General features: G+C 40.1%; 57 protein-coding genes and 5 pseudogenes (1 of these 62 running past the window's edge). 57 read left to right on the top strand and 5 right to left on the bottom strand.

Translation table 11 applies throughout. The annotated features are described in order from the left end of the window. The 14 genes and pseudogenes from SORDD16_RS00700 to dnaJ all read left to right on the top strand — a co-directional run. Positions 1–1887, top strand: partial view of an endo-beta-N-acetylglucosaminidase gene (locus tag SORDD16_RS00700; protein WP_061451954.1) — the 3' portion only. 2565 nt of this gene lie to the left of the window's left edge; only the last 1887 of its 4452 coding nucleotides appear in the window; the start codon falls outside the window, past its left edge; its stop codon occupies positions 1885–1887. A gap of 283 nt (positions 1888–2170) precedes the next feature. Then, a complete protein-coding gene (locus SORDD16_RS00695; RefSeq protein ID WP_061451953.1) occupies positions 2171–3370 on the top strand; it encodes a phosphoglycerate kinase in 1200 nt (399 codons plus the stop codon). Between the two features lie 135 nt (positions 3371–3505). Then, positions 3506–4033 (top strand): FUSC family protein, encoded by a 528-nt coding sequence (locus SORDD16_RS00690; RefSeq protein WP_061451952.1) that lies wholly within the window; start codon positions 3506–3508, stop codon positions 4031–4033. A 76-nt stretch (positions 4034–4109) separates the two neighbouring features. Continuing rightward, positions 4110–4466, top strand: a complete 357-nt coding sequence (glnR, locus tag SORDD16_RS00685) for a transcriptional repressor GlnR (RefSeq protein ID WP_038805783.1) — start codon at positions 4110–4112, stop codon at positions 4464–4466. Positions 4467–4502: 36 nt separating this feature from the next. Beyond that, positions 4503–5849: a type I glutamate--ammonia ligase gene (gene glnA, locus SORDD16_RS00680; RefSeq protein ID WP_061451951.1), complete on the top strand. Its 1347-nt coding sequence runs from the start codon at positions 4503–4505 to the stop codon at positions 5847–5849. 113 nt (positions 5850–5962) lie between these two features. After that, positions 5963–6283, top strand: coding sequence for a PadR family transcriptional regulator (locus tag SORDD16_RS00675; RefSeq protein WP_061451950.1), 321 nt, complete (start codon positions 5963–5965; stop codon positions 6281–6283). 71 nt (positions 6284–6354) lie between these two features. Continuing rightward, a pseudogene (locus tag SORDD16_RS11480) lies at positions 6355–6612 on the top strand (DUF2812 domain-containing protein); the annotation flags it as partial. A gap of 280 nt (positions 6613–6892) precedes the next feature. After that, positions 6893–7404: pseudogene (locus SORDD16_RS00665) on the top strand (DUF2812 domain-containing protein). Between the two features lie 160 nt (positions 7405–7564). Further along, entirely contained in the window at positions 7565–8599 is a 1035-nt protein-coding gene (gene hrcA, locus SORDD16_RS00660; protein ID WP_061451949.1) for a heat-inducible transcriptional repressor HrcA, read from the top strand. Positions 8600–8637: 38 nt separating this feature from the next. Beyond that, a complete protein-coding gene (gene grpE, locus SORDD16_RS00655; RefSeq protein WP_061451948.1) occupies positions 8638–9153 on the top strand; it encodes a nucleotide exchange factor GrpE in 516 nt (171 codons plus the stop codon). Positions 9154–9169: 16 nt separating this feature from the next. Further along, entirely contained in the window at positions 9170–9433 is a 264-nt protein-coding gene (locus SORDD16_RS00650) for a hypothetical protein (RefSeq protein WP_061451947.1), read from the top strand. Between the two features lie 43 nt (positions 9434–9476). Beyond that, positions 9477–11300: a molecular chaperone DnaK gene (gene dnaK / locus SORDD16_RS00645; protein ID WP_061451946.1), complete on the top strand. Its 1824-nt coding sequence runs from the start codon at positions 9477–9479 to the stop codon at positions 11298–11300. Then, complete coding sequence (locus tag SORDD16_RS00640) at positions 11300–11749, top strand: hypothetical protein (RefSeq protein ID WP_061451944.1); 450 nt, start codon at positions 11300–11302, stop codon at positions 11747–11749. The genes dnaK and SORDD16_RS00640 overlap by 1 nt, the downstream gene beginning before the upstream one ends. A 270-nt stretch (positions 11750–12019) precedes the next feature. Further along, on the top strand, positions 12020–13156 hold the full coding sequence (dnaJ, locus tag SORDD16_RS00635) for a molecular chaperone DnaJ (protein WP_001066316.1): 1137 nt from the start codon (positions 12020–12022) through the stop codon (positions 13154–13156). A gap of 77 nt (positions 13157–13233) precedes the next feature. Here dnaJ and SORDD16_RS00630 read toward each other — a convergent pair whose 3' ends face one another. From SORDD16_RS00630 to SORDD16_RS00620, 3 genes are all read right to left on the bottom strand, one after another. Further along, positions 13234–13893, bottom strand: a complete 660-nt coding sequence (locus SORDD16_RS00630; RefSeq protein WP_061451942.1) for a hypothetical protein — start codon at positions 13891–13893, stop codon at positions 13234–13236. 62 nt (positions 13894–13955) lie between these two features. Continuing rightward, entirely contained in the window at positions 13956–14234 is a 279-nt protein-coding gene (locus tag SORDD16_RS00625; protein WP_061451941.1) for a hypothetical protein, read from the bottom strand. Positions 14235–14243: 9 nt separating this feature from the next. Continuing rightward, positions 14244–14654 (bottom strand): HIT family protein, encoded by a 411-nt coding sequence (locus SORDD16_RS00620; protein WP_061451940.1) that lies wholly within the window; start codon positions 14652–14654, stop codon positions 14244–14246. A gap of 67 nt (positions 14655–14721) precedes the next feature. On the opposite strand from SORDD16_RS00620, the gene SORDD16_RS00615 reads away from it, so the two are divergent. From SORDD16_RS00615 to SORDD16_RS10400, 39 genes and pseudogenes are all read left to right on the top strand, one after another. Then, entirely contained in the window at positions 14722–15453 is a 732-nt protein-coding gene (locus SORDD16_RS00615) for an ABC transporter ATP-binding protein (protein WP_061451939.1), read from the top strand. Further along, positions 15450–16499 (top strand): ABC transporter permease, encoded by a 1050-nt coding sequence (locus SORDD16_RS00610; protein ID WP_061451938.1) that lies wholly within the window; start codon positions 15450–15452, stop codon positions 16497–16499. Before SORDD16_RS00615 ends, SORDD16_RS00610 begins: the two co-directional genes overlap by 4 nt. Positions 16500–16546: 47 nt before the next feature. Beyond that, entirely contained in the window at positions 16547–17341 is a 795-nt protein-coding gene (gene ccrZ / locus SORDD16_RS00605; RefSeq protein ID WP_061451937.1) for a cell cycle regulator CcrZ, read from the top strand. Beyond that, positions 17338–17973 carry a tRNA (guanosine(46)-N7)-methyltransferase TrmB gene (gene trmB, locus SORDD16_RS00600; RefSeq protein WP_061451936.1) on the top strand — a complete coding sequence of 212 codons (636 nt, stop codon included), beginning with the start codon at positions 17338–17340 and terminating at the stop codon, positions 17971–17973. The genes ccrZ and trmB overlap by 4 nt, the downstream gene beginning before the upstream one ends. Positions 17974–18099: 126 nt before the next feature. Then, entirely contained in the window at positions 18100–18579 is a 480-nt protein-coding gene (gene rimP, locus SORDD16_RS00595; RefSeq protein WP_081215093.1) for a ribosome maturation factor RimP, read from the top strand. A 42-nt stretch (positions 18580–18621) separates the two neighbouring features. After that, on the top strand, positions 18622–19758 hold the full coding sequence (gene nusA / locus SORDD16_RS00590) for a transcription termination factor NusA (protein ID WP_049478996.1): 1137 nt from the start codon (positions 18622–18624) through the stop codon (positions 19756–19758). A gap of 21 nt (positions 19759–19779) precedes the next feature. Further along, complete coding sequence (gene rnpM, locus SORDD16_RS00585) at positions 19780–20073, top strand: RNase P modulator RnpM (RefSeq protein ID WP_000857560.1); 294 nt, start codon at positions 19780–19782, stop codon at positions 20071–20073. Next, positions 20066–20365 carry a YlxQ-related RNA-binding protein gene (locus SORDD16_RS00580; protein ID WP_001041399.1) on the top strand — a complete coding sequence of 100 codons (300 nt, stop codon included), beginning with the start codon at positions 20066–20068 and terminating at the stop codon, positions 20363–20365. Before rnpM ends, SORDD16_RS00580 begins: the two co-directional genes overlap by 8 nt. Before the next feature lie 16 nt (positions 20366–20381). Beyond that, on the top strand, positions 20382–23168 hold the full coding sequence (gene infB, locus SORDD16_RS00575) for a translation initiation factor IF-2 (RefSeq protein ID WP_061451934.1): 2787 nt from the start codon (positions 20382–20384) through the stop codon (positions 23166–23168). Positions 23169–23334: 166 nt separating this feature from the next. Beyond that, a complete protein-coding gene (gene rbfA / locus SORDD16_RS00570; RefSeq protein WP_061451933.1) occupies positions 23335–23685 on the top strand; it encodes a 30S ribosome-binding factor RbfA in 351 nt (116 codons plus the stop codon). 173 nt (positions 23686–23858) lie between these two features. Further along, entirely contained in the window at positions 23859–24362 is a 504-nt protein-coding gene (locus SORDD16_RS00565) for a hypothetical protein (protein ID WP_061451932.1), read from the top strand. Positions 24363–24379: 17 nt separating this feature from the next. Next, a complete protein-coding gene (locus SORDD16_RS00560; RefSeq protein ID WP_061451931.1) occupies positions 24380–24937 on the top strand; it encodes a C1 domain-containing protein in 558 nt (185 codons plus the stop codon). A 10-nt stretch (positions 24938–24947) separates the two neighbouring features. After that, positions 24948–26057, top strand: a complete 1110-nt coding sequence (locus tag SORDD16_RS00555) for an SPFH domain-containing protein (RefSeq protein ID WP_061451930.1) — start codon at positions 24948–24950, stop codon at positions 26055–26057. Positions 26058–26168: 111 nt separating this feature from the next. Next, on the top strand, positions 26169–26402 hold the full coding sequence (locus SORDD16_RS00550; RefSeq protein ID WP_000368739.1) for a DUF1858 domain-containing protein: 234 nt from the start codon (positions 26169–26171) through the stop codon (positions 26400–26402). After that, complete coding sequence (locus SORDD16_RS00545) at positions 26402–27736, top strand: DUF438 domain-containing protein (protein ID WP_061451929.1); 1335 nt, start codon at positions 26402–26404, stop codon at positions 27734–27736. Before SORDD16_RS00550 ends, SORDD16_RS00545 begins: the two co-directional genes overlap by 1 nt. Before the next feature lie 9 nt (positions 27737–27745). Next, positions 27746–28000 carry a DUF1912 family protein gene (locus SORDD16_RS00540; protein ID WP_000119707.1) on the top strand — a complete coding sequence of 85 codons (255 nt, stop codon included), beginning with the start codon at positions 27746–27748 and terminating at the stop codon, positions 27998–28000. 97 nt (positions 28001–28097) lie between these two features. Then, positions 28098–28493, top strand: a complete 396-nt coding sequence (locus tag SORDD16_RS00535; RefSeq protein WP_061451928.1) for a helix-hairpin-helix domain-containing protein — start codon at positions 28098–28100, stop codon at positions 28491–28493. A gap of 277 nt (positions 28494–28770) precedes the next feature. Further along, the gene (locus tag SORDD16_RS11260; protein WP_061451927.1) at positions 28771–29586 is read left to right on the top strand and encodes a hypothetical protein; all 816 of its coding nucleotides are present in this window, start codon (positions 28771–28773) and stop codon (positions 29584–29586) included. Further along, positions 29579–29767 (top strand): annotated as a pseudogene (locus SORDD16_RS10415) (class I tRNA ligase family protein); the annotation flags it as partial. The gene SORDD16_RS11260 and the pseudogene SORDD16_RS10415, both read left to right, overlap by 8 nt. A gap of 108 nt (positions 29768–29875) precedes the next feature. Next, positions 29876–31117: a helix-hairpin-helix domain-containing protein gene (locus tag SORDD16_RS00525; protein ID WP_061451926.1), complete on the top strand. Its 1242-nt coding sequence runs from the start codon at positions 29876–29878 to the stop codon at positions 31115–31117. Positions 31118–31148: 31 nt separating this feature from the next. Beyond that, a complete protein-coding gene (locus SORDD16_RS00520) occupies positions 31149–32150 on the top strand; it encodes a virulence RhuM family protein (RefSeq protein WP_061452260.1) in 1002 nt (333 codons plus the stop codon). A gap of 147 nt (positions 32151–32297) precedes the next feature. Next, positions 32298–34949 (top strand): valine--tRNA ligase, encoded by a 2652-nt coding sequence (locus tag SORDD16_RS00515; RefSeq protein ID WP_061451925.1) that lies wholly within the window; start codon positions 32298–32300, stop codon positions 34947–34949. A gap of 77 nt (positions 34950–35026) precedes the next feature. Next, on the top strand, positions 35027–35635 hold the full coding sequence (locus SORDD16_RS11475; protein WP_241733938.1) for an Eco57I restriction-modification methylase domain-containing protein: 609 nt from the start codon (positions 35027–35029) through the stop codon (positions 35633–35635). A gap of 53 nt (positions 35636–35688) precedes the next feature. After that, positions 35689–36408, top strand: a complete 720-nt coding sequence (locus SORDD16_RS11470; protein WP_241733937.1) for a hypothetical protein — start codon at positions 35689–35691, stop codon at positions 36406–36408. A gap of 10 nt (positions 36409–36418) precedes the next feature. Next, a complete protein-coding gene (locus tag SORDD16_RS00505; RefSeq protein ID WP_061451924.1) occupies positions 36419–38818 on the top strand; it encodes an ATP-binding protein in 2400 nt (799 codons plus the stop codon). Position 38819: 1 nt separating this feature from the next. Beyond that, on the top strand, positions 38820–39455 hold the full coding sequence (locus SORDD16_RS00500) for a response regulator receiver domain (protein WP_061451923.1): 636 nt from the start codon (positions 38820–38822) through the stop codon (positions 39453–39455). Further along, a complete protein-coding gene (locus SORDD16_RS00495) occupies positions 39455–40063 on the top strand; it encodes an HNH endonuclease (protein WP_061451922.1) in 609 nt (202 codons plus the stop codon). Before SORDD16_RS00500 ends, SORDD16_RS00495 begins: the two co-directional genes overlap by 1 nt. Positions 40064–40413: 350 nt before the next feature. Continuing rightward, positions 40414–41004 carry a DNA-directed RNA polymerase subunit delta gene (gene rpoE / locus SORDD16_RS00490; protein ID WP_000418415.1) on the top strand — a complete coding sequence of 197 codons (591 nt, stop codon included), beginning with the start codon at positions 40414–40416 and terminating at the stop codon, positions 41002–41004. Positions 41005–41320: 316 nt separating this feature from the next. Next, on the top strand, positions 41321–42928 hold the full coding sequence (locus SORDD16_RS00485; RefSeq protein ID WP_061451921.1) for a CTP synthase: 1608 nt from the start codon (positions 41321–41323) through the stop codon (positions 42926–42928). 177 nt (positions 42929–43105) lie between these two features. Beyond that, complete coding sequence (locus SORDD16_RS00480; protein WP_002875970.1) at positions 43106–43405, top strand: DUF4651 domain-containing protein; 300 nt, start codon at positions 43106–43108, stop codon at positions 43403–43405. Continuing rightward, positions 43402–43719: a thioredoxin family protein gene (locus SORDD16_RS00475; RefSeq protein WP_061451920.1), complete on the top strand. Its 318-nt coding sequence runs from the start codon at positions 43402–43404 to the stop codon at positions 43717–43719. The genes SORDD16_RS00480 and SORDD16_RS00475 overlap by 4 nt, the downstream gene beginning before the upstream one ends. Positions 43720–43733: 14 nt before the next feature. Next, positions 43734–44360 carry a YtpR family tRNA-binding protein gene (gene ytpR, locus SORDD16_RS00470; RefSeq protein WP_061451919.1) on the top strand — a complete coding sequence of 209 codons (627 nt, stop codon included), beginning with the start codon at positions 43734–43736 and terminating at the stop codon, positions 44358–44360. Between the two features lie 41 nt (positions 44361–44401). Then, positions 44402–45163, top strand: a complete 762-nt coding sequence (locus SORDD16_RS00465; protein WP_061451918.1) for an SDR family NAD(P)-dependent oxidoreductase — start codon at positions 44402–44404, stop codon at positions 45161–45163. A gap of 77 nt (positions 45164–45240) precedes the next feature. Continuing rightward, positions 45241–45636, top strand: a complete 396-nt coding sequence (locus SORDD16_RS00460) for a single-stranded DNA-binding protein (protein ID WP_000282461.1) — start codon at positions 45241–45243, stop codon at positions 45634–45636. Positions 45637–45785: 149 nt separating this feature from the next. Beyond that, positions 45786–46070: a co-chaperone GroES gene (gene groES, locus SORDD16_RS00455; RefSeq protein WP_061451917.1), complete on the top strand. Its 285-nt coding sequence runs from the start codon at positions 45786–45788 to the stop codon at positions 46068–46070. 15 nt (positions 46071–46085) lie between these two features. After that, positions 46086–47708 (top strand): chaperonin GroEL, encoded by a 1623-nt coding sequence (groL, locus tag SORDD16_RS00450; RefSeq protein WP_061451916.1) that lies wholly within the window; start codon positions 46086–46088, stop codon positions 47706–47708. A gap of 123 nt (positions 47709–47831) precedes the next feature. Then, the gene (locus tag SORDD16_RS00445) at positions 47832–48599 is read left to right on the top strand and encodes an epoxyqueuosine reductase QueH (RefSeq protein WP_061419827.1); all 768 of its coding nucleotides are present in this window, start codon (positions 47832–47834) and stop codon (positions 48597–48599) included. A gap of 399 nt (positions 48600–48998) precedes the next feature. Next, complete coding sequence (locus SORDD16_RS00440; RefSeq protein WP_061451915.1) at positions 48999–49772, top strand: class I SAM-dependent methyltransferase; 774 nt, start codon at positions 48999–49001, stop codon at positions 49770–49772. A 12-nt stretch (positions 49773–49784) separates the two neighbouring features. Next, a complete protein-coding gene (locus SORDD16_RS10400) occupies positions 49785–50642 on the top strand; it encodes an Rgg/GadR/MutR family transcriptional regulator (RefSeq protein ID WP_081215092.1) in 858 nt (285 codons plus the stop codon). 358 nt (positions 50643–51000) lie between these two features. On the opposite strand, the pseudogene ntdP reads toward SORDD16_RS10400, so the two are convergent. Both ntdP and recX read right to left on the bottom strand, forming a co-directional pair. Further along, positions 51001–51533 (bottom strand): annotated as a pseudogene (ntdP, locus tag SORDD16_RS00425) (nucleoside tri-diphosphate phosphatase). A gap of 88 nt (positions 51534–51621) precedes the next feature. Further along, positions 51622–52398: a recombination regulator RecX gene (gene recX / locus SORDD16_RS00420; RefSeq protein WP_061451914.1), complete on the bottom strand. Its 777-nt coding sequence runs from the start codon at positions 52396–52398 to the stop codon at positions 51622–51624. Positions 52399–52435: 37 nt separating this feature from the next. Here recX and rlmD point away from each other — a divergent pair, with 37 nt between their 5' ends. The 4 genes and pseudogenes from rlmD to metF form a co-directional block, all read left to right on the top strand. Beyond that, positions 52436–53797: a 23S rRNA (uracil(1939)-C(5))-methyltransferase RlmD gene (gene rlmD / locus SORDD16_RS00415; RefSeq protein WP_061451913.1), complete on the top strand. Its 1362-nt coding sequence runs from the start codon at positions 52436–52438 to the stop codon at positions 53795–53797. Between the two features lie 238 nt (positions 53798–54035). Continuing rightward, positions 54036–54297 (top strand): annotated as a pseudogene (locus tag SORDD16_RS10395) (hypothetical protein). Positions 54298–54530: 233 nt separating this feature from the next. Further along, a complete protein-coding gene (gene metE / locus SORDD16_RS00410) occupies positions 54531–56780 on the top strand; it encodes a 5-methyltetrahydropteroyltriglutamate--homocysteine S-methyltransferase (protein WP_061451912.1) in 2250 nt (749 codons plus the stop codon). A gap of 78 nt (positions 56781–56858) precedes the next feature. Then, positions 56859–57671 (top strand): methylenetetrahydrofolate reductase [NAD(P)H] (metF, locus tag SORDD16_RS00405; RefSeq protein WP_241733936.1); only part of this gene is annotated, 813 nt, incomplete at its 3' end.

Raw genomic sequence — 57671 nt, 5'->3', positions numbered from 1 at the left:
GGTGGTGAGTCGGTTAATGACGGCTTGATGAATACCAAGGATTTTGATCTTTATTATAAGGATACAGACGGCGAATGGAAACTAGCAAAGGAAATTCGTGGAAACAAAGCCCATGTAACCGATGTGACCCTAGATAAACCAATTACAGCTCAAGAGTGGCGCTTAAATATCCTCACTTCTGATAACGGAACTCCTTGGAAAGCCATTCGTATCTATAACTGGAGAATGTACGAAAGTCTAGATACTGAGAGCCAAAATATTCCGATGGCTAAGGTCGCAGCACGTTCACTTGGAAACCATCAAGTTCAACTTGGTTTCTCAGATGTTCCAGCAGGTGCAACTATCACCGTTTATGACAAGGCAGATTCTCAAACGCCAATTGCAACCTTGAAGTCTGAAAATGGTGGCGATATGGCAACAGCACCATTAGCTTTTGCTAAACAACCAACTCTCCTCTACTATCGTACCCAACTACCTGGCAAAGAAATCAGTAACACCTTGGCAGTAGCGATTCCGCAGGATGAGAGAAAAATTGCTGCGGTTAGCCTTGAAAAAGGACCTAAGAAGACGGTTTACAAAGAGGGAGAAAAACTTGACCTTAGAGGTGGCACTCTCCGTGTTCAATACGAAGGGGGACAAGCCGATGAGCTGATTAACCTCACTCACTCAGGTGTGACGGTATCTGGCTACGACGCTCGACAAAAAGGGGAACAAAAGCTCACAGTCAGCTATCTTGGACTTCCAGTTACTGGTGACTTGAAGGTACAAGTGACAGGTCAAGATGAAGGAAAATCAAAAGAAGTAGCAGGATTGTACATTACTCAGAAACCGAAAACAGACTATCTAGTAGGAGAGCAACTGGATCTTGCAGAAGGTCGCTTCGGCGTTCTCTATGATGACGAGACAGAAGAAACGCACACTTTCACAGACCAAGGTGTTGAAATTACGGGCTACGATGCTCAAAAGACTGGTCGTCAGACTTTGACCTTGCATTACAAGGGGCACACCGCTGAGTTTGATGTTTTGGTTTCTCCAAAAGCAGCTGTCAACGATGAGTACCTCAAACAAGAAATCACTGCTGCCCAAGGTCGTCAGTCAACTCTTACCTACACCTTCTCAAGTGAGGATAAACAAGTAGCACTAGTAGAGAAGCTCAATGCAGCGAAAGCTGTAGTAGAAAATCATAATGCTAACCAAGAAGAAGTCAACCGGGCTTTGAATGAGTTGAAACAAGCAGGCGCAGACTTGGATGGAAATCAACGTTATCAAACTGCTAGAGAAGAATTAGAAGGCTTGCTTGAATCCGTCCGTGAAAAAGATTCTAAAGCTGACTTGATTGAACAAGCAGAAACTTTGTTGGCTTCAGAGATGCCAACTCCACAAGCTTTTGCGGAAATGAAAGAAAAGTTGAATAAGAAACTAGCCCCCGCAGAAGAAAGTCATCATGTTGGAAGCATGGATCCAAATGAAGTGGCCCCAACAGTTGAAGCTCTCCCTGAACTAGTTGTTGAAACTGAAACAACAGCCTTTGAACGCCAAGAACGACCAAATGCCGAGCTTCTCAAAGGCCAACGCCGTGTTGTACAAGCTGGAGTTGAAGGCCAAGTTCGTCACTTTATAGAAGTGGATGCCCAAGGCAAACGGACTCTCCGTTCGACCGAAGTTCTCAAGGAAGCAATTCCAGAAATCACCGAAGTTGGAACGAAAGAAGAGCAAGTCTCACAAACAAGGGATCAAGCGCCTTTAGCAGTATCAGCAAAAGGTGAAGCAGCAAGCAACCAACTGCCAAATACTGGTGTAGAAACAGATGTCAGTCTGGTAGCACTGGGACTTCTCGGAGTAATGAGTGGCTACGGTTTGCTTGCTAGGAAGAAGAGAGAAGATTAATCGAATTTACGAATCTTGAATTTTCTCATAAAAACTAAAAAACAAGGTTTGACGGCAAATCAGTCAGACCTTGTTTTAACTAGTAGAAATCAGTGAAAGAATGAGTAAATGAGCTAGTCTTCCTTTCAATAATCAGTTATTTAACAAGGTTTTTCTAGTTTTTATTTTAAAAAATGCTAGTTTCAATTATAAGAAAGAACTAGAAAAGTTTAGGGTTTTGCTATCTCTTTTGTTGATTTTGTGATATAATTAACACGTATAAAAAAAGAAGGAGTCTTTCCAAATGGCAAAATTGACTGTTAAAGACGTTGAATTGAAAGGGAAAAAAGTTCTCGTTCGTGTTGACTTCAACGTACCTGTAAAAGATGGCGTGATCACTAACGATAACCGTATCACTGCTGCCCTTCCAACGATTAAGTACATCCTTGAACAAGGCGGACGTGCAATCCTCTTCTCTCACCTTGGACGTGTAAAAGAAGAAGCGGATAAAGAAGGCAAATCCCTTGCTCCTGTAGCGGCTGACTTGGCTGCTAAATTGGGTCAAGACGTTGTCTTCATCCCAGGTGTGACTCGTGGTGCTGAATTGGAAGCAGCTGTTAACGCTCTTGAAGACGGACAAGTTCTCTTGGTTGAAAACACTCGTTTCGAAGATGTTGACGGCAAAAAAGAATCTAAAAATGATCCTGAGCTTGGTAAATACTGGGCATCACTTGGAGATGGTATCTTCGTAAACGATGCATTCGGTACAGCTCACCGTGCACACGCATCTAACGTTGGTATCTCAGCAAACGTTGAAAAAGCAGTTGCTGGTTTCCTTCTTGAAAACGAAATTGCTTACATCCAAGAAGCAGTTGAAGCTCCAGAACGTCCATTCGTAGCCATCCTTGGTGGTTCAAAAGTTTCTGATAAGATTGGTGTTATCGAAAACTTGCTTGAAAAAGCTGATAAAGTTTTGATCGGTGGTGGGATGACTTACACATTCTACAAAGCACAAGGTATCGAAATCGGTAACTCACTTGTAGAAGAAGATAAATTGGATGTGGCGAAAGCTCTTCTTGAAAAATCAAACGGCAAATTGATCTTACCAGTTGACTCAAAAGAAGCGAATGCTTTTGCAGGCTACACTGAAGTAAAAGACACTGAAGGTGAAGCAGTAGATCCTGGATTCCTTGGTTTGGATATCGGTCCAAAATCTATTGCTAAATTTGATGAAGCCTTGACTGGTGCAAAAACAGTTGTATGGAACGGACCTATGGGTGTATTTGAAAACCCTGACTTCCAAGCTGGTACAATCGGTGTCATGGACGCAATCGTGAAACAACCAGGTGTGAAATCAATCATCGGTGGTGGTGACTCAGCTGCGGCAGCCATCAACCTCGGACGTGCAGACAAGTTCTCATGGATCTCTACTGGTGGTGGAGCATCAATGGAACTTCTTGAAGGTAAAGTTCTTCCAGGACTTGCAGCGCTTACAGAAAAATAAGATTTTATAACCAAATCAAAGAAGAGAGGGATGAAAGTTCCTCTTTTCTTTTACTCGAAATAAAAACGCTTCCTCTCAACTATTGCTCATAAAAATCACCGATTTATGATAAAATGGAAATAGAAAGTTGAGATTATGAGTTATTTTAAAAAATATAAATTTGATAAGTCACAGTTTAAACTGGGCATGCGAACTTTTAAAACAGGTATTGCTGTTTTTTTGGTGCTCCTTCTTTTCGGATTTTTTGGCTGGAAGGGGCTTCAAATTGGAGCGTTAACAGCGGTCTTCAGTCTACGAGAAAGCTTTGATAAGAGCGTCCATTTTGGAACTTCGCGTATCTTAGGAAACAGTATTGGCGGTTTTTACGCCCTTGTCTTTTTCCTCTTAAACACTTTATTTCATGGAGCCTTTTGGGTAACCTTACTAGTTGTTCCAATTTGCACCATGTTAACCATTATGACAAATGTTGCCATGAACAACAAGGCAGGAGTTATTGGTGGTGTAGCGGCTATGTTGATTATTACCCTATCAATACCAAGCGGAGAAACATTTTTGTACGTGTTTGCGCGCGTATTTGAAACATTTATGGGAGTTTTTGTCGCAATCCTTGTGAATTATGATATTGAGCAACTGAAACTCTTTTGGGAGAAAAAAAGAAAATAATGTTACATTTTATGACATTATTCGTTGACGTTTGTCTTTTTTTAGACTATAATAGACAGAAAGAAGGAAATTGTAAATGAAGGAAAGAGAATTTCGCCGAAATATGGCTGTTTTTCCTATCGGCAGTGTTATGAAATTGACCGATCTCTCGGCGCGTCAGATTCGTTATTATGAAGATCAAGAGTTGATTAAACCTGATCGAAACGAAGGAAACCGTCGCATGTATTCATTGAATGACATGGATCGTTTGCTTGAAATCAAAGATTATATCTCTGAAGGTTTTAATATCGCTGCCATTAAGAAGAAATATGCTGAACGTGAGGCGAAGTCCAAGAAAGCCGTGAGTCAGACGGAAGTGCGTCGTGCACTTCACAATGAACTCCTCCAGCAGGGGCGCTTTGCTTCAGCGCAGTCACCTTTTGGTCGCGGTTAGGCAATCGCAAGTAGTCAGATATTAAGGAGAAAACCCATGCCAATCACAGCTGCAGATATTCGTCGTGAAGTCAAGGAAAAAAATGTTACCTTTATCCGTCTCATGTTTTCAGATATCTTGGGAACCATGAAGAACGTCGAAATTCCTGCTACAGATGAACAGTTAGATAAAGTCTTGTCAAACAAGGCTATGTTTGATGGATCTTCTATTGAAGGTTTTGTACGTATCAATGAGTCAGATATGTACTTGTATCCAGACTTGGATACATGGACAGTATTCCCTTGGGGGGATGAAAATGGAAGTGTTGCAGGTTTGATCTGTGATGTCTATACAACAGAAGGCGAACCCTTTGCAGGTGATCCTCGTGGCAATCTGAAGCGTGCGCTTCGTCACATGGAAGAAGCGGGATTCAAATCTTTCAACCTTGGTCCAGAGCCAGAATTCTTCCTATTTAAATTGGATGAAAATGGGGACCCAACCCTTGAAGTAAATGACAAGGGTGGCTACTTTGATTTGGCGCCTACGGACCTTGCGGACAATACGCGTCGTGAGATTGTCAATGTCTTGACCAAAATGGGATTTGAAGTAGAAGCGAGTCACCACGAGGTTGCGGTTGGACAACACGAAATTGACTTCAAGTATGATGAAGTTCTCCGTGCCTGCGATAAGATTCAAATCTTTAAACTTGTTGTGAAAACCATTGCTCGCAAACATGGGCTTTACGCAACCTTTATGGCTAAACCAAAATTTGGTATTGCTGGATCCGGTATGCACTGCAACATGTCCTTATTTGATGCAGAAGGAAACAATGCCTTCTTTGATCCAAATGATCCAAAAGGCATGCAGTTGTCAGAAACGGCCTACCACTTCCTTGGTGGTTTGATCAAGCATGCTTACAACTATACTGCCATCATGAACCCAACGGTTAACTCTTACAAACGCTTGGTTCCAGGCTATGAAGCTCCTGTTTATATCGCTTGGGCAGGTCGTAACCGTTCGCCACTTGTGCGAGTGCCAGCTTCACGTGGTATGGGAACTCGTTTGGAATTGCGTTCAGTAGACCCAATGGCGAACCCTTATATCGCTATGGCTGTCCTTCTAGAAGTTGGATTAAGTGGAATTGAAAATAAAATCGAAGCTCCAGCTCCGATCGAAGAAAATATCTACATCATGACAGCAGAAGAGCGCAAAGAAGCAGGGATTACTGATCTACCATCAACTCTCCACAATGCCCTCAAAGCTCTCACAGAAGACGAAGTTGTTAAGGCTGCTCTAGGTGAACACATCTACACAAGCTTCCTTGAAGCCAAACGAATCGAATGGGCAAGCTACGCAACCTTTGTCTCCCAATGGGAAATTGATAACTATTTGGATCTTTACTAATAAAGAATAAAGATTGCCTGAGGGTGATCTTTTTTCTTATGTTTTATATCGAGGTGTGATATATTATATATAACGAGATGCGATATATCGAACTAAATAGAAGGTGGTTATAAATGGAATTAACGGATAAGATTCGTCGAGTTTATATTCCCATGACGGAAACAGGATTTTATATCTTATTCTGTTTGCAAAAGAAAGGTCATGGTTACAGTATTACGCAAAAGGTCAAGGAGATGACAGATTCGCAAGTTTCGATCAGTCCTGGAACTATGTATGGAACCTTGTCAAAAATGGAAAAGGATGGTTTGATTTCCTTTGTCCGAGAAGAGGAGAAGCGTAAAATCTATCAGATCACAGACTTGGGACGCAAGGTTTTGGAGATAGAATTGAAACGAATCGAACGGCTCTATAGAAACAGTCAGGAGGAAGGATGATGGAAAAGAAGGTTGTATATCGGATATCTACAATTGCAGATTATGATTGAGAGGCTTTATACTTTGGGGAAATGCATGCTGAGGGCTGGAAACTCAAGGAAGTAACCTACTCTAACTTAGTAGTTGCGGTTAAGTATACTTTTGAAAAGTGCCAACCAGAGCAGGTGTCTTATCAGTTGGACTTTTATCCCATGAAAAAATCAGAGAGAGCCTCCTATTTACAACTGTTTAAAGACTGTGGCTGGGAGCATATTACAGACTTTAATAGTTTTTCCTACTTTAGAAAACCTTATTCTCAAATTGAGTCGGGTACTGAGTTTGAAATTTATAATGACGCGACCGGGAAGTTAGCTATGGTCAAACGGATTTTAACGAGGCGGATGCTTCCTATTTTGCTTCTCTTTTTAGCTCTACTACCGGTTTTCTCAAAGTCTGTCACTGGAGGTAGTTCTTTCAGTTGGGAAGTATTTTTGATTGTTATAATAAATGGTGTTTTATTGATAGTTCATGCGATTCAGATTTCTTATATTTTTTGGAAATTGTTTCAAAAATGGAAAGAAATATCTGACAAATAAAACCATGTATGTTTTCTGATTTGGAGGTCGGACAATGAATAGCAAAGTACAATTTCGGATTTTCACCATTATTGATTTGGACAAGGAAGAAGAGTATTTGCGTGAGATGCACTTGAAAGGCTGGAGGTATAGAACTAACCGTTTTGGTTTTTTTATTTTGAACAATGCCAACCAGATGATGTCATCTATCATATCTATGATTCTCGCAATCTTAAAAAGTGTAAGCATGAACTGCAAGATTTTAGAAATAGAGGTTGGGAATCGATAGAAACAGTTTTTTGTTCAATTCTTCGTAAATCATCTTCTGATTTACTTCCGGAAGAGCAAGTCTATATGAATAAGGGGCTCAGATGGGAAGTTATGCGGTCTAGACTTCGTTCATGTACAGCTACTTTCTTAGGTGGTCTTGTTGTTTGCATGAGTTTGTATCGAGAAAACTTGTCTCAGTCTTTCTTTATTATTTTCTTGTTATATGCTTGCTTAATTTCTTATCTAATCTATGGTTTTTTCAGACTTAAAAGGAAATACCAAATTGATGAAAAGTAAGTTTCTAGGTCTTTAGACTGATTTTTAGCACTCTTAATAAAAGAGTGCTAATTTTTTGAGTTTTTGTCTTGACATTCTCTTCTAAGGGTGTATAATAGAATCATGAGTTAGCACTTGGACATACAAAGTGCTAATCGATCAGACAGAGAGGAGTGATGAGATGGTTACAGAGCGTCAGCAGGATATTTTAAATCTGATTATTGACATCTTTACCAAAACGCACGAACCTGTCGGATCCAAAGCCTTGCAAGAGTCTATCAACTCTAGCAGTGCAACCATTCGTAATGATATGGCGGCTCTCGAAAAGCAAGGTTTGCTTGAGAAGGCTCATACTTCCAGTGGTCGGATGCCAAGTGTTGCTGGTTTTCAGTACTATGTGAAACACTCGCTGGATTTTGACAGACTAGCTGAAAATGAGGTCTATGAGATTGTCAAAGCCTTTGATCAGGAATTCTTCAAACTGGAGGATATTCTACAAGAAGCTGCTAATGTCTTGACAGACTTGAGTGGCTGCACAGTTGTAGCGCTAGATGTTGAGCCCAGTAGGCAACGTTTGACAGCCTTTGATATCGTTGTTTTGGGACAACATACTGCTCTTGCAGTTTTTACACTTGATGAGTCTCGAACGGTTACCAGTCAGTTTCTGATTCCAAGGAACTTCTTGCAGGAGGATTTGCTGAAGCTTAAGGCAATCATTCAGGAACGCTTCCTGGGGCACACAGTTCTAGATATTCACTACAAGATTCGGACGGAGATTCCACAGATTATCCAGCGTTACTTTACAACAACGGACAATGTCATGGATCTCTTTGAACACATCTTTAAGGAAATGTTCAACGAAAACATTGTGGTATCGGGCAAGGTCAATCTCTTGAATTTTGCTAATCTAGCAGCCTATCAGTTCTTTGACCAACTGCAAAAGGTAGCTCTGGAGATTCGTGAAGGTCTGCATGAAGATCAGATGCAAAGCGTCCGTGTTGCAGATAGTCAAGAGTCTTGTTTGGCAGACCTAGCAGTGATTAGCAGTAAGTTCCTCATTCCTTATCGAGGTTTTGGAATTCTAGCGATTATCGGTCCGATCAATCTGGATTACCAGCAATTGGTCAATCAACTCAATGTTGTCAATCGAGTCCTAACTATGAAACTCACAGATTTCTACCGCTATTTGAGTAGTAATCACTATGAGGTGAGTTGAACATGAAATTACATAAATTCCTAAAAAGGAGGCGAAAAATGTCTGAGGAAACAAAAAACGAAGAAGTAAAAGAAGAGGAAGTTGTTGAAACGACTGAAGAAACAACTCCTGAAAAGTCAGAGCTAGACTTGGCAAATGAACGTGCGGACGAGTTTGAAAATAAATACCTTCGCGCTCATGCGGAGATGCAAAATATTCAACGCCGTGCCAATGAAGAACGTCAAAACTTGCAACGTTATCGTAGTCAGGACTTGGCAAAAGCAATCTTACCATCGCTCGACAATCTAGAACGTGCATTAGCAGTTGAAGGTTTGACAGATGATGTGAAGAAGGGCTTGGAAATGGTGCAAGAGAGCTTGATTCATGCTTTGAAAGAAGAAGGAATTGAAGAAATAGCAGCGGACGGAGCATTTGACCATAACTACCATATGGCCATCCAGACTCTTCCAGCAGATGACGAACATCCAGCGGATACCATCGCCCAAGTCTTCCAAAAAGGCTACAAACTTCATGACCGCATCCTACGCCCAGCCATGGTAGTGGTGTATAACTAGAGAGGATAAAAGGGTTATGTTTAATTTTGAAAATTGGAAAGAAATTATTGCGGACTACGTTTATACTAATGTAGGAAATGATGACTTCGTATATGGAAATTATATTGATTGGGACAGTTTTAGAACTGAACATGGGGAGGAAGTGTTAGATGAGTTAGGAATTGATTTTAACACAGAAAATATTTATGAGAAATTAGATGAAGTTGGAGTGCCATCTGATTATGAATACGAGGAAGGAAATCCAGATTTCCCAGAATCATTCCGCTATTGGCAACCATAATAATTATAGTTAATAATATTAAAGATCTAAAGAGGAAAACAAAATGAGCAAAATTATCGGTATTGACTTAGGTACAACAAACTCAGCAGTTGCAGTTCTTGAAGGAACTGAAAGCAAAATCATCGCAAATCCAGAAGGAAACCGCACAACTCCATCTGTAGTATCATTCAAAAACGGTGAAATCATTGTCGGTGATGCTGCAAAACGCCAAGCAGTCACAAACCCAGATACAGTTATCTCTATCAAATCTAAGATGGGAACTTCTGAAAAAGTTTCTGCTAACGGAAAAGAATATACTCCACAAGAAATCTCAGCTATGATCCTTCAATACTTGAAAGGTTACGCTGAAGATTACCTTGGTGAAAAAGTAACTAAGGCTGTTATCACAGTTCCAGCTTACTTCAACGATGCGCAACGTCAAGCAACTAAAGACGCTGGTAAAATCGCTGGTCTTGAAGTAGAACGTATCGTCAACGAACCAACTGCAGCAGCTCTTGCTTATGGTTTGGACAAGACTGACAAAGAAGAAAAAATCTTGGTATTCGACCTTGGTGGTGGTACATTCGACGTATCTATCCTTGAATTGGGTGACGGTGTCTTCGACGTATTGTCAACTGCAGGGGACAACAAACTCGGTGGTGACGACTTTGACCAAAAAATCATCGACCACTTAGTAGCAGAATTCAAGAAAGAAAACGGTATTGACTTGTCTACTGACAAGATGGCAATGCAACGTTTGAAAGATGCGGCTGAGAAAGCTAAGAAAGACCTTTCTGGTGTAACTTCAACTCAAATCAGCTTGCCATTTATCACTGCAGGTGAGGCTGGACCTCTTCACTTGGAAATGACTTTGACTCGTGCGAAATTTGACGATTTGACTCGTGATCTTGTAGAGCGTACAAAAGTTCCAGTTCGTCAAGCCCTTTCAGATGCAGGTTTGAGCTTGTCAGAAATCGACGAAGTTATCCTTGTTGGTGGTTCTACTCGTATTCCAGCCGTTGTAGAAGCTGTGAAGGCTGAAACTGGTAAAGAACCAAACAAATCAGTAAACCCTGACGAAGTAGTTGCTATGGGTGCTGCAATCCAAGGTGGTGTCATCACTGGTGATGTTAAAGACGTTGTCCTTCTTGACGTAACACCATTGTCACTCGGTATCGAAACAATGGGTGGTGTCTTCACAAAACTTATCGACCGCAACACTACTATTCCAACATCTAAATCACAAGTCTTCTCAACTGCGGCAGACAACCAACCAGCCGTTGATATCCACGTTCTTCAAGGTGAACGCCCAATGGCAGCAGATAACAAGACTCTTGGACGCTTCCAATTGACTGATATCCCAGCTGCACCTCGTGGAATTCCTCAAATCGAAGTAACCTTTGACATCGACAAGAACGGTATCGTATCTGTTAAGGCCAAAGACCTTGGAACTCAAAAAGAACAAACTATTGTCATCCAATCAAACTCAGGTTTAACTGATGAAGAAATCGACCGCATGATGAAAGATGCAGAAGCTAACGCTGAAGCAGATAAGAAACGTAAGGAAGAAGTTGACCTTCGTAACGAAGTAGACCAAGCTATCTTTGCGACTGAAAAGACTATCAAGGAAACTGAAGGAAAAGGCTTTGACGCAGAACGCGACGCTGCTCAAGCTGCCCTTGATGACCTTAAGAAAGCGCAAGAAGACAATAACTTGGATGAAATGAAAGCAAAACTTGAAGCATTGAACGAAAAAGCTCAAGGCCTTGCTGTGAAACTCTACGAACAAGCCGCAGCAGCTCAACAAGCTCAAGCAGGAGCAGAAGGCGCACAAACAACAGGAAACGCAGGCGATGACGTCGTAGACGGAGAGTTTACGGAGAAATAATGAACACAAATATTAATCTTTTTGCAGTCATAGATTCTAAAGAACAGTATGATAAGTTTATAAAACTGGCAACTGAGGATTATACTGAGCTCGAAAATCAAATAAAAAATCATTTTCAACTCGGTCAAGAAGAGGGATTACGAGAGTATAAAGTCAATATTCTTGCAGAGCATGCGTATAAGGAAAATGATATTGGAATTATAAATAATATATTCTGGGGAATTTTCTTCCCTTCCTTAATATCATTGTTAACAATTAGCATTTTTCCAAGACTTCAAGAGAATAGTTCAATTATTCCATCGATAATATCGTATGTTGCAGGAGCTTTAACGATAGTATTGGTAATAATGTATTTACAAAATTATCATAAGTTTAATTCAAAACGAAGGAAGCAGATTATAAACCAAAATAAAGCAATTGTGTTTTTAGAAAACTTTGAAATAAATTGAAATATCCAGAGGTTGCAACCCAGCCTCTGTTTTTCGATAAAAAGGGATGAAACCTAATTTGTTTGGGATTTGTCTTATCAATATAAAAGAAAGGAATTGAATCCGACCTAAATCGTGGTTTCATTCCGCAATATTAACAGAAAGGAATAAGGGTGTTCGTAATTGAACTCGAGCGGAAAGCTTGGAAATTAGATAAACCTCCTAAGAAATCAGGATTTCTTGTCGGTTTCCTAAATTTCAGTCGCTTTCTGTTCGCTCTTAGTATCTTGTATGAACAATACTGAATTTTATGATCGTCTGGGGGTGTCAAAAAACGCTTCGGCAGACGAGATCAAAAAGGCTTATCGTAAGCTTTCGAAAAAATACCACCCAGATATCAACAAGGAGCCTGGTGCTGAGGAAAAGTACAAGGAAGTTCAAGAAGCCTATGAAACTTTGAGTGACGACCAAAAACGTGCAGCCTACGACCAATATGGGGCTGCGGGTGCCAACGGTGGCTTTGGTGGTGCTGGCGGTTTCGGTGGCTTTGACGGAGCAGGTGGTTTTGGTGGTTTTGAAGATATCTTCTCAAGTTTCTTTGGCGGAGGCGGAGCTTCGCGCAATCCAAACGCTCCTCGTCAAGGGGATGACCTCCAGTACCGTGTGAATTTGACCTTTGAAGAAGCTATCTTCGGAACAGAAAAGGAAGTTAAGTACAATCGTGAAGCCAGCTGTCGTACATGTAACGGATCTGGTGCTAAGCCAGGAACAAGTCCAGTCACTTGTGGACGCTGTCATGGCGCTGGTGTCATTAACGTTGATACTCAGACACCACTAGGTATGATGCGTCGTCAAGTAACCTGTGATGTCTGTCATGGTCGTGGAAAAGAAATCAAAGATCCATGTACAACTTGTCACGGTACAGGTCATGAAAAACAGGCTCATAGCGTACATGTAAAAATCCCTGCTGGTGTGGAAACAGGCCAACAAATCCGCTTAGCGGGTCAAGGTGAAGCAGGCTTTAACGGTGGACCTTATGGTGACTTGTACGTGGTGGTTTCTGTAGAAGCAAGCGATAAGTTTGAACGTGAAGGAACGACTATCTTCTACAATCTGAACCTCAACTTTGTCCAAGCTGCTCTTGGTGATACTGTGGAAATTCCAACCGTGCATGGTGATGTTGAATTGGTCATCCCAGAGGGAACTCAGACTGGCAAGAAATTCCGTCTACGTGGTAAGGGAGCACCGAGCCTTCGTGGCGGTGCCGTTGGTGACCAATACGTTACTGTCAATGTTGTAACACCGACAGGTTTGAACGATCGTCAGAAAGCAGCCCTTAAAGAGTTCGCAGCTGCAGGCGACTTGAAAGTCAATCCAAAGAAAAAAGGCTTCTTTGACCATATAAAAGATGCCTTTGAAGGAGAATAAAGTAAAAAGAGCCGATTGGCTCTTTTTTTGTTATCATTGAAAATTTAGTGTCGAAAAATCATTTTCCAGTTAGTCTACTATTTGTACTTTTGAGTGAGCAAGCCAGCTGCATCCATGTCCTGAATGAGTTGCTTGATTTCTGCTTCTTTGCCAGGCTTAACTGTGATAGAATCAATGTGTTTGATCGCCGAGTTATCCTGAATATCTACCAAGGTCAAAGCTTTTTCATAGAATGAAATTCCCTTTTTAAAACTTTCCTGATTATTCCAAAAGAGAAGTGAGTAATTAGGGTTAAATGTCTTTCCTTTTTCTTGGAGATACTTTTCACTTTCCTCCTCTAAAAATTGGAATAAGCCATGATTGAACAAGTTGTCTCCTACTTTATAGTAAGAGATATCTCCTGCCTGTAGGACATAGATTTCGAGTCGGTTTTTGGTGAGTTTTGGACTTTCTTTTAGGACGGGGTGGCTATTGATGACCTCATCTGAGAAAGTGACATAAAAATTTAAACCTCCACCCTCGAATTGATACCTCCCATTTGATTCTACTTTCTCAGGAGGCATGTCAAGGGAGGTAAAGATTTGTTTTAAGTCGTCATTCCCTTTTTGGATGTCACTCGGGGAGGCCTTGAAAAGATTCACAAGTAGTAGAAATGCTAGGGCTGCAAGCAGGCAGAGGCAACCACAAGGGATCGCGATGACCTTCGCTAGAACTTTTAAAAACTGTTTCACTTTCATTTCCTCCCTTTTCTGTTCAAACCTAGTATCCAAAAAGAGTTTAAGGAAAGTTGGAGACTCTCTTATCCTTGATTTTCTTCTTGGAGGACTGCCATTCTGGTTTGGAAATCCTTTTCCAAGACTTTGAACTTGTAGGTCAAATCTTTTTGGTATTCCTTGATAAGGGCTTTTTGTTGGTCGATGATTTGCAGGCTATTTTGAATGACATCCAAATCCTCCTTCATAGCCTCGACACGGTCGCTAGTATCCATAAACTCCTCTGTGATGGCTTGGCGATGTTTTACGACAAAATAACTTCCGGCTGCAGCTCCTGCAAATAGCAATAGATTTGATAGTTTCATGGCAACCCCTTAAGCGTTTCTAATGTTTTCAGCGACTTGGGCAAGTTTGTCAAAGTCAGGTTCGTGAGCGATAAAGTCAATCTTTAGGTCATCTTCTGTACCGTAGCGAGGTAGGAGGTGCACATGGGTATGGAAGACCGTTTGACCAGCAACATCCTCACAGTTGGCAATGATATTCATGCCGACAGCTTTGGTAGCCTTCATGACTTTTTGAGCCACTGTTGGCACTTGTGCAAAGAGTTGGCTGGCGCTGGTGGCATCCATCTCCAAAAGATTGCGATAGTGCTCTTTTGGCACGACTAAGGTGTGTCCAGGCGTTACTTGAGAAATATCAAGAAAGGCAAGAACCTGCTCATCCTCGTATACTTTTGAAGCAGGAATCTCCCCTGCGATAATCTTACAAAAAATGCAATCTGACATAAAATCCACCTCTACTGTATTGAATTTTGATATAATATAGCTACATTATACCAGATTCGGAGAAAATATGTTAGAAATTAAAAACCTGACAGGAGGCTATGTTCACGTTCCTGTCTTGAAAGATGTGTCCTTTACAGTTGAAAGTGGGCAGTTGGTCGGTTTGATTGGTCTCAATGGTGCTGGGAAATCAACGACAATCAATGAAATTATCGGTCTTCTGACACCTTATAGTGGGAAAATCAAGATTAATGGTTTAACCCTGCGAGAAGATGCGACCAGCTATCGTAAGCAGATTGGCTATATCCCAGAAACGCCTAGCTTGTATGAGGAATTGACCCTCAGAGAGCATATCGAGACGGTTGCCATGGCCTATGGTATTGAGCAAAAAGTGGCTTTTGAGCGTGTGGAACCTTTGTTAAAAATGTTCCGTTTGGACCAAAAATTAGACTGGTTTCCAGTTCATTTCTCAAAAGGGATGAAGCAGAAGGTCATGATTATCTGTGCCTTTGTCGTGGATCCGAGCCTCTTTATCGTAGATGAGCCTTTCCTTGGGCTCGATCCGCTGGCTATTTCTGACTTGATTCAGCTTCTAGAAGTAGAAAAGAAAAAAGGCAAGTCCATTCTCATGAGTACACACGTGCTAGACTCAGCAGAAAAGATGTGTGATGCCTTTGTCATTCTCCACAAGGGAGAGGTGCGGGCTCAGGGGAACCTCCAGCAACTCCGTAAAGCCTTTGACATGCCTGAAGCGAGTTTGAATGATATTTACTTGGCTCTGACCAAAGAGGAGGAGCTATGAAAGACTTGTTTTTAAAGAGAAAGCAGGCTTTTCGTAAGGAGTGTGTCGGTTATCTGCGTTATGTTCTAAATGACCACTTTGTCTTGTTCCTGCTGGTTCTCATCGGTTTTCTGGCTTACCAGCACAGTCAACTCTTGCAACATTTTCCTGAAAATCACTGGCCTATCCTCTTGTTTTTGGGGATTGTCTCTGTCTTACTTTTGGCTTGGGGAGGAATCGCGACCTACATGGAAGGACCTGACAAGCTCTTTCTCTTAGTCAGTGAAGAGGAGGTTAAGTCTCACCTCAAAGGTCAGACAGTGCGCTCACTGGTCTTTTGGCTCTTTGTCCAAACCCTTTTCTTGCTTTTATTTGCGCCCTTATTTTTAGCCATGGGTTATAGCTTGCCAGTCTTTCTCATCTATGTGCTTTTATTGGGAGCTGGAAAATATCTCCTCTTTCGCCAAAAAGCCAGTAAATTTTTTACTGAGAACGGAATTGACTGGGACTATGTGATCGCCCAAGAAAGCAAGCGCAAGCAAGTTTTGCTTCGTTTCTTTGCTCTCTTTACTCAGGTCAAGGGCGTTTCAAATAGTGTCAAACGTCGCGCTTATCTGGATTTTATCCTAAAGACTGTTCAGAAGGTACCTGGGAAAATTTGGCAAAACCTCTATCTTCGTTCTTACTTGCGAAATGGAGACCTCTTTGCCCTCAGTCTCCGCCTCCTCTTCCTATCCTTGTTAGCTGTGATTTTTATCGAGCAAGCTTGGATCGCGACAGCAGTAGTAGTTTTATTTAACTATCTCCTGCTCTTTCAGTTACTCGCCCTCTATCATGCCTTTGACTACCAGTACTTGACTCAGCTATTTCCACTAGAAAAAGGGGAGAAAGAGAAGGGATTGAAACAGATTGTGCTTGGTGTGGGAAGTGCAGTTCTTTTGCTGGAATTGCTGGTCGGAGCAGTGGTTTTTCAAGAGAAAATAGCCTTGTTGGCTCTTGTAGGGGCTAGTCTCTTCCTACAATTGTTTTATTTGCCTTACCAACTAAAAAGATTGGTTGACGAATAGACTAAAAACTAGTAGAATAGTAAGGAAACTTTATACGGAGGAAAGAAATGGACTTGGGTGATAATGAGCTAACGCTGACCCCTATCCCTGGGAAGAGCGGCAAAGCTTATATGGGAAGCTACCCTGATGGGAAGCGCGTCTTTGTAAAAATGAACACCTCTCCAATCCTACCTGGCCTAGCCAGAGAACAAATCGCTCCTCAATTACTATGGACTCGTCGTTTGCCAGATGGTCGTGATATGTGTGCCCAGGAATGGTTGACGGGCAAAATCTTGACACCGCACGATATGAATCGCAAGCAGATCATCAATATCTTGACACGTCTTCACCGCTCACGTCCCTTGATGAAGCAGTTGAGCCGTTTGGGATATACCATGGAGACTCCATTAGACTTGTTGCAGTCTTGGAGGCAGGAAGCACCCGAAGTCTTGAAACGACATCAGTACTTAAACTCGGTGATTGATGATTTGCGCAGGACGGTTCCAGGTTTTAGGGAAGACCATGCAACGATTGTGCATGGGGATCTTCGTCATAGTAATTGGATTGAGACAGAGAGTGGACTCGTTTATCTAGTGGATTGGGATTCGGTTCGTCTGACGGATCGTATGTTTGATGTGGCGCATTTGCTATGCCACTACATTCCAGATCATCAGTGGCGTCAATGGTTGAGAGACTACGGCTATAAGTACAATCAGACAGTGTTAGATAAATTGTATTGGTATGGTCAGTATTCTTATTTGAACCAGATTGCCAAATACTGTGAAAATCAAGATTTAGACAATGTAAACCGGGAGATTTACGCCTTGCGCGTCTTCCGTGACAAGTATGGAAAGAAGAGATGAGAGTTAGAAATCGTAAAGGGGCGACAGAATTACTAGAGGCTAATCCCCAGTATGTGGTCCTTAATCCCTTGGAAGCTAAAGGGAAATGGCGAGACTTGTTTGAAAATGATTATCCTATTCATGTGGAAGTAGGAAGTGGAAAGGGTGCCTTTGTTTCAGGTATGGCTAAACAAAACCCTGATATCAACTATATCGGGATTGATATTCAAAAGTCTGTTTTGAGTTACGCCTTGGACAAGGTCCTTGAAGTTGGAGTGCCTAACATCAAGCTCTTGTGGGTGGATGGTTCGGATTTGACAGACTACTTTGAAGACGGTGAAATTGATCGTCTCTACCTAAACTTTTCAGATCCCTGGCCTAAAAAACGCCATGAAAAACGTCGTTTGACTTACAAGAGTTTCTTGGATACCTTCAAGCGCATCTTGCCTGAGAATGGGGAAATCCATTTCAAGACAGATAACCGTGGCTTGTTTGAGTACAGTCTAGTGAGCTTTTCTCAGTATGGGATGAAACTCAATGGTGTTTGGCTAGACTTGCATGCCAGTGATTTTGAAGGCAATGTCATGACAGAGTATGAGCAAAAATTCTCCAGCAAAGGTCAAGTCATCTATCGAGTTGAGGCAGAATTTTAAGAAATAGCTTGAAAACCAGCCGTTTGAGTGCTTATGCTTTACATAAATTGACAAACGTGCTATACTGATAGTAAGAATATGAGAAAGAGAGGCGGGGAAATATCTTCGCCTCTTGCTTATGAGGAGGTGGACGCAATCGCAACAATCGTAGAATTAGTCAGAGAAGTTGTAGAACCTGTCATCCAAGCGCCTTTCGAACTCGTAGATATCGAGTATGGAAAGGTTGGCAGTGACATGATTCTCAGTATTTTTGTAGATAAACCCGAAGGAATTACCTTGAACGACACGGCAGACTTGACAGAAATCATCAGTCCTGTCCTAGATACCATCAAGCCTGATCCCTTCCCGGAACAATATTTCCTAGAAATCACCAGTCCAGGCTTGGAACGTCCTTTGAAAACCAAGGATGCTGTCGCTGGAGCTGTTGGGAAATACATCCATGTCGGGCTCTACCAAGCCATTGATAAGCAAAAAGTCTTTGAAGGAACTTTGGTATCCTTTGAAGAGGATGAGTTGACTATGGAGTATATGGACAAGACACGTAAGAAAACCGTCCAAATTCCATACAGTTTAGTATCAAAAGCACGTTTAGCAGTAAAACTATAGAAAAGAAAGGATAGCTTTTGAGGATTCAAAAGTGAAGAAAACATGAGTAAAGAAATGCTAGAGGCCTTCCGCATTTTGGAAGAAGACAAGGGAATCAAAAAAGAAGACATCATCGAGGCAGTAGTAGAGTCGCTTCGTTCCGCTTATCGCAGACGCTATGGTCAGTCTGACAGCGTAGCTATCGACTTCAATGAAAAAACAGGCGACTTTACTGTCTATACTGTCCGTGAAGTTGTTGATGAAGTATTTGATAGCCGTTTGGAAATCAGCTTGAAAGATGCCCTTGCCATTAATTCAGCCTATGAGCTTGGTGACAAAATCAAGTTTGAAGAAGCTCCTGCTGAGTTTGGTCGTGTTGCAGCCCAATCTGCCAAACAAACCATCATGGAAAAAATGCGCAAGCAAACACGTGCTATTACCTATAATACTTACAAAGAACATGAGCAAGAAATCATGTCTGGTACAGTAGAACGATTTGACAACCGCTTTATTTACGTCAACCTTGGCAGCATCGAAGCCCAATTGTCAAAACAGGACCAAATCCCTGGAGAAGTCTTTGCTTCTCACGATCGTATCGAAGTCTATGTCTACAAGGTTGAAGACAACCCTCGTGGTGTCAACGTCTTTGTTAGCCGTAGCCATCCAGAGATGATTAAACGCTTGATGGAGCAAGAAATTCCAGAAGTTTACGATGGAACTGTCGAAATCATGAGCGTAGCCCGCGAAGCTGGTGACCGTACCAAGGTTGCCGTTCGCAGCCACAATCCAAACGTGGACGCTATCGGGACAATCGTTGGACGTGGTGGTGCTAATATCAAGAAAATCACTAGCAAATTCCACCCAGCTCGTTACGATGCCAAGAGTGATCGTATGATTCCTGTCGAAGAAAACATTGACGTTATCGAGTGGGTAGCAGATCCAGCTGAGTTTATCTACAATGCCATCGCACCGGCAGAGGTTGACCAAGTTATCTTTGATGAAAACGACAGCAAACGTGCCTTGGTCGTTGTGCCTGATAACAAGCTTTCTCTTGCCATCGGTCGTCGTGGACAAAACGTTCGCTTGGCAGCTCATTTGACAGGTTACCGTATCGATATCAAGTCTGCAAGTGAGTTTGAAGCTATGGAAGAAGCAGGTCAAGTTGATTACGCAGCTGCGGACGAATTGACAGAAGAATAAAAGCTGCTAGAGGAGGGAAAGATGAAAACAAGAAAAATCCCTTTGCGCAAGTCTGTTGTATCCAACGAAGTGATTGATAAGCGTGATTTGCTCCGCATTGTCAAGAACAAGGAAGGACAGGTCTTTATCGACCCGACAGGCAAGGCCAATGGCCGAGGCGCTTATATCAAGCTAGACAATGCAGAAGCCCTAGAGGCAAAAAAGAAGAAAGTCTTTAACCGCAGCTTTAACATGGAAGTGGAAGAAAGCTTTTATGACGAGTTGATCGCTTATGTTGATCACAAAGTAAAAAGAAGAGAGTTAGGACTTGAATAAGCAAAAGATAAGCAATCTCTTGGGACTTGCTCAACGAGCAGGCCGGATTATATCAGGGGAGGAATTGGTGGTCAAGGCCATCCAAGATCAGAAAGCTAAGCTAGTCTTTCTAGCACAGGATGCTGGTCCCAATCTGACCAAGAAGATTCAAGATAAAAGTGACTATTATCAAGTAGAAGTTATAACCGTGTTTTCAACACTGGAATTAAGCATAGCAGTCGGGAAATCGAGAAAGGTTTTGGCTGTGACAGATGCTGGATTTACAAAGAAAATGAGGTCTCTTATGGAATAGAAGAGGAGGACATGATTTGTCTAAGAAAAGATTGTACGAAATCGCAAAAGAACTTGGAAAAGAAAGTAAAGAAGTTGTAGCGCGTGCAAAAGAGTTGGGCTTGGATGTGAAAAGCCACTCATCGAGCGTGGAAGCTGTTGCTGCTGAGCAAATCGCAGCTAGCTTTAAACCTGCACCTGCTCCTAAGGCAGAAGCAAAACCTGAAGCACCAAAAGCAAGTGTAGAAAAGAAAGCAGAAAAGCCTGCATCAGCTAAACCAGTAGCCGCAAAGGAAGAAAGCAAACCAGCTACACCTGTAGCTCCTAAGGAAGAAAAAGTAGTGGCCGCAAGACCACAAAGTCGAAACTTCAAGGCGGAGCGTGAGGCGCGTGCCAAAGAGCAGGCAGAGCGACGCAAACAAAACAAGGGCAACAACCGTGACCAACAACAAAACGGTAACCGTCAGAAAAACGACGGCCGTAATGGTGGCAAACCTGGTCAAGGAAACCGCGACAATCGCCGATTTAACGACCAAGGGAAAAAACCACAAGATCAAGGGAATCGTGGCAATGATCGCCGTCAGCAACAAGACTTCCAGCCAAAACAAGCTGGCCCACGTGTTGACTTTAAAGCCCGTGCCGCAGCCCTAAAAGCAGAGCAAAATGCAGAATACGCACGCTCAAGCGAGGAGCGCTTCAAACAATCGCAAGCTGCCAAAGAAGCCTTGGCTCAAGCTAATAAACGCAAGGAACCAGAGGAAATCTTTGAAGAAGCTGCTAAGCTAGCTGAACAAACGCAGCCAGCCGTAACAGTAGCTCCTGTAGCGAAAGAAGCACCAGTGGATACACGTCGTAAAAAACAAGCTCGACCAGACAAAGAACGTGATGATTATGATCACGAAGAAGATGGTCCTAGAAAACAACAAAAGAATCGAAGTAGTCAAAATCAAGTGAGAAATCAAAGAAATAGTAACTGGAATAACAACAAGAAAAATAAAAAAGGGAACAAGCAAAACAACCGTAACCAGACTCCAAAACCTGTTACAGAGCGTAAGTTCCATGAATTGCCAACAGAATTTGAATATACAGATGGTATGACTGTTGCGGAAATCGCAAAACGTATCAAACGTGAACCAGCTGAAATCGTTAAGAAACTCTTTATGATGGGTGTGATGGCCACACAAAACCAATCCTTGGATGGAGAAACCATCGAACTCCTCATGGTGGATTATGGTATCGAAGCCAAACAAAAGGTTGAAGTGGATAATGCCGACATCGAACGTTTCTTTGTCGAAGATGGGTATCTCAATGAAGATGAATTGGTTGAGCGTCCACCAGTTGTAACCATCATGGGACACGTTGACCATGGTAAAACAACACTTTTGGATACCCTTCGTAACTCTCGTGTTGCGACAGGTGAAGCGGGTGGTATCACTCAGCATATCGGTGCCTACCAAATCGTGGAAAATGGCAAGAAGATTACCTTCCTTGATACACCAGGACACGCGGCCTTTACATCAATGCGTGCGCGTGGTGCATCTGTTACCGATATTACCATCTTGGTTGTAGCGGCCGACGACGGGGTTATGCCTCAGACTATCGAAGCCATCAACCACTCAAAAGCGGCCAACGTTCCAATTATCGTAGCCATCAACAAGATTGATAAACCAGGTGCCAACCCAGAACGCGTTATCGGTGAATTGGCTGAGCATGGGGTTATGTCAACAGCTTGGGGTGGTGATTCTGAGTTTGTTGAAATCTCAGCTAAATTCAACCAAAATATCGATGAACTCTTGGAAACGGTCCTTCTTGTGGCTGAAATCCAAGAACTCAAGGCAGACCCAACAGTTCGTGCGATCGGTACCGTTATCGAGGCTCGCTTGGATAAAGGAAAAGGTGCGGTCGCAACCCTTCTTGTTCAACAAGGTACCTTGAATGTCCAAGATCCAATCGTTGTCGGAAATACCTTCGGTCGTGTCCGTGCCATGACCAATGACCTTGGTCGTCGTGTTAAGGTTGCTGGACCATCAACACCAGTATCTATCACAGGTTTGAACGAAGCACCAATGGCGGGTGACCACTTTGCCGTTTATGAAGATGAAAAATCTGCGCGTGCAGCAGGTGAAGAGCGTGCGAAACGTGCCCTCATGAAACAACGCCAAGCTACTCAACGTGTCAGCCTTGAAAACCTCTTTGATACCCTTAAAGCTGGTGAGCTTAAGTCTGTTAACGTCATTATCAAGGCAGACGTACAAGGTTCGGTTGAAGCTCTTTCTGCCTCACTTCAAAAGATTGATGTAGAAGGTGTCAAAGTGACCATCGTTCACTCAGCAGTCGGTGCCATCAATGAATCTGACGTGACTCTTGCTGAAGCTTCTAATGCCTTTATCGTTGGTTTCAACGTACGCCCTACACCACAGGCTCGTCAACAAGCTGAAGCTGACGATGTAGAAATCCGTCTCCACAGCATTATCTACAAGGTTATCGAAGAGATGGAAGAAGCCATGAAAGGGATGCTTGACCCAGAATTTGAAGAAAAAGTTATCGGTGAAGCAATCATCCGTGAAACCTTCAAGGTATCTAAAGTGGGAACTATTGGTGGATTCATGGTTACGAGTGGTAAAGTTACCCGTGACTCTAAAGTCCGTGTTATCCGTGACGGTGTTGTTATCTATGACGGCGAACTCGCAAGCTTGAAACACTACAAAGACGACGTGAAAGAAGTTACTAACGGTCGTGAAGGTGGATTGATGATTGATGGCTACAATGATATCAAGATGGATGATGTGATTGAGGCATACGTCATGGAAGAAATCAAGAGATAATAGAGAAACGATAGCCGATTTGACTCGTCGTCAACAGTGCCTTGATGAACCCTTAGTTCTATCTAAGGCTTGTTTCCTAGATTCAAATGGCTCTAGTTCCTCTATCTAACAGAAATAGCTAGGTCTGCTGGCCTAGCTTTTGATTCAAAGTAGAGAAAGGAATATCATGGCAAATCATTTTCGTACGGATCGTGTGGGCATGGAAATCAAGCGTGAAGTCAATGAGATTTTGCAAAAGAAAGTCCGTGATCCGCGTGTCCAAGGTGTGACCATTACAGATGTTCAGATGCTGGGTGACTTGTCTGTTGCCAAGGTTTACTACACCATTTTGAGTAACCTTGCTTCGGATAACCGAAAAGCTCAAGTAGGGCTTGAAAAAGCAACTGGTACCATCAAACGTGAACTTGGTCGCAATTTGAAATTGTACAAAATCCCAGATTTGACCTTCGTCAAGGACGAATCCATTGAATATGGGAACAAGATTGACGAAATGCTACGCAATCTGGATAAGAAGTAAAAAGAGGGGGGACCCTCTTTTTTGGTGGCTGAAAATGATCAACATGAAAGATAATGGAAGAAGATACATGATAAGCGAAATTCTCTATTTAAAATGAAATCCAAGCAGAAAATGCTTTTTTTTTATAGGAAAAATGATATGATAAAATTAGAAATAAAAAGGAGATTTTATGAATGAATAAAATGAAAAAAATTTATCGCTTAGGCTTGCTTTGCCTTTCGGTGTCTACTCTAGTTGCATGTGGGTCTGTATCTAAAAAAACAACTACTTCGTCTAGTGAAGAACAGACAGAAGTATCAGCTAGCAGTTATGAAAAGAAAGGGATTCTATCTAAAGCAAAAGAAAAACTAGGCTCAAGTGATTTTAACCCACAAGATGTTAGTGATACAACGATTGAATCTATTAGAACTTATGAAGATTATCTGACGATGTATGAGAAAATCATTGACAATTACTACACAGAAGCAGATGAAGCCTTTAAAGGTACCGCTTTAGAGGATAGTACTGCTATCCAAGAGCTAAAAGATAGCACGAAACAAGAGATGGAAGAGCAGAAAAAACAATACGGTCCACTAAAGAAAGCACCTATTCAAGGAAAAGAGGAAATTGTTCAGGTTCTAAAAGATTATCGTGATAATCTTCATGAACAGGTGGAGCAGTGGAAAGCTAGTTTGTAGTGGAAGGGAAGTTCAAGATGGACTATCAATTATTACCTCATGAATACATGGTCATGCATGATGACCATGTCAGTTTTGGTAAATCAACCGGCTCAACGGATGATTTGATTTTAACCAATTTGCATTTGATTCTCATTAAAAAAGGTTTTTTTGGTGGTAAAAAAGGAGAATTAAAAATCCCTATTAATCAAATCAAAGTGTTTGAAGGAAAACCACAAGTTTTGGTAAATAAGGACAGTGGCTTGAAATGCTTGGAAGTTTATTATACAGGTGGTCAAGCGAGTTTTAGTTTTTCAAATCCCAAAGATACAGACAAATGGGCAAATAATATCATCAAACTGATGGCTGGAGATACTGAAAATTTTGAAAAAATCGGGGATAGCAGTCTTTTTGGAGTAGATATTTTAGCAGAAAGTTTAAAAGATACCTTTGATACTTTCAAAACTGGGCTAGGATTCAAGGATGCAGAGCCAGAAAAAGTATCCACCAAGTGCAGTTTTTGTGGAGCTCCTTTGTCGGGAGTGGTGAAGCAGGCGGTCAAATGTAGTTATTGTGATATGGAACAGACCTTGTAGGAGATGAAAGATGGGAATAATTAAAGCAGTTACAGACTCCATTGGTGGAACTTTTGCAGACCAGTGGAAGGAGATTATTACTGCACAGCTTTTTGATGAGCATACGGCTGTCAGTCCAGGTATCCTCCAAGAAAGCAATAATGGACGTGGAGTTAATAGCAAGAGTTCTATAGGTGTCATTTCAAACGGCTCAAAGATTTTTATTCCTGAAAATACGGCTGCCTTTATCTTTAGCCAGTCTGGAATAGAGGAAATTATCACAGAGCCAGGTGGATATGAATACCAAAATGGTGAGAGCAGTATTTTTAATGGTGATGGATTAAAAAAATCATTGTTTGACAATGTTGTAAATCGTGTGGGCTTTGGTGGTCAGTCAGACCAGCAAAAGCAGATTTGTTTTGTCAATCTACGAGAAATCCGTGATATAAAATTTGGCACTCGTGGTCCGGTGATGTATAATGACTTGTTTTATGGGACAGACTTGGAAGTACGTGCTTTTGGGACGTTTTCGATTAGAATTACCGATGCTAGGCAGTTTGTGAGAAATTTTCTCCCTGCTAATGTCAGTTATTATACCTTTGATAGTGCGCAGGCTAGGGCTCAGATAGTAACGGAGTTTTTGCAGTCCTTTATCGTTGCCCTTAACTCTTTATCGACAACTTATCGGATTTCTCAACTTCCGTCCCAAGCAACTGTTCTGGCAGAGCAAGTAGCAGGAAATGGTCAATATGCTGGAACTTGGAAAGAACGTTTTGGATTTGAGATTGTCAAGGTTGCCATTGCAAATATCGAATTTTCTCCTGAATCCAAGGAACTTGTTAAACAGTATTCATCAAATAAGATGAATATGAAAGCCTATGATGATGTTTCTCAAAAATCTTCTAATATTGCTGCGCAACAAAAAATCGCTTCTGGTATTGAACAGCATGGGCTAGGTGATAGTGCGGGGATGATTTTTGGGATGAATATGGCACAGCAATTAGATGATAAAGCTAATAAGCCTGCCTTATCACTAGATGAGCAAATTGAGGCGTTGACGAAACTAAAATCGTTGCTGGATGCAGGTATCCTCTCACAAGAAGAATTTGACCGTAAGAAAAAGGAAATTATGGATTTGTAAGAAAGTCAATCAATACGCTAGCAGCATAAAACTGCTAGTTTTTTTGTTCTTGCTTTCCTTATGGTATAATATAAGCAGTAAAATCATTTTAGAACATACATGGAGGTCGTCATGGATAATATCATCGATGTGTCAATACCCGTTGCAGAAGTGGTAGACAAGCATCCAGAAGTCTTGGAAATACTAGTAGAGCTCGGTTTTAAACCACTTGCTAATCCCTTGATGCGCAACACTGTCGGGCGCAAGGTATCGCTTAAGCAGGGTTCTAAGCTCGAAGGAACTCCTATGGACAAGATTGTCCGCACACTGGAAGCGAATGGTTACGAAGTGATTGGATTAGACTAATGGCAGATGAACGGATTCATATCCTACGGGATATTTTGTTAGAATTGCATAATGGCGCCTCTCCTGAGTCAGTTCAGGAGTGTTTTGATGCGACCTTTACAGGTGTTTCAGCCATCGAGATTTCCCTCATGGAGCACGAGCTGATGAACTCAGACTCAGGTGTCACCTTTGAAGATGTCATGGAACTCTGTGATGTCCATGCCAATCTTTTTAAAAATGCTGTTAAGGGCGTCGAAGTGGAAGATACCGAGCATCCTGGTCACCCAGTTCGCGTCTTCAAGGATGAAAATTTGGCTCTCCGTGCAGCTTTGATTCGCATTCGGAGATTGTTAGATACCTATGAGTCTATGGAAGACGAGGAAATGCTTGCGGAGATGCGCAAGGGTTTGGTTCGTCAAATGGGACTTTTGGGGCAATTTGATGTCCACTACCAGCGCAAGGAAGAGCTCTTTTTCCCCATCATGGAGCGTTATGGTCACGATTCACCCCCTAAAGTCATGTGGGGAGTGGATGATCAGATCAGGGAACTCTTTCATACAGCTCTAGCGACAGCCAAGTCATTACCAGAAGTGTCGATTAGCAGTGTAAAGGAAACTTTCGAAGCTTTTGCGACAGAGTTTGAAAGTATGATTTTCAAGGAAGAGTCTATCCTTCTCATGATTCTTCTTGAGTCCTTTACTCAGGATGACTGGATTCAGATTGCGGAGGAGAGTGATGCTTATGGCTATGCCATCATCCGTCCGTCAGAGAAATGGGTGCCAGAACGACAAAGCTTTATCGAGGAAAAGAGTGCAGAAGAGCCAGTACAACTAGACACGGCTGAAGGTCAAGTTCAGCAAGTTATCAATACACCAGAAGGCCAGTTCACTATTACCTTTACCCCTAAGGAAAAGGAAGCGGTGCTGGATCGTCATAGTCAACAGGCTTTTGGCAATGGCTATCTCTCCGTCGAGCAGGCCAACCTCATCCTCAATCACCTCCCTATGGAGATCACCTTTGTCAATAAAGACGATATTTTCCAGTATTACAATGACAATACGCCAGCTGATGAGATGATTTTCAAACGGACGCCGTCCCAAGTTGGGCGCAATGTTGAACTCTGTCATCCGCCTAAGTACCTAGACAAGGTAAAGGCCGTTATGAAAGGTCTTCGTGAAGGGGTCAAGGACAAGTATGAGATGTGGTTCAAGTCAGAGTCGCGAGGCAAGTTTGTCCACATCACCTATGCCGCAGTACACGATGAAAACGGGGAATTCCAAGGCGTGTTGGAGTATGTTCAGGATATCCAGCCCTACCGAGAGATTGATACTGACTACTTCCGTGGATTAGAATAAGGAGAATCAATGAGTTACGAACAGGAATTTATGAAGGAATTTGAAGCTTGGGTCAATACCCAGATCATGATCAACGACATGGCGCACAAGGAAAGTCAAAAAGTCTACGAAGAAGACCAAGACGAGCGTGCCAAGGATGCCATGATTCGCTACGAAAGTCGCTTGGATGCCTACCAGTTCTTGCTTGGTAAGTTTGAAAATTTCAAGGCGGGCAAGGGATTTCATGATTTGCCAGAAGGATTGTTTGGCGAGCGAAATTATTAAAATAGTGATACTTTCTTGATTTTTTATCGAAATCTTGATAGAATATCTTTATTAAATCCTTGTCAGATCAGGGATTTTTTATTGAAAGGATTTTATCATGTCAAAGAAACTCCAACGTAAAAAACAATTGCGAAATAGCCTTCGTCGTTCAGGTGCCTTTTCAAATACGGTGACCAAGGTTGTCGAAGAAACAAAAAAAGTCGTGAAACATGCAGAGAAGTCTGCTAGCGAAGCAGGAAAAGTTGTCTCTAAAAAAGTGGAACAAGCAGTAGAAGCGACCAAGGAACAAGCTCAAAAAGTTACAAACTCCGTAGAAGAATTCGCAGCGACTTTGGGTGGCCTCTCAGTAGATCGTGCGAAGACTTTCTATGATGAAGGCATCAAGTCAGCTGCTGACTTTAAAAACTGGACTGAAAAAGAACTCCTTGCCTTGAAAGGAATTGGCCCAGCTACCATCAAGAAATTAAAAGAGCACGGAATCAGCTTCAAGTAATTTTTCTTGCCCCTTGCATTTCTGTCAAAAACTTGTTAAAATAAAGCCATTAGAGGTGTTTTGGATCCCACATTTTACAGAAAGTGGCGGCGCTGAGAAGTCCACAAATGTGTCAAAATTGGTTGCTGATGGATAAAAAATGAAATAATATTGTCTTTTTATTATAAAGACGAGAGTTGCGGGCTCTGCCCGAAATTGGGTGGTACCGCGGATAAACACATTCGTCCCTGTCATAGTTATGGCAGGGACGATTTTTTGTAGAAAGCGAGGGGGAAAATTGGAAACAAGCCAGATTATTACTCTGCTCAGTGGAGCAGGTCTAGGAGCTGTATTAAGTGCGATTTTAGTTTTTGCTAATAATAGTAAAAGAAATCAACTTGATTATATTACTAAAGAACGTTCAGAGTGGAGAAAGGATATTCAAATTATTTTAGATGACTTGGGTAAAGTAGGTAAGCGTGCAGAAGCTATACAACGTTTAAAGTCACGAATTAATCCATACGGAAAGAGTAAAACAGTTGATAATGGAGATGATTTTTATTTACATGAGGGTCATATCTGGAGTTTGGTTAATACAATTGATATAACCAATACTAGTCAAATAGAAAGGTTATCTGATTATGTGCGACTACTCTGGAAATATGACTGGGAGAGATCCAAGCGGGAAATAAAATTCGATATTTTTAATAGCTTTATATACTTTATTCTTGTTATCGGATCCATATCTAATTCTTTATTAATCCTTTTTAAAATTGAAGAATTTTGGTGGAAGTTTTTATTGGTCATAGTATCGATTGTTATGATAATAAGTATATTCTACTTCAAAAAATTCACTACAAAGATTAAAAAATGGAATGAACGTGAAGTGTTATATCTTGTAGTATTAACTATATCAATGTATGTTAGTATATGTGCTATGTTATTTTGGATAATTCATACTGACACAGACATATTGGATATGCTTATTCCCGCTTTGTTGATATATATACCAATATTAGGTATAGAGCGAAATATTATAAAAACCAATGAAGAAGAAGAAAACTATATTGATACTTTAAAGGAACTTGAGAAAAAGGAGCAAACACATGTCTAAACAACTTTCACCTAAATACACTCCATCCTAGGTTGAGGTTGTTCGTTACCAAAAATGGCTTGAAGAAGACATTTTCGAGGCTCAAGGAGTTCAAAAGACTAACCCATATTCAATCATTATTCCACCACCAAATGTTACTTGGAAACTTTACCTTGGTCACGCTTGGAGTACAACCTTCAAATTCAACGAATCGCTGAAAATCCCATTAAAGTCTGTATCTGAGATTGTAAGGATATCTAAGGCAGTTTAGTCTGGTCTATTGAAGACACTGAATTAAAGGAGAAAAGAGATGGCTAAAAAGAAAAATAGAAAAAAAGAATTAAAACGCCAGCAAAAGTTGGATATCAAAGTTATTTCTGAAGAAGAGGCTGCTTGGACAGAGATAATGGCTAAAAAACCAACTTTTGTAGAGCGTCGACAAATTCAAAATTTCGATGAACAAAACACCGCAATGGTCCAATACACTAAAGAACATGGAGAGTACCCAGATGTTCAGCAAATCAATTACCAACTAAAAAATGGAAGTTTTGACTGGCATGAGGATCATGCTTTATTTAGAGAAGCTATGCATACTCCAAATACACAGAAGCGAAAGAAATTGTTAAAACAAGTTTTAAAAATCAATCCAGATTATTTTGCTGCTGATTTTCACTTATTCCTATCAGAAGTTGAAGATTTTGATTTGCCAACCTTCAAAAAAGTATTGGATTTTGAAATTCTAGTTTTAGAAAAATGGAAAATGAACGGATACAATAGTTGGAATCTTTTTGAAGCACGCCCTGTTCTGACTGCCCTTATGTTTCTGATTGAATATTATATGACAGAAAAATTTTATTATAAGGCTTTGGAATTGGTTAACTTATACTTAAGTAGGCGACCAGAACGTTTTCCTCCTAATTTTGTCTTCTGTATGCTTTCCTTGTATCATATTACTGGTCAGGAACTAAAGGTTGAACGTTTCTATCGTGAAGAATTAAATAAAGGAAAACGGGATGATACCATTCTTATTCATGCCATCATTTCTGCTTTTTCTCAAGGAAAAATTGAGAAAGCAAGTCAGTTATTTGCAAAATTAGTAGAAATAAATGATGAAGTTGCTGAATTCTTTATCGAGGAAGATTGGCAATTCAAAGTTATAGATATCGAAGACCAAGAATTCTATTTTCCAAACTCAGTTGAATCGCTACAAGCTAGTTTATATCCTCTGCTTGACTATTTACAAGAAAATATTATCTTGACAGAATTTTTAACAAATGAGGCCAAGAAGTTCTGTCGTGAACCAGTATTTTCGAATCATTCCAGTGTGATAAGAAATTTATCCAAGGCAAACGACTGGTACTCCTTTATGAACGAGGAAAAAATGAAGGGAATTCGGATGGATCTTGTTCGCATCTTTGTAGAAAACAGGATCCGTACATCTGCAGATTTTAAAAAATGGACCGAAAAAGAAGTTCTTGCTTTGAAGGGAATTGGTTCCGCTACCGTTCAAAAACTGAAAGAAAACGGTATAAAGTTTAAGAATGAGAAGTAATTGTTTATTGAAGGGAGGAGGTGGACTTGTCTTGAATGAAATTTCTAATTTCATCCTGTATACTACACCCAATGGCGATGTTCAGTTAGATATCCTTTTACAAGATGAAAATCTTTGGTTGACTCAAAAAGGTCTTGCAGAGCTCTTTGGAGTTGAACGAAGTGTCATTACAAAGCACTTGAAAAACATTTATGATAGTGGGGAGTTGGATAAGATATCAACTTGTGCAAAATTTGCACAGGTTCAACAAGAGGGAAATAGGTCTGTCCGGCGTGAACTTGAGTATTACAATTTGGATGCTATCATTTCAGTTGGCTATCGTGTAAATTCCAGTAAGGCTACTCAATTTAGAATTTGGGCAACCAACACCTTGAAAGAATTTATCATCAAAGGTTTTGTTTTAAATGATGAACGATTGAAACAAGGCCAGACGGTTTTCGGACAAGATTATTTCCGTGAACTTTTAGAACGAATTCGCTCTATTCGTTCTAGCGAGCGCCGAATCTACCAGCAAATTACGGATATCTTTGCCGAATGTGCCATAGATTATGATAGAAACTCTGATATTACTAAAAACTTCTATGCTATGGTACAAAATAAATTCCATTATGCGATTACTGGAAATACAGCTGCAGAAATTATCTACCAGCAAGCCGATGCTAGTAAAGATAAAATGGGATTAACCACTTGGAAGAATGCACCTGATGGACGAGTGCTCAAGTCAGATGTAACGGTGGCTAAAAACTATCTGCAAGAAAAAGAAATTCGACAACTAGAGCGAACTGTTACAGCCTATTTTGATTATATCGAGGGTTTGGTTGAGCGCCGTAATACTTTTACAATGCGAGGATTGGCAGATAGTATTGATCGTTTTCTATCTTTTAATGAGTACGAAATCTTAGAAGGAAAAGGAAATATTTCCAAGAAACAAGCAGACTCCAAAGCTATCCAGGAGTACGAAAAATTTAACCGAACTCAAAAAATCATATCGGACTTTGATAAACATATTCTGAAGATAATGAGAGAGAGTTAATGTAAATCTAAGAGTTTGATTTGTAACGTGTTCACACAGTTTCTTTTTGCTAATAGAAAATTCTTAGAGAAACAAGATGTATTGAATCAAACTCTATCTCCCACATGCTAATTTTAATTAAAGATATAAACTAGAAAGGACAAACACATGTCTAAAGAACTTTCACCTAAATACAATCCAGCCGAGGTTGAGGCTGGTCGTTACCAAAAATGGCTTGATGCCGATGTTTTCAAGCCTTCAGGCGATCAAAAGGCTAAGCCTTATTCAATCGTCATTCCACCACCAAATGTCACTGGTAAGTTGCATCTGGGTCATGCTTGGGATACGACTTTGCAGGATATCATCATCCGTCAAAAACGCATGCAAGGTTTTGACACGCTTTGGCTTCCAGGGATGGACCACGCGGGGATTGCGACTCAGGCTAAGGTTGAGGAGCGCTTGCGTGGTGAAGGCATTTCTCGCTATGATCTCGGTCGTGAGAAATTCCTAGATAAAGTCTGGGAATGGAAAGACGAATATGCGACTACCATCAAGGAACAATGGGGCAAAATGGGCCTCTCTGTAGATTACTCTCGTGAGCGTTTCACCCTTGACGAAGGCTTGTCAAAAGCTGTTCGCAAGGTCTTTGTCGACCTTTACAAGAAAGGCTGGATCTACCGTGGTGAGTTTATCATTAACTGGGACCCAGCAGCTCGCACAGCCCTTTCTGATATCGAGGTGATCCACAAGGATGTCGAAGGTGCCTTCTACCACATGAACTATATGTTGGAAGATGGCTCACGCGCCCTTGAAGTTGCGACAACTCGTCCTGAGACCATGTTTGGGGACGTTGCGGTTGCGGTCAATCCAGAAGACCCACGCTACAAGGACTTGATCGGTAAAAACGTCATCCTTCCAATCGCTAATAAATTGATTCCAATCGTTGGAGATGAGCACGCAGATCCTGAGTTTGGTACAGGTGTCGTGAAAATCACACCTGCCCACGATCCAAACGACTTCTTGGTCGGTCAACGCCACAACTTACCACAAGTTAACGTCATGAACGACGACGGAACGATGAATGACTTGGCCTTCGAATTTGCAGGTATGGACCGTTTTGAAGCACGTAAGGCAGTTGTTGCCAAGTTGGAAGAAATCGGTGCCCTTGTTAAAATCGAAAAACGTGTCCACAGTGTTGGTCACTCAGAACGTACAGGTGTAGTGGTTGAGCCACGCTTGTCTACGCAGTGGTTCGTCAAGATGGACCAATTGGCCAAGAATGCCATTGCCAACCAAGACACTGACGACAAGGTAGAATTCTACCCACCTCGTTTCAACGATACCTTCCTCCAATGGATGGAAAATGTCCATGACTGGGTAATCTCTCGTCAGCTCTGGTGGGGTCACCAAATCCCTGCTTGGTACAATGCTGAGGGTGAAATGTACGTCGGTGAAGAAGCGCCAGAAGGTGACGGATGGACTCAGGACGAAGACGTCTTGGATACGTGGTTCAGTTCTGCCCTTTGGCCATTCTCAACCATGGGCTGGCCAGATGTCGACTCAGAAGACTTCAAACGTTACTTCCCAACTTCAACCTTGGTAACAGGTTACGACATCATCTTCTTCTGGGTGTCTCGTATGATCTTCCAATCTCTGGAATTCACTGGCCGTCAGCCATTCCAAAACGTTCTTATCCACGGTTTGATTCGTGACGAGCAAGGACGTAAGATGTCGAAATCTCTTGGTAACGGGATTGACCCAATGGATGTTATCGAGAAATACGGTGCCGATGCCCTTCGTTGGTTCCTTTCAAACGGTTCTGCACCAGGCCAAGACGTGCGTTTCTCTTACGAAAAAATGGATGCTTCATGGAACTTCATTAACAAGATTTGGAACATCTCACGCTACATCCTCATGAACAATGAAGGCTTGACCCTTGAGCAAGCAACGGCTAATGTGGAAAAAGTGGTTAATAAGGAAGCTGGGAATGTTACAGACCGCTGGATTCTCCACAACCTTAATGAAACGATCGGAAAAGTTACTGAAAACTTTGACAAGTTTGAGTTTGGTGTGGCTGGACACATCCTCTACAACTTTATCTGGGATGAGTTTGCGGACTGGTACGTTGAGTTGACCAAGGAAGTCCTTTATAGTGATAACGAAGAAGAGAAAGTCATCACACGTTCTGTCCTCCTTTACACCTTGGACAAGATCCTTCGTCTCCTTCACCCAATCATGCCATTCGTGACCGAGGAAATCTTTGGACAAATCTCAGAAGGCTCTATCGTCACAGCGGAATACCCAACTGTCAACCCAGCCTTTGAAGACTTTGAGGCTCACACTGGTGTGGAAAGTCTCAAAGACTTGATCCGTGCTGTTCGGAATGCGCGTGCAGAAGTAAACGTAGCACCAAGCAAGCCTATCACTATCCTTGTTAAGACAAGCGATAGCGACTTGGAAGCCTTCTTTAACAGCAATGTCAACTACATCAAACGCTTCACAAATCCAGAACACTTGGAAATCGCATCAAACATCCCTGCACCTGAACTCGCAATGTCAAGCGTCATCACAGGAGCAGAAATCTACTTGCCACTGGCAGACCTCCTCAATGTCGAAGAAGAACTGGCTCGTCTCGACAAAGAATTGGCTAAATGGCAAAAAGAACTAGATATGGTAGGCAAGAAACTCTCTAACGAACGCTTCGTAGCCAATGCCAAACCAGAAGTCGTCCAAAAAGAACGCGATAAACAAGCCGACTACCAAGCTAAGTACGACGCGACCGTCGCACGTATTGATGAGATGAAGAAGTTGGTGAAATAAATAAAGAAACACGGTGATGAGCCGTGTTTTTTGGTATAATAAATAAAACGTTAGAAAGCGATCTATAAATAACAAATATGGAAAAATTCCAAGTTTTTACCCCTGAAAAATATGTTCATTTTATGCTTGATAAGGTAGAATATGATGGGAAAAATATACTTAAAAAATATTTTTTAGAGAATTCTGTAGGTGAAGGAAATATTTTGTGTGTAGCAATTAAAAGATACATTGAAGTAGCACTTAAGCACAGATATTCCACTTCATCCATAAAATCTGATTTAGAAAAATACTTTGTTGCTTTTGAAATTGACCCTCAATTAAAGGAAAATTGTTTAAGAAATTTAGATAATATTGCTTTGGAATACGGAATTCGAGAGGTAAACTGGCAAATTCTTTCTGATGATTATTTAAGATACAATCTTAAAATGAGATTTGATTTTATTGTTGGTAATCCTCCATATATCACCTATCAAGAACTTAATACTATGGATAGAAGTTTCTTGAAAAATAATTTTACTTCTTGTAAAAAAGGCAAATTTGATTATTGTTATGCTTTTATTGAAAAGAGTTTACTAGATTTGAAAAAAACGACAGGAAAAATGTGTTATCTAATCCCTAATAGCATATTTAAAAATGTTTTTGCTGAAAATCTAAGAGAAATCTTAAAAAAAATATTATACAATTAATTGATTACAGACATACGCATATTTTTGGGAGAATTCTAACATCATCAGCAATTATGGTCATTGATAATTCTAGAATATGTAATTACTTAGAATATATTGATAGTGATTTTAATAAGTCCTTTCTTATAAGAAAAGAAGATTTAGGGTCTAAATGGTATTTTACTGAAAATATCGAATTTAAAGCTAATCAGTTAACCTTTGGAGAGTTATTTAAAGTCTCAAATAGCGTAGCTACATTAGCGAATAAGGTATTTCTAATTCCTGAGCAAGAAGATTTGGACTTGGAGGATGAAATTTTAAAACCTGCGGCTAGTCCAAGAAAGTTATCGAAAAATATTGTAGATAAAATTATTTTCCCATATAAGTTTGTAAATAATGAACTTAGAAGATATCCTAGAGAAGAGTTTGAAAGAATCTTTCCTAAAACAACTAGATATCTTCGAGAATGGAAAGAGGTTTTAGATAACAGAAAATCTGATGGGGAATGGTTTGAGTATGGTCGATCACAAGGTTTGAAATTCATGAATCAGGAAAAATTAATGATTTCATCGGTAATTACTGAGAAAGTAAATGTATACGAGTTAGATTCTCAAATGATACCATATTCGGGATTTTATATTATTCCATTAGCAGAAAAAGGTCTTGATTATGCAAAAAAAATACTTGAATCAGAAGATTTCTATAATTATATAGAAACTAGAGCAATTAATGCGAGTGGAAAATCAATTCGTATATCCGTGAATGATGTAAAAAATTATCCAATAAGAGTATGAGGGACGAACAATGGCTGAAAAAGTGAAAGAAGTAAGTTTTAAATCAACAACAAGAACGGTAAACCTTTTAGGGAGAGATAATGTACTAGATTATAGAAGTGCGATATTAGAATTAGTAAAAAATAGTTACGATGCATTTTCGAATCAAGTAAATATTCGAATAATAGGAAAAGATATAACTATTAACAAAAGAAAAGACAAAAAAGCTACTTCTATAGAAATAATTGATTACGGGCAAGGAATGAGTTTGGATAAAATCATTAATGTCTTTTTTACATTGGGAACGGATGATAAAACTCATACTCCTTCAATAAAATACCAAAAATCTGAACGTGTAATGAATGGTTCTATGGGAATCGGTAGATTATCACTGGGGAGACTGGGGAATGTCAGTCGAGTTATTACTTCAGATGGTAGTGAAGCATATAGATTTAGTATCAATTGGAATAACTTCATAACGGGAGAAGCTTTAGATACTGTAAAAGTAAATATTGAACAATTATCATTGAATGAGTTCATTTCAGAGTATACAAATAGAGGTTTAGAAAACCCCAAATGCTCAGGAACAATTTTAATAGCCAGTGAGTTGAAAGATGAATGGTTACTATCAGATAAAGGACAATCGGGGACAAATTATTCTCTATTGAAGCTAACTTTAAATAAATTAAAAAACCCTCTTAAATTAGAAAAATCAGGCGAATTTAAAATTATATTAGACTACTTTGAAGAAAAAGAAGAAATAGAGCCTTCTTTAGCTGATGTTTCAACAGATGCAGAAATTTCGTTTGCTTTTTCACACGACAGTGATATGTTAATCTTAGAGGGGTATTTTGATGAAATTGATATTAGTCAATTACCGCCGGATTTTGTAAATGCGAAATTCGATAAACTAAAAGATTATATTCAAGAAAAGAGTGGTAAAAAAAGAAGTAGATACCATTTTGAGAGAGAGTTTAAAATTTCAGAGTATATCCCTGATAAAATGCCTAATAATCCGATAGGTGATTTTGATGGAGTTCTCTATTTTACAAAGAAAACTGGTTCTAATAAGTATCCTTTTTTAAAGAGACCAGCAATGGGAACAAATACTGTTGATATTGAACCCGGAATCTTATTATATAGAGATGGTTTTAGGATTAGACCTTATGGTGAGGTTGATACTATCGGGTTTGACTGGGTTGGAATTGAAAAAGAAAGAACTAAAAATCCAGCTGGTGTTGGCCGTAGTAGCTACATAATGCAAGCAAACCAGTTGAGTGGTTATGTAAACATCACCAAGGAAAAAAATGGAGGGTTTGAAGATCAAGCTAATCGTGAAGGTTTAAAAAATAGTGCAGAGTTTGAATATCTTGAGAGTGTTATTCTCAGAATTGTAAAAGATTTTTCTTCTGTGCGTTCAGAAATTATTATTTTATATAATGAATTTTTGAAAGAGAAAGCTGATGTTCCACTTTTTAGTGAAAGAGGAAAGAAGACAAAGAAAAAGTTAGACAGTCTTGTTAATAAACACCAAGGAAATTTACAAGGACTTTATAAAGATCCGGAGTATGAGGCACTGGTCTCTAATCCCCAATCGTTATTTGAGATGTATTCATTACAGGATACTACTGAGGAAGAGAATAGTTCACTTGTTAGTGAGGGTGATACGTTACGAACTATGGCAACTCAAGGAATAGTTATGTCAACTTTTGCACATCAAATTAAGAATGATAAGATGTTCTTTAAAACGATTCCTCAAAATTTAAAAGATATAGGAGACCATTATTCAATACTTTTTAAGTCGGATTTTCATGAGATTAAGAAAAGGTATAATTTATATGATTTTTCGGAAGCGGTTGAACGCAAAACGACCAATATATTAGGATTTATAGAAAGTAGTGTCAATAATCCAACAAGGGATAAGAAAGAAAAAATTAATCTATCTTCTTATCTTTTTAAAGTTTATTCTTGGTGGGATAATTCAATAAGAGATAATTTTTATTCGTATGACTATTTGATTAATGGTAAATCCTCTTTAGAAGCTTTACCTGATACAATAAAAAATATTTATGTTTATGCAAGTGAAACGCAGTTAGATAGTATTTTCCTAAATTTAATAACTAATTCTTATAAAAGTTTTAAATCACCGAATAAAATCAATCATAGAATTATCAATATTTCTTTAGAAGTTATGGAGGATACACTAATTAAGATCACCTATGAAGATAATGGTAATGGTTTGAACAAGAAAATTGAAAACCCAAATTTTATTTTCGAACCATATAAATCTTATAATAAAGGTGGGACTGGAATGGGAATGTCAATTTTATCCTCAGTTATATCTAATTTAAAAGGAGATAAAGAGTTATTATCTAAACCTGGGGAAAGAGGCTTTAAAATTAAAATGACTTTAAAAGGTGGAGTGGAATAAAATGTCTGATAAAAAAATAATTTATTATATTGATGATGATGAAGATACTATGTATACATTAGGAGAATTGGAGCAAAAATTTTCTAAAAAAGGCTATAGCGTTGAATTTTTTGGAATAATAAATGAAAAATCAAAGGAAGATTTCTTGGAAAATCTGTATTCAAAAGAAAAATATGGAGTTATTTTGGACTATGATTTAGCAAATAGTAATATTTATGGTGATGCTATTGAATTGTGGGAAACCATTAAAAAGCAAAATCCATTTTTTCCTGTTTGTATATATACTTCACATAGTGATGATGTCCAAATTGATCCATCAATAGAGAAGAAGTTTTCTAAAGATGGATATTCTCTAAATGGAGAGGTATTCACCAAGGAAGATGAAATAGATAGTATGTTAGAATATATTGATAAGCAAGTTAAGTTAGGGATAGAAAATATCAATACACTGGAGAGAGTAAATCAAGGTTTAAAGAAATCTGATACTTTTTCTACGGAAGTAGCAATTAACGAAATTAAAATAGAGCATCAATTTTCTATTAAACAACCTCGACTTTTAAATGATGATATTGCTGATCAATTAGATGATTTAATTGCGAAAGCTTATCAAATTATTGATGAGGCAGGAGAGATGTAGTGAATTATATTAGACAACTATTCAAACGAGATTATAGAGGTTTTGAATCTCCACCAATCAGAAGAGAAAACGTTAGTGAAAAATATTCTGTCAAAAGTCAAAGAGATTTGTTAAAAGGGTATCTAGTAGAGGATTTTGGTGGAATGTGCATATATTGTGGATGGAATTGTAAAAGGTATGGTGGAGCTAGTTTTCATATTGAACATATAAAGAGTCAAAATGATAATAAAGATTTGATAGATGAATATAGTAACTTAGCTTTATCTTGCCCAATATGTAATACTACAAAAAATAAAAAATCCCTTCCTTCTGATTTGGATCCTTTAGGGGAAGACTATAAAAAATTATTTTATAGAAATAATAGAGGTGCAATTGTACCAAACAATACCATAACAGCAGTAGAAAGAAATTTATCAGAGAAATATATAAAAACTTTAGGTCTATCAAAGGAATTATATAAGTTAGACTATATCTATTCTTCACTTAACATTATTAAAAGAAAATCTGGTCAATCAGGACAAATTAATGAATCATTAATTTGTAGTATTCAAAGGATATTAGATTTTATTGATGACAATTATATTAGAAATAGTAAACCAAAATTTTAATTTAATCAATTTTGATATTAAAACAAATTGAGACTAATATATTTAAGTAAATTTTTAGTTATTAGAAAGTAGCTTACTACATAACAAATTCCGTAAGTTCGAACTGTCCTGATAAGTATAGCACTATAGCTTAATTTCATATATCATTGCATCGAATTCATCTGGATTGATATCGAAAATCCACCCATCGACACCATCGGCTGGGTAGCAAAGAAATAAAAAGTCCTGTCACTTTCTCCCATTTAACCTTTGACTATTCCGCAAAATTATCGTACAATAAAGAGTACATGATAAAATGAGGTCAGAGTCTGTTCGCTCTGGCGATAGTAGTAAAAATGAGGAGAAACGCTTTGGAATTAGAAGTATTTGCTGGGCAAGAAAAAAGTGAACTATCTATGATTGAGGTAGCGCGTGCTATCTTGGAACTTCGTGGTCGCGATCATGAGATGCATTTTAGCGATCTTGTAAACGAAATTCAAAACTACCTTGGAACATCAAACAGCGATATCCGCGAAGCTTTGCCTTTGTTCTACACAGAGTTGAACTTTGACGGTAGCTTCATCTCACTTGGGGACAACAAATGGGGGCTTCGTTCATGGTATGGCGTAGACGAAATCGACGAAGAAATCATCGCTCTTGAAGAAAGTGATGACGATGAAGTAGCTCCAAAAGCTAAGAAAAAACGTGTCAATGCCTTTATGGATGGTGATTCAGATGCCATTGACTACAATGCGGATGATCCAGAAGACGAAGATGCATACGAAGCAGATCCAGCTCTTTCATACGATGATGAAAATCCAGATGATGAGAAAAATGAAGTGGAAGCTTACGATGCAGAAATCAACGAAATCGCTCCAGATGATTTGGGTGAAGACGTGGATCTTAACGAAGAAGACGACGAGTTTTCTGACGATGATGCTGAAACGAGTGAAGAAGAGTAAAAGACTTCACAGAGGAGATCGCTGGATCTCCTTTTTTGTTGCTTGAGCGTGTTGTCCGTTTGGATGCGGATCTTTAGTTGGTTTTCTGAAAGTAATCTTCTTATTTTCAGGTTTTACCGATTCGGGTTGACAAATGTTCTGCTTTAAGGTATCATATTGTTCGGGCACCTCTTTTAGAGGTCGGGGCTCCCTAGTTACTAGGGAGCTATTTTTATTTTTCAGGAAGTTTTCTTGAAAAGTCGTTATTCATAAGGGTCTTGTTTTCAATCTCCCCTCGTAGTTAACAAGGCCTTGAGCATTTTAGAAAGAGGAATCTATGTCTACGAAATATATTTTTGTAACTGGTGGTGTGGTGTCGTCTATTGGGAAAGGGATTGTCGCAGCAAGTCTGGGGCGTCTCTTGAAAAATCGTGGTCTTAAAGTAACCATTCAAAAGTTTGATCCTTATATCAATATCGATCCGGGAACCATGAGTCCTTACCAGCACGGGGAAGTCTTTGTGACAGATGATGGAGCTGAGACAGATTTGGACTTGGGTCACTATGAACGTTTCATCGATATCAATCTTAACAAATATTCTAATGTGACTACTGGAAAAATCTACAGTGAAGTCCTTCGCAAAGAACGTCGAGGAGAATACCTTGGAGCAACTGTTCAAGTCATTCCTCATATTACAGATGCCTTGAAAGAAAAAATTAAGCGTGCCGCAGTGACAACGGATTCTGACGTCATTATCACAGAAGTTGGGGGAACTGTTGGGGATATCGAATCTCTTCCTTTCCTAGAAGCGCTTCGTCAGATGAAGGCAGATGTGGGTGCAGATAATGTTATGTATATCCACACAACCTTGCTTCCTTATCTAAAGGCTGCTGGTGAGATGAAGACCAAACCGACTCAGCATTCTGTAAAAGAATTGCGTGGTTTAGGAATCCAGCCAAATATGTTGGTTATTCGTACAGAAAAACCAGCTGGTCAAGGAATTAAAAATAAACTAGCTCAGTTTTGTGACGTGGCTCCAGAAGCTGTTATTGAATCTTTGGATGTTGAACACCTTTACCAAATTCCATTGAATTTGCAGGCACAAGGCATGGACCAAATTGTTTGTGACCATTTGAAATTAGACGCACCAGCAGCGGATATGACAGAGTGGTCAGCCATGGTGGACAAGGTCATGAACCTCAAGAAACAAGTTAAGATTTCCCTCGTTGGTAAGTATGTGGAGTTGCAAGATGCCTACATCTCAGTGGTCGAAGCCTTGAAACACTCAGGGTATGCCAACGACGCAGAAGTGAAGATTAATTGGATCAATGCCAATGATGTGACAGCAGAGAATGTAGCAGAACTCTTGTCTGATGCGGACGGAATCATCGTGCCAGGCGGTTTCGGTAAACGTGGTACGGAAGGAAAAATCCAAGCCATCCGTTATGCGCGTGAGAATGATGTCCCAATGTTGGGTGTCTGCTTGGGAATGCAGTTGACTTGTATCGAGTTTGCTCGTCACGTTTTAGGGCTTGAAGGGGCCAATTCTGCAGAACTTGATCCTGATACAAAATACCCTATCATTGATATCATGCGTGACCAGGTTGATGTTGAGGATATGGGTGGAACCCTTCGCTTGGGACTTTACCCATCTAAGTTGAAACGTGGCTCTAAGGCAGCAGCTGCTTATCACAATCAAGAAGTGGTGCAACGCCGTCACCGTCACCGTTATGAGTTTAACAATGCCTTTCGTGAACAGTTTGAGGCAGCAGGCTTTGTCTTTTCAGGAGTTTCTCCAGACAATCGTTTGGTAGAAATCGTTGAGATTCCTGAGAATAAATTCTTTGTGGCTTGTCAGTATCACCCTGAACTTTCCAGCCGTCCAAACCGCCCAGAAGAACTCTACACCGCCTTTGTTACTGCAGCAGTTGAAAACAGTAATTAGCAAAATCAGAACCTTTGAGAAGAATCTCTGAGGTTTTTTATATTCATTCAGGAAAGTCTTGCTAACTCAGGCGATTGGTAATAAGAATTAGAAGTTCCTTTTCTCACTGAGGGAAGAGGAGTTTTACTTGTTTTTCTGCTACTTCCCTATTTGTCCTAGAGCCCTTTTTGTGTTACAATGAATGGTATGAAAGCTAAGAAATTATGGATGACTGGCTTGACTGTGGCTGGTCTAAGTGCCCTTGCTTTAGGGGCTAAAAAAGCAGCAGATAACCACAAACTGATGAAGACGCAAGAAGAGTTGACCGCTATCGTGCGCGAACTTTTCTCGGATATGGGTGAGATTGCGACTCTCTATGTTCAAGTCTACGAAAGTAGCCTAGAGCGACTCGTCGGAGGAGTCATTTTCGAGGATGGCCGTCATTATACTTTTGTCTATGAAAATGAAGATCTGGTCTATGAGGAGGAAGTCTTATGATTACTCCCAATAGTATAGAAGAACTCGCAGGTTTTGTCGAGCAAGATGGCAAGAAGGTTTTCCTTTTTGTGGCGGACTGGTGTGGTGATTGTCGTTATATCTATCCATTCTTGCCAGAGATTGAGGAAACCAATCCAGAGTTCACCTTTATTCGAGTGGACCGAGACCAGTATCTGGATCTGGCCAAACTCTGGGATGTGTACGGCATTCCTAGCCTTGTTGTGCTAGAAAAGGACAAGGAAATCGGTCGTTTTGTCAATCGCGACCGTAAAAGTAAGGAAGAAATTAACGACTTTTTATCAGGACTGAAATAGGAGAAAAGGAAAGAATGATTTTTACATATAACAAAGAGCATGTTGGCGATGTCCTTATGGTCATCGTGAAAAATAGCGGAGATGCCAAACTAGACGTGGAGCGCAAAGGCAAGGTAGCCCGTGTTTTTCTTAAAGATAATGGGGAAACAGTGGCTTGGAATATTTTCGAAGTTTCAAGTTTGTTTGAAATTGCAGAGCGCGGTCAAGTCTTTTTGACAGATGAGCAAGTCGCTCGTTTGAACCAAGAATTGCGGGCGGAAGGCTTTACAGAAGAAATTGTCAATGACAAGGAACCTAAGTTTGTTGTCGGTGAAATTGTCGAGATGGTAGCTCATCCTGATAGTGACCACCTCAACATCTGCCAAGTTGCAGTCGCAAGTGACAAGACAGTGCAAATCGTGGCAGGGGCTCCCAATGCGCGTGTCGGGTTGAAAACCATTGTGGCTCTTCCTGGAGCTATGATGCCAAAAGGCAATCTTATTTTCCCAGGCGAACTTCGTGGCGAAAAGAGTTTTGGCATGATGTGCAGCCCTCGTGAATTGCATTTGCCAAATGCTCCGCAAAAACGTGGGGTTATTGAATTATCAGAAGACCAAGTTGTTGGAACTCCATTTGACCCAGCCAAACACTGGACTGCCTAGGAAATTGTCAGTATTTGATAGACCAGATAGAGGGAAATAAGATGGCAAAAAATGTAGTGATTACAGGAGCGACCTCAGGAATCGGTGAAGCGATTGCGCGTGCTTATCTGGAGCAGGGGGAGAATGTCGTTCTAACAGGGCGACGGACAGACAGACTAGAGGCCCTCAAGTCAGAGTTTGCAGCAACCTACCCAAATCAAACAGTTTGGACCTTTCCACTGGATGTCACGGATATGGCTATGGTAAAAACTGTCTGCTCCGATATTCTAGAAACGATAGGGCAGATTGATATCTTGGTCAATAATGCTGGACTAGCTCTTGGCTTGGCTCCCTATCAAGACTATGAAGAATTGGATATGCTGACCATGTTGGATACCAATATCAAAGGTTTGATGGCAGTCACTCGCTGTTTCTTGCCTTCTATGGTAGTAGCCAATCAGGGATATATTATCAATATGGGTTCTACCGCAGGAATCTATGCCTATGCTGGGGCAGCTGTTTACTCAGCCACCAAGGCTGCTGTCAAGACTTTTTCAGATGGTCTGCGAATTGATACTATCGCAACGGATATCAAGGTGACCACCATTCAGCCAGGAATTGTCGAAACAGATTTCTCTACAATTCGTTTTCACGGTGATAAAGAGCGGGCTGCGACCGTCTATCAGGGAATTGAGGCCCTGCAAGCTCAGGATATTGCAGATACAGTGGTCTATGTGACCAGTCAGCCTCGTCGTGTGCAGATTACAGATATGACCATTATGGCCAATCAACAAGCGACAGGTTTCATGGTTCATAAAAAATAAAAAATTTTCTCGAAAAGTTACAAATTTCTGTAACTTTTTTTGATTTCCTGCGAATAGATAAGTAGGAGGAAGAAAATATGTATAATAAAGTTATCATGATCGGACGTTTGACGTCTACACCAGAATTGCACAAAACCAACAACGACAAGTCAGTAGCGCGAGCAACTATCGCTGTGAACCGTCGTTACAAAGACCAAAACGGTGAACGCGAAGCTGACTTTGTCAATCTTGTTCTTTGGGGAAAATTGGCTGAAACCTTGGCAAGCTACGCAACTAAAGGTAGTCTTATCTCTGTGGATGGAGAACTTCGTACCCGTCGCTTTGAGAAAAATGGCCAGATGAATTATGTGACCGAAGTACTTGTTACAGGATTCCAACTTTTGGAAAGCCGCGCTCAACGTGCCATGCGTGAAAATAACGCGGGTCAAGACTTGGCAGACTTGGTTTTGGAAGAGGAGGAATTGCCATTTTAATAAGAGAAAAGTCTGAGTCAGTCTCGGACTTTTTTAGTGTTGGAAAGTCAAACTTTTTTCTTGACTATTTCTGACCAAGTGATACAATAGAAATAGTTGGTTAGCACTCGGTGTATCAGAGTGCTAACTATTAGAATGGAGGAAAAAAGATGTTAAAACCATTAGGAGACCGTGTGGTCTTGAAAATCGAAGAAAAAGAACAAACTGTTGGAGGCTTTGTCCTTGCAGGCTCAGCCCAAGAAAAAACCAAAACAGCCCAAGTTGTGGCTACTGGACAAGGTATTCGCACCTTGAATGGTGACTTAGTTGCTCCAAGTGTTAAAACTGGTGACCGTGTCTTAGTGGAAGCCCATGCGGGTATTGAGGTCAAAGATGGCGATGAAAAGTACATCATCGTAGGCGAAGCTAACATCTTGGCAATCGTGGAAGAATAATGGGAGGAAAGAAATATGTCAAAAGAAATTAAATTTTCATCTGATGCTCGTTCAGCTATGGTTCGTGGTGTCGATATCCTTGCAGACACTGTTAAAGTAACCTTGGGACCAAAAGGTCGTAATGTCGTTCTTGAAAAATCATTTGGCTCACCTTTGATTACCAACGATGGTGTGACAATTGCCAAAGAAATTGAGTTGGAAGACCATTTTGAAAATATGGGTGCCAAATTGGTATCAGAAGTAGCTTCAAAAACAAATGATATCGCAGGTGATGGAACGACAACTGCAACTGTTTTGACCCAAGCTATCGTCCGTGAAGGAATCAAAAACGTCACTGCTGGAGCAAACCCAATCGGCATTCGTCGTGGGATTGAAGCAGCAGTTACCGCAGCGGTAGAAGCCTTGAAAAACAATGCCATCCCAGTTGCCAATAAAGAAGCTATCGCTCAGGTTGCTGCCGTATCTTCTCGTTCTGAAAAAGTCGGCGAATACATCTCTGAAGCCATGGAAAAAGTTGGTAAAGACGGTGTCATTACCATCGAAGAATCACGTGGTATGGAAACAGAGCTTGAAGTCGTAGAAGGAATGCAGTTTGACCGCGGTTACCTTTCACAGTATATGGTGACAGATAGCGAAAAGATGGTAGCTGATCTTGAAAATCCATACATTTTGATTACTGACAAGAAGATTTCCAATATTCAAGAAATCTTGCCACTCCTAGAAAGCATTCTCCAAAGCAATCGTCCGCTCTTGATTATTGCGGATGATGTAGATGGTGAAGCTCTTCCGACTCTTGTATTGAACAAGATTCGTGGAACCTTCAACGTAGTAGCTGTCAAGGCACCTGGCTTTGGTGACCGTCGCAAAGCAATGCTTGAAGACATCGCCATCTTGACAGGAGGAACAGTCATCACAGAGGATCTTGGTCTTGAGTTGAAAGATGCTACTATTGAGGCGCTTGGTCAAGCTGCGAGAGTAACTGTGGACAAAGATAGCACGGTTATCGTAGAAGGTGCTGGAAATCCTGAAGCTATTTCTCACCGTGTTGCGGTTATCAAGTCTCAAATCGAAACTACAACTTCTGAATTTGACCGTGAAAAATTGCAAGAACGCTTGGCAAAATTGTCAGGTGGTGTCGCAGTCATCAAGGTCGGAGCTGCAACTGAAACTGAGTTGAAAGAAATGAAACTCCGCATTGAAGATGCCCTCAACGCTACTCGTGCAGCCGTTGAAGAAGGAATCGTTGCAGGTGGTGGAACAGCTCTTGTAAATGTCATCCCAGCCGTAGCTGATTTGGAATTGACAGGAGATGAAGCAACAGGACGCAATATTGTTCTCCGTGCCTTGGAAGAGCCTGTTCGTCAAATCGCCCACAATGCGGGATTCGAAGGTTCTATTGTTATTGACCGCTTGAAGAATGCTGAAGTTGGTACAGGCTTCAACGCAGCAACTGGCGAATGGGTTAATATGATTGAAGAAGGAATCATTGACCCAGTTAAGGTTAGTCGTTCTGCCCTTCAAAATGCAGCCTCTGTAGCCAGCTTGATTTTGACAACAGAAGCAGTCGTAGCCAATAAACCGGAACCAGCATCCCCAGCTCCAGCAATGGATCCAAGCATGATGGGCGGGATGATGTAAAAACACTTATAAAAAACATAAAAGGAGGGAACATACATCCCTCCTTTTAAGGTTTTCTCTTCTAAATAGATTTGAGCTCTCCTAACTTATATGATAAAATAAGACTAGAAGAAGGAGAAGAACATGATCGATGTAGAAGAAATTCTGAGCAAGATGAATCCCAATCAGAAGATTAATTATGACCGTGTTATGCAAAAAATGGTTCAAGTTTGGGAGAAAAATGAGCAACGTCCCACTATTCTCATGCATGTTTGCTGTGCTCCTTGTAGTACCTACACCCTAGAGTATCTGACCAAGTACGCTGATGTGACCATCTATTTTGCCAATTCCAATATCCATCCTAAGGCAGAATACCACAAGAGAGCTTACGTCACCAAGAAATTTGTCAGTGATTTCAATGAGCGAACAGGAAATACGGTCCAGTATTTAGAAGCCCCATATGAACCAAATGAATACCGGAAGTTAGTCAGAGGACTGGAAGAAGAACCCGAAGGTGGGGATCGTTGCAAGGTTTGTTTTGACTACCGTCTGGATAAAACGGCGCAAGTGGCTATGGACTTGGGCTTTGACTACTTTGGTTCAGCTTTGACCATCAGTCCTCATAAGAATTCTCAAACCATCAACAGCATCGGAATCGATGTGCAAAAGATTTACACCACCCACTATCTTCCAAGTGATTTCAAGAAAAATCAAGGCTACAAGCGCTCGGTGGAGATGTGCGAGGAGTATGATATCTATCGTCAATGTTATTGTGGATGCGTCTATGCAGCTCAAGCCCAGAACATTGATCTTGTTCAGATTAAGAAGGATGCCACGGCTTTCTTGTTGGATAAAAATGTTGAAAAAGACTATTCTCATATCAAGTTTACTGTCACTAAATTAGATATATAAATGAAAACTTGCCTCAAGGTAGTTTTTTTGCTAGTAGAAAAGCGATAGACAGAAAATGTTGGACCAATCTTTGAATTTCTAGTCCAAGGCTTGTGAGTCTTCAACAAGCCTTGGACTCTTAAAAAAATGAAGTTTTGCTCAAAAGAGCTTTTTAAATTAAAGCGAGCAATTATCAGTTCAAATCTGTTTCAAAAGAAGAACGGATAAATTAATCGATGCTTTGTTTTTGAGTTAGGAAGTTAAGCATGCTAAACTGAGTCGTAGGAATAAATTTCTTTATAGAAATGTGTTACAACTCTGCTATAACGGAATATTCCTTTTTTGCATTTATACAACTTATTTAACACTATCTTTATTCTTGTGATATAATGTCAAATTATAGAGTGGGGGTCGTTTAAAATGATTGATAAAGTAATTGAACAATATAAAAGTCATGATAATCTCGATATTCGAGTAGAATTGCATAAGAAGTATTCAAAAAATAAATTGGGATTTAATCATTGGATATTTTCTAACTACCAAATCACTGATGAAGTAAAGGTTCTAGAATTGGGATGTGGTACAGGAGAACTGTGGAAAAGTAATAGTGATTCTATAGATAAAATGAAGCAGTTGATTGTTACAGATTTTTCTAAAGATATGGTAAAATCAACGAAGTCAGTGATTGGAAATAGAGACAATGTCAACTATGAGATAATGGATATTCAAAAGATTTCTTTTGAGAATGAAGCTTTTGATATTGTTATTGCTAATATGCTTCTACATCATGTGAATGATATCCCTAAAGCTCTCTCTGAGGTGAATAGGGTCTTAAAAAACGAAGGCATTTTTTACTGTGCTACATTTGGTGAAAATGGAGTTGTAAATTATTTGGCAAATTTATTTAAAGATGAGGTTAATCAAGATTTAGAAAATAAAACGTTTACTTTACAAAATGGCAAAAGGTACCTGAGTAGGTATTTTAACTCTGTAGATACATTACTCTATGATGATGAGTTACAGGTAACTAGTATAGATGACCTGGTTAAATACATCCAATCGTTTAAAGGAATTTCAGAAATAGGTTCACTAGAAGAGGAAATAATACGTAAAGGATTGGAAAGTGAGTTTAATAATGGTATGTTGATCATTCCTAAAGAATATGGTATGTTTATCGCTCGAAAAGAAAGTTAAGGGAATGAAAGTGTGAAAAATTACGGAGAAGCTTTTCGATATTTTAGAAAATTAAACGGATATTCTTTAGAGTATGCTGCAGCTAATTCTATATCAAAATCTCAACTTTCTAGATTTGAAAGAGGAGAAAATGAAATTTCTCTTTCAACGTTCTTTAAATTATTATCAAATATCAATGTTTCGATAGAGAATTTTTGTAATTACCTAGAACATTATAAAAGATCGGAGCTCGATGATTTTTTGGTTGATTTATCTCCAAATTTTTATAGTTTGAATACTAAAGGATTGGAGGAAATAAAAAATGAGCAACAAAAACTTTTTGAGAAGAGTGGGGAAAAAACTTATAAAATAAATACAATAATGGTTCAGGGATTATTAAATCAGATAGATTGTAATCATGTAGTTAGTAGAAATGATTTAAATTTAGTATATGACTATTTATTCCAGAAGGAACGATGGGAGTTCTATGAGATAATGCTGATTGGTAATTTATATCATCTTTTTGAAATAGATTATATTTACATGGTCGGAAAAGAAATACTAGAGCGTACACATTATTACGAAAAAATCGGCAAGAATAGAAATTTAGTTGTGTCAGCTTGTTTAAATTTTTGGTTCTGTTGCCTTGAAAATTCACATCTAATATATGCAGATTACTTTGAAATGGAATTAAAAAAATTATTAAAAGATGACACAAAAGTTTTTGAAAAATCTACATTCAAATTTGTAGAAGGATATAAAATATATCTGACTGAATCAAAAGAATCTGGAGTTAAACAGATGAACAATGTCATAAAATATTTTGAGTTTATTGAATCTAAAAGTATTGCTTTATATTTTCAAAAACGATTAAATGAGTTGGTAGATTAAATAGCATTTTCTCTGTAAAGATATTATTTTTAAAATGTTGTGCTAAATGATTGATGCTAGGTGGAAATACAAAAAATAAATTATTTTATACGAAGTTGACCTGTATTTTTATACTAATCATCTCCGTATTTTTGTATTAAACGATATAAGTTTATTGTAAATTTACAAGGAACAAAGATATTAAAAAACATCAGTATGTCTATTTGTTTTATATATTTAGCGAATTCTGCATAAATTTCTCTCTAGTAATGTGTTGTAACTCTACTATAATAGATTTATTCTTTTTTTGTGTCTACACAACTTATTTTACACTATCAAAAAAACAAGGTCAGGATTTTGTTCCTGACCTTTGACAACTTTACCGATTCTTTAGTTCTATGTAGCGTTTGTACCAAATGTTGACATAGGCCTCTGAGAAAGGACCGCGTCCATTGTTGATCCAATCAACAAGGATTTTAACATGCTCTTTCAAAATATAGTCTAAATCATCAGAATACTTCATTTTGCGTTTATGGCGCTCATACTCTTCAACGTCCAAGAGACGCTTTTCACCATCAGTGAAGACCTTGACATCCAAATCATAATCAATGTATTTCAGGGCTTCTTCATCGAGATAGTAAGGACTCGCCATGTTGCAATAGTAGGAAATCCCATTATTACGAATCATAGCAATGATATTAAACCAATATTTTTGTGAAAGTAAACAATAGCCGGTTCTCGAGTCACCCAACGACGACCGTCACTTTCGGTAACAAGTGTGTGGTCGTTGACGCCAATAATAGCGTTCTCTGTTGTTTTTAGTACCATGGTGTCCCGCCAAGTACGGTGGAGACTCCCATCATGCTTATAACTTTGAATTGTAATAAAGTCGCCTTCTTTTGGAAGTTTCATAACTAACCAACTTTCTACAATTTATAAGTTTATCATCTACTATTATATCATAAATTGATCTAATTTTTTTGAATTTTACATGAAAATGTTATAGATATTCTCTGAGAGCGCTCGCTATATCCGAAAAATCATAGCCCTTTCTAGCTAAAACTTGAGTCAATCGTTGCTTTAGTTCGTAACCTTCATATTTGCGAGCGTATTTAGTATATTGTTTATCTAACTCTTTAAAAATGAGTTCCTGAGTCGTTTCTTGATCAACTTGACTATCCAAGTCATCAAAGGCATTTTTAGCATCAGAATAGGAGAAGCCTTTGTTCGTCAAGTTTTGAATAATCTTATCCTGCAAGGCACGAGCGGGAAGTTTTCCATTGTATTTTTTAAGCAGTTTTTCTGCAACACGTTGAGCAACCTCTGAAAAATCAAAATCCTTTAAAACATCTTCAATAGTTGATTTGACAATTCCTTTTTGAGACAGTTTTTGAGCTAGCACATAAGGTCCCTTATCTCCAGAAAGTTGATTTGCATTGATGATAGAGTAGACATACTGACGATCATTAATCCAGTTATCTTCTTTAAGATTAGCGATAACTTGACTAGTGATTTTTTCATCAATATCATACTTTTTTAGATACTCTCTCACTTCCTTTTCAGTACGAGCCTTGAAGGATAAATGGTAGAGAGCGAGGTTCTTACCATAAGAAAACTGAGCAAAGTCCTGAATCTCGGTCAATTCTTCTTTGCTAACCACCTTATCTTTAGACAACATAAAACGGACAATGGTATCTTCCGTGATATAAGAGGTTTGCTGTCCATCTAACTCCATCAAGTAGAGACGTTTTTTCTTTTCAAGTTTTGTGATTTTCATAGTTCTATTATACCCTAAAATGTGATAAGATAGGGATATGAATCTGAAAGTCAAACAAAAAATACCTTTAAAAATCAAGCGGATGGGTATCAATGGTGAGGGAATCGGTTTCTACCAGAAAACTCTCGTTTTTGTGCCAGGGGCCCTCAAAGGAGAAGATATCTATTGTCAGATTACTTCTATCAAACGTAACTTTGTTGAAGCAAAATTACTAAAGGTTAATAAGAAGTCGAAATTTCGAGTCGTACCGGCTTGTACGATTTATAATGAATGCGGAGGGTGCCAGATCATGCACCTCCACTATGATAAACAGTTAGAGTTCAAAACGGATCTGCTCCATCAAGCCCTGAAAAAATTTGCCCCTGCGGGATATGAAAACTATGAAATTCGTCCAACTATCGGAATGCAGGAACCAAAGTACTACCGTGCTAAGTTGCAATTTCAGACTCGAAAATTTAACAATCAGGTCAAGGCAGGTTTGTATGCACAAAGCTCTCATTATCTCGTAGAGTTAAAAGACTGCTTGGTACAAGATAAAGAAACCCAAGCGATTGCGAATCGCCTTGCTGAACTTCTTACTTACCACCAAATTCCAATTACAGATGAGAGAAAAACGCTCGGCGTTCGCACCATCATGGTACGTCGAGCAAGAAAAACGGGACAAGTCCAGATTATTGTTGTCACGAACCGCCAGCTAAATTTGAATCAACTAGTCAAAGATCTAGTCAAGGATTTTCCAGAAGTCGTCACAGTGGCAGTTAATACAAATACAGCAAAAACAAGTGAAATTTATGGTGAAAAGACGGAAATTATCTGGGGGCAAGAGAGCATTCAAGAAGGTGTACTCGATTATGAATTTTCTCTATCACCCCGTGCCTTCTACCAGCTCAATCCTGAGCAGACAGAAATTCTCTATAGTGAAGCAGTTAAGGCACTGGAGGTTAGTAAAGAAGATCATCTGATTGATGCCTATTGCGGTGTTGGGACAATCGGATTTGCCTTCGCAAAGAAGGTCAAGAGTCTCAGAGGAATGGACATTATCCCAGAAGCCATTGATGATGCCAAGCGAAATGCTCAGAGAATGGGGTTTGACAATACCCATTACGAAGCGGGAACAGCCGAAGAGATTATTCCGCGCTGGTATCAAGATGGTTATCGAGCAGATGCATTGATAGTCGACCCTCCTCGTACAGGCTTAGATGATAAGCTGTTGGATACCATTCTGACCTATGTTCCAGAAAAAATGGTCTATGTATCCTGCAATGTTTCGACCTTGGCACGCGATTTAGTTAAGCTTGTGAAAGTTTACGACCTCCAGTACATCCAGTCAGTCGATATGTTTCCCCACACCGCACGAACAGAAGCAATCGTTAAGTTAGTTAAGAAAATGAAAAAATAAGCTGTCATATTGGACTTCCTGCGAAACTATAATTTAGTTTCGCAGGAAGTCTAATAAAGCATTTTCTGCAAGTCACACAGATTACTATATATTGGATAAAGAAATGTATTCGCTCATTTTAAGTTACAACTTTGTTTCCATATTTCCTGGAAACTCATAGAAAGCAAGGAGAAACATGGAACAAACTAACCAAAATTCCCAGTACCAACGACTCTGAGCTAGAAACAAATATCTCGTTTTGAGTTATTCCAGCAATATTTACAATGAGATTCGCCAATATCTCAAGCAAGAAGTGGTGGAGCTGAGCCAGGTTCAAGAGATGATTGACCGTGGCTACAATGTCAGTCCAGAATGGCTGGACAAGAACTACCGTGGCAAAACCTGGCCTCCTTATGAAGACCTGACTGAGAAAAGGTGTGCAATCCCATCTATAGTGAGCATGACCAGGATACTATGAGGAGTGTCTGGATAATCTCCGAGAGAAAGGGATTAGGTTATAATCTCAAGCCATAGTCACTTATATCAATCGTCAATAGCTCGTTTGAGCATTTCAACTAAAATACAGCCATAAAACTAGCAATACAAAGGATTTGAGACGCTGGTCTCAAGTCTTTTTCTTTTGACAAAAAAGTGATATAGTTTCAAACTATATCAAAGCCTAATTATTTACAATTATACAGACAGTTTCTTTTCTGTTAAGATAGTTTCAACAACATATTTTGGAGGACACATTATGTCAACTACAATTATCGGTTTCCCTCGTTTGGGCGAATTCCGCGAATTGAAATTTACAACTGAAAAATACTTTAGAAAAGAAATCTCAGAAGAAGAACTCTTGGCAGCAGCAAAAGAATTGCGTGCTAAACACTGGAACATTGTCAAAGAAAAAGGCATCACTGAAATCCCATCAAATGACTTTTCTCACTATGACAACTTCCTAGATGCAGCTTTCCTTTTCAACGTGGTGCCTGCTTCTGTTCAAAACTTGGACTTGACTGACCTTGAGCGCTACTTTGCCTTGGCGCGTGGTTACCAAGGTGAAAAAGGGGATGTGCGTGCCCTTCCGATGAAGAAATGGTTCAACACCAACTACCACTACATCGTTCCTAAGTTTGAAAAAGACACTCAAGTCAAACTTGCAGGTCACAAGATCTTTGATGAGTTCCAAGAAGCCAAAGAACTTGGTCTTAACACTCGTCCTGTTCTCGTCGGACCATTCACTTTCCTTCAATTGTCAGACTTTGAAGAAGGCGTGAAAGCTGAAGACTTCGTAGACAGCTTAGTGGCTGCTTACCAAGAAGTTTTTGCTAAATTAGCTGAACTTGGTGCGACTCGCATCCAACTCGACGAAGCGGCTCTTGTCAAAGATTTGACAGCTGAAGAAAAAGCTCTCTTCTTGACCCTCTACAACAAACTTTTGGCTGACAAAAAAGGTCTTGAAGTCTTGCTTCAAACTTACTTTGGTGATGTGCGTGACGTTTATGCTGACCTTGTGAACTTGCCAGTAGATGCCATCGGTTTGGACTTCGTTGAAGGTAAGAAAACTCTTGAACTCGTTAAAGGTGGTTTCCCAGCTAATAAGACTCTCTACGCAGGTATTGTCAATGGTAAGAACATCTGGCGTAACAACTACGAGAAGAGCTTGGCTATTCTTGAGCAAATCCCAGCTGAAAACATCGTATTGACAAGCTCATGCTCACTTCTTCATGTGCCATTTACAACTGCTAATGAAGAATTTGAACCAGCTATCTTGAACCACTTTGCCTTTGCAGTTGAAAAATTGGAAGAACTTCGTGACTTGGATGCTATCCGCAATGGTCAAGGTGCAGAAGCTCTTGCAGCAAACAAAGAACTCTTTGCGACTGAACGTGTGGGTGTCAATGCAGAACTTCGTGCGCGTATCGCTGGTTTGACAGGCGCTGACTACACTCGTTTGCCAGCCTTTGCAGAACGTGAAGCCATCCAAGAAGAAGCCTTTAAACTTCCAGCTCTTCCAACAACAACGATCGGTTCCTTCCCTCAAACTAAGGAAGTTCGTGCCAAACGCTTGGCTTACCGTAAGGGTGAATTGTCTCAAGAAGACTATGATGCCTTTCTTGCTGAAACCATCGATGAATGGATCAAATGGCAAGAAGAAGTTGGATTTGACGTGCTTGTACACGGTGAGTTCGAGCGTAATGACATGGTTGAGTACTTCGGTCAAAACTTGTCAGGTTACCTCTTCTCTAAGAATGGTTGGGTACAATCATACGGTATGCGTGGGGTGAAACCACCAATCATCTGGGGTGACGTCACTCGTCTTAACCCAATCACTGTCAAATGGTCTAGCTACGCACAAAGCCGTACTGACAAACCTGTTAAGGGTATGTTGACTGGCCCTGTTACCATCCTCAACTGGTCATTCCCACGTGAAGACATCTCTATCAAGGACTCAACTCTTCAAATCGCTCTTGCGATCAAGGATGAAGTTCTTGATCTTGAAGCTGCAGGCGTGAAGATCATCCAAATCGACGAGGCAGCTCTCCGTGAGAAATTGCCACTCCGTCGTAGCGACTGGTATGAAGACTACCTTGACTGGGCAATTCCTGCCTTCCGCTTGGTACACTCAACAGTAGCGCCAGACACACAAATCCACACTCACATGTGTTACTCAGAATTTACAGATATCATCCCAGCTATTGACAACATGGACGCGGACGTTATTTCCTTTGAAGCAAGCCGTTCAAACCTTGAAATCTTGGACGAACTCAAAGCGAAAAACTTCCAAACAGAAGTGGGACCTGGGGTTTACGATATCCACTCTCCTCGTGTGCCAAACGAAGGCGAAATCGACCACACAATCGAAGCCATCCTTGCCAAAGTACCAAGCAAGAAAGTTTGGATCAACCCTGACTGTGGTTTGAAGACACGTGGTATCAAAGAAACCAAAGAAAGCTTGATTAAGCTTGTTGAAGCTGCTAAAGCAGCCCGTAAAGAACTATAAGTAGGTAAATAGCTGGCTACTTGGCTTGGTCGGCTATTTTCTCACCCTTGAGGTCAGAAAGAAAGGACTATTCACTCTATGAGCCAACACACACCGAGTCTATCCTTTGAGGTTTTTCCTCCCAATCCAGCAGTAGGCAATGAAAAAATCATTCAGGCGTTAAAAGAAATGCAGGGTTTGGCCCCACATTTCATCAGTGTGACCGCTAGTAATAATAAATTTAATATCAAGGAGACCACGGTTCGGTTGGCAGATTTCATCCAAAATGAGCTGGATATTCCAACAATCGCCCATCTCCCAGCGATTTATCTGACCAAGGAAAAGGTAGCAGAAACCGTTTTAGAGTTGGACAAGGTTGGGGTGCAGAAAATCTTGGCCCTTCGGGGAGACATTATCCCAGATGTGGAACCACAAAAAGATTTTCGTTATGCGACGGACTTGATTGCCTTTATCAAGGAGCAGGCGCCTCACTTTGACGTGATTGGAGCTTGTTACCCAGAGGGGCATCCAGATTCAGCGAATCAGATTTCAGATATTCAGTTTTTGAAAAAGAAGGTGGATGCTGGCTGCTCTAGCTTAGTTACCCAACTCTTCTTTGACAATGAGCGCTTCTATGATTTCCAAGACAAGTGTACCCTGGCTGGGATTGATGTACCGATTCATGCGGGGATTATGCCAATCCTCAACCGCAATCAGGCGCTTCGTCTCTTGAAAACTTGTGAAAATATCCATTTGCCACGTAAATTTAAAGCCATCCTAGACAAGTATGAGCACGATCCAGAATCGCTCAAAGCAGCAGGACTTGCCTATGCGGTGGACCAAATCGTGGACCTGGTGACTCAGGATGTAGCAGGAGTGCACCTCTACACCATGAACAATGCGGAAACGGCT

The sequence above is a fragment of the Streptococcus oralis genome (assembly GCF_001578945.1).
Lineage (GTDB): Bacteria > Bacillota > Bacilli > Lactobacillales > Streptococcaceae > Streptococcus > Streptococcus oralis_Q.
This window is presented reverse-complemented; position numbering and strand designations above follow the sequence as displayed.

Bases quoted from the DNA above. Each gene is read 5' to 3' on its own strand.
- SORDD16_RS00535 (WP_061451928.1), top strand. From the start codon at position 28,098: ATGTCAAAGAAACTCCAACGTAAAAAACAATTGCGAAATAGCCTTCGT.
- SORDD16_RS00500 (WP_061451923.1), top strand. From the start codon at position 38,820: ATGTCTGATAAAAAAATAATTTATTATATTGATGATGATGAAGATACT.
- SORDD16_RS00620 (WP_061451940.1), bottom strand. From the start codon at position 14,654: ATGTCAGATTGCATTTTTTGTAAGATTATCGCAGGGGAGATTCCTGCT.
- nusA (WP_049478996.1), top strand. From the start codon at position 18,622: ATGAGTAAAGAAATGCTAGAGGCCTTCCGCATTTTGGAAGAAGACAAG.
- grpE (WP_061451948.1), top strand. From the start codon at position 8,638: ATGTCTGAGGAAACAAAAAACGAAGAAGTAAAAGAAGAGGAAGTTGTT.
- SORDD16_RS00480 (WP_002875970.1), top strand. From the start codon at position 43,106: ATGAATGGTATGAAAGCTAAGAAATTATGGATGACTGGCTTGACTGTG.
- SORDD16_RS00625 (WP_061451941.1), bottom strand. From the start codon at position 14,234: ATGAAACTATCAAATCTATTGCTATTTGCAGGAGCTGCAGCCGGAAGT.
- SORDD16_RS00445 (WP_061419827.1), top strand. From the start codon at position 47,832: ATGATCGATGTAGAAGAAATTCTGAGCAAGATGAATCCCAATCAGAAG.
- SORDD16_RS00545 (WP_061451929.1), top strand. From the start codon at position 26,402: ATGGCAGATGAACGGATTCATATCCTACGGGATATTTTGTTAGAATTG.
- SORDD16_RS00640 (WP_061451944.1), top strand. From the start codon at position 11,300: ATGAACACAAATATTAATCTTTTTGCAGTCATAGATTCTAAAGAACAG.
- SORDD16_RS00440 (WP_061451915.1), top strand. From the start codon at position 48,999: ATGATTGATAAAGTAATTGAACAATATAAAAGTCATGATAATCTCGAT.
- dnaJ (WP_001066316.1), top strand. From the start codon at position 12,020: ATGAACAATACTGAATTTTATGATCGTCTGGGGGTGTCAAAAAACGCT.
- SORDD16_RS00615 (WP_061451939.1), top strand. From the start codon at position 14,722: ATGTTAGAAATTAAAAACCTGACAGGAGGCTATGTTCACGTTCCTGTC.
- rnpM (WP_000857560.1), top strand. From the start codon at position 19,780: ATGAAAACAAGAAAAATCCCTTTGCGCAAGTCTGTTGTATCCAACGAA.
- SORDD16_RS00465 (WP_061451918.1), top strand. From the start codon at position 44,402: ATGGCAAAAAATGTAGTGATTACAGGAGCGACCTCAGGAATCGGTGAA.
- SORDD16_RS00515 (WP_061451925.1), top strand. From the start codon at position 32,298: ATGTCTAAAGAACTTTCACCTAAATACAATCCAGCCGAGGTTGAGGCT.
- SORDD16_RS11470 (WP_241733937.1), top strand. From the start codon at position 35,689: ATGGTCATTGATAATTCTAGAATATGTAATTACTTAGAATATATTGAT.
- SORDD16_RS00695 (WP_061451953.1), top strand. From the start codon at position 2,171: ATGGCAAAATTGACTGTTAAAGACGTTGAATTGAAAGGGAAAAAAGTT.
- rlmD (WP_061451913.1), top strand. From the start codon at position 52,436: ATGAATCTGAAAGTCAAACAAAAAATACCTTTAAAAATCAAGCGGATG.
- SORDD16_RS00540 (WP_000119707.1), top strand. From the start codon at position 27,746: ATGAGTTACGAACAGGAATTTATGAAGGAATTTGAAGCTTGGGTCAAT.
- SORDD16_RS00550 (WP_000368739.1), top strand. From the start codon at position 26,169: ATGGATAATATCATCGATGTGTCAATACCCGTTGCAGAAGTGGTAGAC.
- SORDD16_RS00610 (WP_061451938.1), top strand. From the start codon at position 15,450: ATGAAAGACTTGTTTTTAAAGAGAAAGCAGGCTTTTCGTAAGGAGTGT.
- SORDD16_RS00650 (WP_061451947.1), top strand. From the start codon at position 9,170: ATGTTTAATTTTGAAAATTGGAAAGAAATTATTGCGGACTACGTTTAT.
- groES (WP_061451917.1), top strand. From the start codon at position 45,786: ATGTTAAAACCATTAGGAGACCGTGTGGTCTTGAAAATCGAAGAAAAA.
- recX (WP_061451914.1), bottom strand. From the start codon at position 52,398: ATGAAAATCACAAAACTTGAAAAGAAAAAACGTCTCTACTTGATGGAG.
- rbfA (WP_061451933.1), top strand. From the start codon at position 23,335: ATGGCAAATCATTTTCGTACGGATCGTGTGGGCATGGAAATCAAGCGT.
- glnA (WP_061451951.1), top strand. From the start codon at position 4,503: ATGCCAATCACAGCTGCAGATATTCGTCGTGAAGTCAAGGAAAAAAAT.
- groL (WP_061451916.1), top strand. From the start codon at position 46,086: ATGTCAAAAGAAATTAAATTTTCATCTGATGCTCGTTCAGCTATGGTT.
- trmB (WP_061451936.1), top strand. From the start codon at position 17,338: ATGAGAGTTAGAAATCGTAAAGGGGCGACAGAATTACTAGAGGCTAAT.
- SORDD16_RS00475 (WP_061451920.1), top strand. From the start codon at position 43,402: ATGATTACTCCCAATAGTATAGAAGAACTCGCAGGTTTTGTCGAGCAA.
- SORDD16_RS00690 (WP_061451952.1), top strand. From the start codon at position 3,506: ATGAGTTATTTTAAAAAATATAAATTTGATAAGTCACAGTTTAAACTG.
- glnR (WP_038805783.1), top strand. From the start codon at position 4,110: ATGAAGGAAAGAGAATTTCGCCGAAATATGGCTGTTTTTCCTATCGGC.
- dnaK (WP_061451946.1), top strand. From the start codon at position 9,477: ATGAGCAAAATTATCGGTATTGACTTAGGTACAACAAACTCAGCAGTT.
- ccrZ (WP_061451937.1), top strand. From the start codon at position 16,547: ATGGACTTGGGTGATAATGAGCTAACGCTGACCCCTATCCCTGGGAAG.
- SORDD16_RS00505 (WP_061451924.1), top strand. From the start codon at position 36,419: ATGGCTGAAAAAGTGAAAGAAGTAAGTTTTAAATCAACAACAAGAACG.
- metE (WP_061451912.1), top strand. From the start codon at position 54,531: ATGTCAACTACAATTATCGGTTTCCCTCGTTTGGGCGAATTCCGCGAA.
- ytpR (WP_061451919.1), top strand. From the start codon at position 43,734: ATGATTTTTACATATAACAAAGAGCATGTTGGCGATGTCCTTATGGTC.
- SORDD16_RS00485 (WP_061451921.1), top strand. From the start codon at position 41,321: ATGTCTACGAAATATATTTTTGTAACTGGTGGTGTGGTGTCGTCTATT.
- SORDD16_RS11475 (WP_241733938.1), top strand. From the start codon at position 35,027: ATGGAAAAATTCCAAGTTTTTACCCCTGAAAAATATGTTCATTTTATG.
- SORDD16_RS00675 (WP_061451950.1), top strand. From the start codon at position 5,963: ATGGAATTAACGGATAAGATTCGTCGAGTTTATATTCCCATGACGGAA.
- SORDD16_RS00565 (WP_061451932.1), top strand. From the start codon at position 23,859: ATGAATAAAATGAAAAAAATTTATCGCTTAGGCTTGCTTTGCCTTTCG.
- SORDD16_RS00525 (WP_061451926.1), top strand. From the start codon at position 29,876: ATGGCTAAAAAGAAAAATAGAAAAAAAGAATTAAAACGCCAGCAAAAG.
- SORDD16_RS00560 (WP_061451931.1), top strand. From the start codon at position 24,380: ATGGACTATCAATTATTACCTCATGAATACATGGTCATGCATGATGAC.
- hrcA (WP_061451949.1), top strand. From the start codon at position 7,565: ATGGTTACAGAGCGTCAGCAGGATATTTTAAATCTGATTATTGACATC.
- SORDD16_RS00460 (WP_000282461.1), top strand. From the start codon at position 45,241: ATGTATAATAAAGTTATCATGATCGGACGTTTGACGTCTACACCAGAA.
- SORDD16_RS00630 (WP_061451942.1), bottom strand. From the start codon at position 13,893: ATGAAAGTGAAACAGTTTTTAAAAGTTCTAGCGAAGGTCATCGCGATC.
- SORDD16_RS00555 (WP_061451930.1), top strand. From the start codon at position 24,948: ATGGGAATAATTAAAGCAGTTACAGACTCCATTGGTGGAACTTTTGCA.